This window comes from Micromonospora sp. NPDC049359 (assembly GCF_044466585.1).
Taxonomy (GTDB): Bacteria; Actinomycetota; Actinomycetes; order Mycobacteriales; family Micromonosporaceae; genus Micromonospora.
In genome coordinates this window covers 1-57186 of sequence record NZ_JBITMW010000001.1, presented here as the reverse complement: position 1 = coordinate 57186, position 57186 = coordinate 1, and the positions used below count along the sequence as shown (strand labels likewise).

General features: G+C 72.3%; 54 protein-coding genes and 1 tRNA gene (1 of these 55 only partly in view). 39 read left to right on the top strand and 16 right to left on the bottom strand.

All coding sequences use genetic code 11. The features are described 5' to 3' along the window. Together ACIBTX_RS00275 and ACIBTX_RS00270 are read right to left on the bottom strand one after the other, a co-directional pair. Positions 1-319, bottom strand: the 5' portion of a protein-coding gene (locus ACIBTX_RS00275; RefSeq protein ID WP_357130202.1) for a hypothetical protein. 35 nt of this gene lie to the left of the window's left edge; the window shows 319 of its 354 coding nt (coding positions 1-319); the start codon lies at positions 317-319; the stop codon falls past the left edge of the window. A gap of 162 nt (positions 320-481) precedes the next feature. Then, a complete protein-coding gene (locus ACIBTX_RS00270; RefSeq protein WP_266248891.1) occupies positions 482-925 on the bottom strand; it encodes an XRE family transcriptional regulator in 444 nt (147 codons plus the stop codon). Between the two features lie 264 nt (positions 926-1189). On the opposite strand from ACIBTX_RS00270, the gene ACIBTX_RS00265 reads away from it, so the two are divergent. From ACIBTX_RS00265 to ACIBTX_RS00235, 7 genes are all read left to right on the top strand, one after another. Continuing rightward, positions 1190-1546, top strand: a complete 357-nt coding sequence (locus ACIBTX_RS00265) for a hypothetical protein (protein ID WP_355048876.1) — start codon at positions 1190-1192, stop codon at positions 1544-1546. A 31-nt stretch (positions 1547-1577) separates the two neighbouring features. Continuing rightward, positions 1578-1931 carry a hypothetical protein gene (locus ACIBTX_RS00260; RefSeq protein ID WP_357130198.1) on the top strand — a complete coding sequence of 118 codons (354 nt, stop codon included), beginning with the start codon at positions 1578-1580 and terminating at the stop codon, positions 1929-1931. A 432-nt stretch (positions 1932-2363) separates the two neighbouring features. Next, positions 2364-3779: a PhoH family protein gene (locus tag ACIBTX_RS00255; protein WP_357130195.1), complete on the top strand. Its 1416-nt coding sequence runs from the start codon at positions 2364-2366 to the stop codon at positions 3777-3779. A 278-nt stretch (positions 3780-4057) separates the two neighbouring features. Continuing rightward, positions 4058-4732: a lytic transglycosylase domain-containing protein gene (locus ACIBTX_RS00250; protein ID WP_357130192.1), complete on the top strand. Its 675-nt coding sequence runs from the start codon at positions 4058-4060 to the stop codon at positions 4730-4732. Between the two features lie 108 nt (positions 4733-4840). After that, positions 4841-5494, top strand: a complete 654-nt coding sequence (locus ACIBTX_RS00245) for a rhomboid family intramembrane serine protease (protein ID WP_357130188.1) — start codon at positions 4841-4843, stop codon at positions 5492-5494. 105 nt (positions 5495-5599) lie between these two features. Beyond that, entirely contained in the window at positions 5600-6568 is a 969-nt protein-coding gene (locus ACIBTX_RS00240) for an NAD(P)/FAD-dependent oxidoreductase (RefSeq protein ID WP_396831752.1), read from the top strand. Between the two features lie 65 nt (positions 6569-6633). Beyond that, positions 6634-8232, top strand: coding sequence for a hypothetical protein (locus ACIBTX_RS00235; RefSeq protein WP_396831751.1), 1599 nt, complete (start codon positions 6634-6636; stop codon positions 8230-8232). A gap of 86 nt (positions 8233-8318) precedes the next feature. Here the strand turns inward: ACIBTX_RS00235 and ACIBTX_RS00230 are convergent, their stop codons facing one another. Then, the gene (locus ACIBTX_RS00230) at positions 8319-9293 is read right to left on the bottom strand and encodes a DMT family transporter (protein ID WP_357130180.1); all 975 of its coding nucleotides are present in this window, start codon (positions 9291-9293) and stop codon (positions 8319-8321) included. Further along, positions 9290-10321, bottom strand: a complete 1032-nt coding sequence (gene glpX, locus ACIBTX_RS00225; protein WP_357130177.1) for a class II fructose-bisphosphatase — start codon at positions 10319-10321, stop codon at positions 9290-9292. Before glpX ends, ACIBTX_RS00230 begins: the two co-directional genes overlap by 4 nt. Positions 10322-10479: 158 nt before the next feature. Between glpX and ACIBTX_RS00220 the strand changes: the two genes are divergently transcribed. The 3 genes from ACIBTX_RS00220 to ACIBTX_RS00210 all read left to right on the top strand — a co-directional run bounded on the left by ACIBTX_RS00220 (position 10480) and on the right by ACIBTX_RS00210 (position 13250). Further along, positions 10480-11235, top strand: coding sequence for a DUF4245 family protein (locus ACIBTX_RS00220; protein WP_357130174.1), 756 nt, complete (start codon positions 10480-10482; stop codon positions 11233-11235). A gap of 116 nt (positions 11236-11351) precedes the next feature. Further along, on the top strand, positions 11352-12164 hold the full coding sequence (locus tag ACIBTX_RS00215) for a hypothetical protein (protein WP_355048866.1): 813 nt from the start codon (positions 11352-11354) through the stop codon (positions 12162-12164). A 234-nt stretch (positions 12165-12398) separates the two neighbouring features. After that, complete coding sequence (locus ACIBTX_RS00210; protein ID WP_396831748.1) at positions 12399-13250, top strand: hypothetical protein; 852 nt, start codon at positions 12399-12401, stop codon at positions 13248-13250. Between the two features lie 42 nt (positions 13251-13292). Here the strand turns inward: ACIBTX_RS00210 and ACIBTX_RS00205 are convergent, their stop codons facing one another. After that, complete coding sequence (locus tag ACIBTX_RS00205) at positions 13293-13514, bottom strand: exodeoxyribonuclease VII small subunit (protein ID WP_355048864.1); 222 nt, start codon at positions 13512-13514, stop codon at positions 13293-13295. A gap of 30 nt (positions 13515-13544) precedes the next feature. Further along, positions 13545-14810 carry an exodeoxyribonuclease VII large subunit gene (gene xseA / locus ACIBTX_RS00200; protein ID WP_396831746.1) on the bottom strand — a complete coding sequence of 422 codons (1266 nt, stop codon included), beginning with the start codon at positions 14808-14810 and terminating at the stop codon, positions 13545-13547. A gap of 108 nt (positions 14811-14918) precedes the next feature. On the opposite strand from xseA, the gene ACIBTX_RS00195 reads away from it, so the two are divergent. Beyond that, on the top strand, positions 14919-15917 hold the full coding sequence (locus ACIBTX_RS00195; RefSeq protein WP_357130416.1) for a 4-hydroxy-3-methylbut-2-enyl diphosphate reductase: 999 nt from the start codon (positions 14919-14921) through the stop codon (positions 15915-15917). Positions 15918-15974: 57 nt separating this feature from the next. After that, on the top strand, positions 15975-16403 hold the full coding sequence (locus ACIBTX_RS00190) for a hypothetical protein (RefSeq protein WP_357130164.1): 429 nt from the start codon (positions 15975-15977) through the stop codon (positions 16401-16403). A 16-nt stretch (positions 16404-16419) separates the two neighbouring features. Here ACIBTX_RS00190 and ACIBTX_RS00185 read toward each other — a convergent pair whose 3' ends face one another. After that, on the bottom strand, positions 16420-17568 hold the full coding sequence (locus ACIBTX_RS00185) for a DNA recombination protein RmuC (RefSeq protein ID WP_357130161.1): 1149 nt from the start codon (positions 17566-17568) through the stop codon (positions 16420-16422). Positions 17569-17622: 54 nt separating this feature from the next. On the opposite strand from ACIBTX_RS00185, the gene ACIBTX_RS00180 reads away from it, so the two are divergent. Beyond that, positions 17623-18492 (top strand): hypothetical protein, encoded by an 870-nt coding sequence (locus ACIBTX_RS00180; protein ID WP_357174984.1) that lies wholly within the window; start codon positions 17623-17625, stop codon positions 18490-18492. Positions 18493-18567: 75 nt separating this feature from the next. Here ACIBTX_RS00180 and ppc read toward each other — a convergent pair whose 3' ends face one another. From ppc to ACIBTX_RS00160, 4 genes are all read right to left on the bottom strand, one after another. Continuing rightward, positions 18568-21354, bottom strand: a complete 2787-nt coding sequence (gene ppc, locus ACIBTX_RS00175; protein WP_357130155.1) for a phosphoenolpyruvate carboxylase — start codon at positions 21352-21354, stop codon at positions 18568-18570. A gap of 128 nt (positions 21355-21482) precedes the next feature. Next, positions 21483-22496 (bottom strand): hypothetical protein, encoded by a 1014-nt coding sequence (locus ACIBTX_RS00170; protein WP_357395944.1) that lies wholly within the window; start codon positions 22494-22496, stop codon positions 21483-21485. A gap of 272 nt (positions 22497-22768) precedes the next feature. Further along, the gene (locus ACIBTX_RS00165; RefSeq protein WP_396831741.1) at positions 22769-23689 is read right to left on the bottom strand and encodes a helix-turn-helix domain-containing protein; all 921 of its coding nucleotides are present in this window, start codon (positions 23687-23689) and stop codon (positions 22769-22771) included. 85 nt (positions 23690-23774) lie between these two features. Continuing rightward, positions 23775-24683 carry a cyclase family protein gene (locus tag ACIBTX_RS00160; RefSeq protein ID WP_357130147.1) on the bottom strand — a complete coding sequence of 303 codons (909 nt, stop codon included), beginning with the start codon at positions 24681-24683 and terminating at the stop codon, positions 23775-23777. A 503-nt stretch (positions 24684-25186) separates the two neighbouring features. On the opposite strand from ACIBTX_RS00160, the gene mfd reads away from it, so the two are divergent. The 4 genes from mfd to ACIBTX_RS00140 all read left to right on the top strand — a co-directional run bounded on the left by mfd (position 25187) and on the right by ACIBTX_RS00140 (position 32427). Beyond that, the gene (gene mfd / locus ACIBTX_RS00155) at positions 25187-28816 is read left to right on the top strand and encodes a transcription-repair coupling factor (RefSeq protein WP_357174973.1); all 3630 of its coding nucleotides are present in this window, start codon (positions 25187-25189) and stop codon (positions 28814-28816) included. A 111-nt stretch (positions 28817-28927) separates the two neighbouring features. Beyond that, a complete protein-coding gene (locus ACIBTX_RS00150; RefSeq protein ID WP_357130141.1) occupies positions 28928-29743 on the top strand; it encodes a hypothetical protein in 816 nt (271 codons plus the stop codon). A 2-nt stretch (positions 29744-29745) separates the two neighbouring features. Then, positions 29746-30717: a nucleoside triphosphate pyrophosphohydrolase gene (locus ACIBTX_RS00145; protein WP_396831738.1), complete on the top strand. Its 972-nt coding sequence runs from the start codon at positions 29746-29748 to the stop codon at positions 30715-30717. A gap of 90 nt (positions 30718-30807) precedes the next feature. Then, positions 30808-32427 carry a DUF885 domain-containing protein gene (locus tag ACIBTX_RS00140; RefSeq protein ID WP_357174967.1) on the top strand — a complete coding sequence of 540 codons (1620 nt, stop codon included), beginning with the start codon at positions 30808-30810 and terminating at the stop codon, positions 32425-32427. A gap of 67 nt (positions 32428-32494) precedes the next feature. On the opposite strand, the gene ACIBTX_RS00135 is transcribed toward ACIBTX_RS00140, so the two are convergent. Beyond that, positions 32495-33187, bottom strand: coding sequence for a hypothetical protein (locus tag ACIBTX_RS00135; RefSeq protein WP_357174964.1), 693 nt, complete (start codon positions 33185-33187; stop codon positions 32495-32497). Between the two features lie 213 nt (positions 33188-33400). On the opposite strand from ACIBTX_RS00135, the gene eno reads away from it, so the two are divergent. The 16 genes from eno to ACIBTX_RS00055 all read left to right on the top strand — a co-directional run bounded on the left by eno (position 33401) and on the right by ACIBTX_RS00055 (position 47235). Continuing rightward, positions 33401-34684 carry a phosphopyruvate hydratase gene (gene eno, locus ACIBTX_RS00130; RefSeq protein ID WP_355048850.1) on the top strand — a complete coding sequence of 428 codons (1284 nt, stop codon included), beginning with the start codon at positions 33401-33403 and terminating at the stop codon, positions 34682-34684. Positions 34685-34764: 80 nt separating this feature from the next. Next, positions 34765-35406, top strand: coding sequence for a septum formation initiator family protein (locus ACIBTX_RS00125; protein WP_357174961.1), 642 nt, complete (start codon positions 34765-34767; stop codon positions 35404-35406). 34 nt (positions 35407-35440) lie between these two features. Continuing rightward, positions 35441-35998, top strand: a complete 558-nt coding sequence (locus ACIBTX_RS00120; RefSeq protein WP_357130126.1) for a DUF501 domain-containing protein — start codon at positions 35441-35443, stop codon at positions 35996-35998. Further along, the gene (locus tag ACIBTX_RS00115) at positions 35995-36516 is read left to right on the top strand and encodes an amino-acid N-acetyltransferase (protein WP_357130123.1); all 522 of its coding nucleotides are present in this window, start codon (positions 35995-35997) and stop codon (positions 36514-36516) included. The genes ACIBTX_RS00120 and ACIBTX_RS00115 overlap by 4 nt, the downstream gene beginning before the upstream one ends. 153 nt (positions 36517-36669) lie before the next feature. Further along, positions 36670-37602: a Ppx/GppA phosphatase family protein gene (locus ACIBTX_RS00110; RefSeq protein WP_357130413.1), complete on the top strand. Its 933-nt coding sequence runs from the start codon at positions 36670-36672 to the stop codon at positions 37600-37602. A 68-nt stretch (positions 37603-37670) separates the two neighbouring features. Continuing rightward, a complete protein-coding gene (locus ACIBTX_RS00105) occupies positions 37671-38003 on the top strand; it encodes a PadR family transcriptional regulator (protein ID WP_007455685.1) in 333 nt (110 codons plus the stop codon). Continuing rightward, positions 38000-39007, top strand: coding sequence for an HAAS signaling domain-containing protein (locus tag ACIBTX_RS00100; RefSeq protein ID WP_357130120.1), 1008 nt, complete (start codon positions 38000-38002; stop codon positions 39005-39007). Before ACIBTX_RS00105 ends, ACIBTX_RS00100 begins: the two co-directional genes overlap by 4 nt. Before the next feature lie 130 nt (positions 39008-39137). Beyond that, positions 39138-39665, top strand: a complete 528-nt coding sequence (locus tag ACIBTX_RS00095) for a hypothetical protein (protein WP_357130117.1) — start codon at positions 39138-39140, stop codon at positions 39663-39665. 201 nt (positions 39666-39866) lie between these two features. Continuing rightward, complete coding sequence (locus ACIBTX_RS00090) at positions 39867-40550, top strand: dienelactone hydrolase family protein (protein WP_357130114.1); 684 nt, start codon at positions 39867-39869, stop codon at positions 40548-40550. Then, positions 40543-41283, top strand: coding sequence for a uracil-DNA glycosylase (locus ACIBTX_RS00085; protein WP_357130111.1), 741 nt, complete (start codon positions 40543-40545; stop codon positions 41281-41283). Before ACIBTX_RS00090 ends, ACIBTX_RS00085 begins: the two co-directional genes overlap by 8 nt. A 20-nt stretch (positions 41284-41303) precedes the next feature. After that, entirely contained in the window at positions 41304-42107 is an 804-nt protein-coding gene (locus tag ACIBTX_RS00080; RefSeq protein ID WP_357130108.1) for a DUF4129 domain-containing protein, read from the top strand. Further along, complete coding sequence (locus ACIBTX_RS00075; protein ID WP_357130105.1) at positions 42104-42688, top strand: hypothetical protein; 585 nt, start codon at positions 42104-42106, stop codon at positions 42686-42688. Before ACIBTX_RS00080 ends, ACIBTX_RS00075 begins: the two co-directional genes overlap by 4 nt. Next, complete coding sequence (locus tag ACIBTX_RS00070; protein ID WP_355048839.1) at positions 42688-43695, top strand: MoxR family ATPase; 1008 nt, start codon at positions 42688-42690, stop codon at positions 43693-43695. The genes ACIBTX_RS00075 and ACIBTX_RS00070 overlap by 1 nt, the downstream gene beginning before the upstream one ends. Then, positions 43695-45125 carry a DUF58 domain-containing protein gene (locus ACIBTX_RS00065; RefSeq protein ID WP_357130102.1) on the top strand — a complete coding sequence of 477 codons (1431 nt, stop codon included), beginning with the start codon at positions 43695-43697 and terminating at the stop codon, positions 45123-45125. Before ACIBTX_RS00070 ends, ACIBTX_RS00065 begins: the two co-directional genes overlap by 1 nt. Positions 45126-45239: 114 nt before the next feature. Beyond that, positions 45240-45800: a hypothetical protein gene (locus ACIBTX_RS00060; RefSeq protein ID WP_357130410.1), complete on the top strand. Its 561-nt coding sequence runs from the start codon at positions 45240-45242 to the stop codon at positions 45798-45800. A gap of 103 nt (positions 45801-45903) precedes the next feature. Next, the gene (locus ACIBTX_RS00055; protein WP_357130099.1) at positions 45904-47235 is read left to right on the top strand and encodes an NAD(P)/FAD-dependent oxidoreductase; all 1332 of its coding nucleotides are present in this window, start codon (positions 45904-45906) and stop codon (positions 47233-47235) included. Between the two features lie 111 nt (positions 47236-47346). Here ACIBTX_RS00055 and ACIBTX_RS00050 read toward each other — a convergent pair whose 3' ends face one another. Next, positions 47347-49188, bottom strand: a complete 1842-nt coding sequence (locus ACIBTX_RS00050) for a hypothetical protein (RefSeq protein WP_396831733.1) — start codon at positions 49186-49188, stop codon at positions 47347-47349. Positions 49189-49289: 101 nt separating this feature from the next. On the opposite strand from ACIBTX_RS00050, the gene ACIBTX_RS00045 reads away from it, so the two are divergent. From ACIBTX_RS00045 to ACIBTX_RS00030, 4 genes are all read left to right on the top strand, one after another. After that, positions 49290-49373 (top strand) — tRNA-Leu (locus tag ACIBTX_RS00045). A gap of 107 nt (positions 49374-49480) precedes the next feature. After that, positions 49481-50296, top strand: a complete 816-nt coding sequence (locus ACIBTX_RS00040) for a Bax inhibitor-1/YccA family protein (RefSeq protein WP_357130093.1) — start codon at positions 49481-49483, stop codon at positions 50294-50296. 137 nt (positions 50297-50433) lie between these two features. Then, entirely contained in the window at positions 50434-51192 is a 759-nt protein-coding gene (locus tag ACIBTX_RS00035; protein WP_357130090.1) for a Bax inhibitor-1/YccA family protein, read from the top strand. Positions 51193-51316: 124 nt separating this feature from the next. Then, positions 51317-51637, top strand: coding sequence for a hypothetical protein (locus tag ACIBTX_RS00030; protein ID WP_357130087.1), 321 nt, complete (start codon positions 51317-51319; stop codon positions 51635-51637). 99 nt (positions 51638-51736) lie between these two features. Here the strand turns inward: ACIBTX_RS00030 and ACIBTX_RS00025 are convergent, their stop codons facing one another. The 3 genes from ACIBTX_RS00025 to ACIBTX_RS00015 all read right to left on the bottom strand — a co-directional run bounded on the left by ACIBTX_RS00025 (position 51737) and on the right by ACIBTX_RS00015 (position 54936). Further along, positions 51737-52999, bottom strand: coding sequence for an acetyl-CoA C-acetyltransferase (locus ACIBTX_RS00025; RefSeq protein WP_396831732.1), 1263 nt, complete (start codon positions 52997-52999; stop codon positions 51737-51739). A 78-nt stretch (positions 53000-53077) separates the two neighbouring features. Continuing rightward, positions 53078-53866: an SGNH/GDSL hydrolase family protein gene (locus ACIBTX_RS00020; protein WP_396832116.1), complete on the bottom strand. Its 789-nt coding sequence runs from the start codon at positions 53864-53866 to the stop codon at positions 53078-53080. A gap of 20 nt (positions 53867-53886) precedes the next feature. Further along, a complete protein-coding gene (locus tag ACIBTX_RS00015; protein ID WP_357130078.1) occupies positions 53887-54936 on the bottom strand; it encodes an SGNH/GDSL hydrolase family protein in 1050 nt (349 codons plus the stop codon). A gap of 150 nt (positions 54937-55086) precedes the next feature. On the opposite strand from ACIBTX_RS00015, the gene ACIBTX_RS00010 reads away from it, so the two are divergent. Together ACIBTX_RS00010 and ACIBTX_RS00005 are read left to right on the top strand one after the other, a co-directional pair. Then, complete coding sequence (locus tag ACIBTX_RS00010; protein WP_355048830.1) at positions 55087-55443, top strand: YkvA family protein; 357 nt, start codon at positions 55087-55089, stop codon at positions 55441-55443. 72 nt (positions 55444-55515) lie between these two features. Continuing rightward, complete coding sequence (locus ACIBTX_RS00005) at positions 55516-56886, top strand: cystathionine beta-synthase (protein ID WP_357130075.1); 1371 nt, start codon at positions 55516-55518, stop codon at positions 56884-56886. Positions 56887-57186: the final 300 nt, after the last annotated feature.

Genomic DNA, 57186 nt, shown 5'->3' with positions numbered 1-57186 from the left:
ACGGCACCACCGCCGCCTCCTGTCCGTGGCTGAGCAGGTAGCCCTCCACGAACCCGGTGTTTCGATCCCCGGTGTGGGTCTCGATTTCGTTGAGGCGTGCCACCAGGAACTCGGTGAGCGCGCTGAGCCGGTCGTTGAGCCGCTCGTGCAGTTCCGCGACGACGGCCAGGATGACCGCCGTACCGGCGCTGGTGAGCGCGAGAAGGTTGACGAGCAGCGGCAGCTGCCCACCGTTGACCGCGAGGGTCACCACGTTGCCGGTCGCCCACAGTGTCATCGACACCGTGGCGACCACGACTCCCCACCACTTCAGGGTCATGGACAGACCCCTCCTTCTGTCCCGCAGGGCTAGGTTCGGCCTTGTCCCGTCCCCCCGCCGATGACGAGCCCAAGCAGTACGAATAGGGACGCTAGCGTGCCCGTTCCTGCCCCGGAGCGAAACGAATGAACCTGACCAGGCGTTCTTTCGCCATCTGAGGAACTACCCGGCTTGATTGCCTCTATTTCGGACATCGACCGGCAGCGTTGGGCGGTATGCGAGGTATCTAATGGTTTCGCGGATGTGGAACTTCTCCGCGTCCGACACGTTCGGGTCGACCAGGCGGCGCAGCAGGGCCTCCACGTCCGGGTCCATCGGAGGGGCCGGCTGTCCGGCGCGCGGGCCGCTGGCGGTGCGGTCCCAACCCAGCGCGGCGAAGGCGGCGGCGGGGTTCAGCCCCAGGCCCTCGCAGAAGGCGACCACCCGTTCGGCCTCGGGGTCGCTGGCCCAGTCGCCACGGACCCACCGGTTGATGGTCTGCCGGGAGACGCCGGTACGCCGGGACACCTCGGTGCCGCTCCAGGCGCGCGTGGCCCGCGCCTCGTCGAGGGCGCGCCGAACGAAGGTGGCGAAGGCGATTTTTCGCGCGTTGGCCGTCTCGGTCACCCCGTGACGGTACGACCAGCCGTCAGCGGATGTTTGCCCAGGCACGCTGCTGTCACGCGGACGTGACGGCGCTCTCGGATTCGTAACCAACGATCCAGCGCCGCTTTCGAGGGGTGTCACCCGGGCAGAATAGATGCCCGTCGTGGCGAATGTAAGGGGACGAAAAGCTGATACTGTCACGCTCATGGGACAATCTACGGTGTGTCACGTGCATGAGACGACTGGTGCTCACATGCGTCACGCCCCCGGTGCCGAGGGGGTGTGGTGACCGAGCTCGCCACCCGAGCCCAGGCCTTCGGGCTGATCGCCGAGGGAGTGGCAGCGGGGCTGAGTGCCCCGTGGCGCCTCTACCTTGCCCGAGGTTGCCGATACCTGTCGCTGAGCGTCGGCGACCGCACCGAGTGGAACGCCTGGCGTACCCACCTCGGCTGCCCCGAGTTGAGCGTCCGGGTCTACGACGCCGGCGGGGAGATCCGTCGATCCTCGGTCGCCGAGGTCGTGCTGGACGGCTGTCGGATCACCGTCGAGCTGGTCGAGGAGGTCAGCACCGACGACCTGGACCGGCTGCTGGTCGCGGACCCCACGGCCGACCCCACCACGGTCGAGCCGGAGGAGCGATGAGCCGGCGTCCGGGCCGGGCGGGGGGCGCCCGATGAGCCCGTTCCTCGTGGTCTTCCTCGTCCTGGTGCTCGGCGCCACCAGCTACGCCGCCGGTCGCCTGCACGGCCAGCTCAGCTACCGCATCGGCTATCGCTTCGGTTACCGCCAGGGTTACTTCGACGGGGACCGGGGCGCCTGGAACCGCCGCCGTCGCGACGCCCAGGCGGCGATCGCCTCCGCGTTGTCGGTCTCCTCCCCGGGGGCCGTCCGCTCCGCCGGCACGGTCGTCCGCCCCGACGCGGTGACCCGCCCCGGCACCACCTACACCGGCTCGTCGTTCACCGCGCCGGCTGCCCCGATCACCGGGCGGCACCCGACCGGCACGCTCGTTCGACGAACCGGCTGAGCCGGCTGGCGGGTCGCCTCCGAGCGTCCCGCCGACCGGCACGCGGGAACGCGGTGCGTCGTCCGCGGCGGACACGCACCGTCGGGGCCACGTCAGACCGGTGGCGGCGGCCCCGCCGGCCGGGATGCGCGCAGGGGGCATGCATCCCGGCCGGCTCGCCGCGCCCGGCCGCCACGGTGCCGGACGCCGCGCGTCGTCCCGCGCCGGCTCGTCGGTCCGGCGCTGTTCACACGGCCGTCTCCAGAGATCCACGATCGCCCCTAGCCGGGACGGTCCTGCGCCGCTAGCGTCTAGGCATGGCGCGGGGTTCTCCCGAGCCAGCCGGTCCACCCGGATCTGCGACCTCGCGCACGGGGTTCCGCATCCGACCCCTCCGGGCACCGGACGAGGCGGAAAACGGGTGGCCGGGTGCCCATCCGTCGGAGCAGGCCTGTGACGACTCGCCGTACCACCGCCGGTGCCGACCAGACCCCGGCCGCGACTGCCACGACCCGCCGCGCCGCCCGGAGCCGCCGTGCGGCGGACGCCGCGCCGGCCGAGAACAAGGAGCCCCGACCAGCGGGGCAGGCCTTCGTTCTCGACACCTCCGTGCTGCTGTCCGACCCGGCGGCGTTCCACCGCTTCGCCGAGCACGAGGTGGTGCTGCCACTGGTGGTCATCACCGAGTTGGAGGGCAAGCGGCACCATCCGGAGCTGGGCTGGTTCGCCCGGCAGTCGTTGCGGATGCTCGACGAACTGCGCATCCGGCACGGCCGCCTCGACCGACCGGTACCCGCCAACGACGCGGGCGGGACGCTGCGGGTGGAGCTGAACCACACCGACGACGGCGTACTGCCCCCCGGGTTCCGCACCGAGAGCAACGACGCCCGGATCCTGTCGGTGGCGCTCAACCTCGCCGCCGAGGGGCGGGACGTCACGCTGGTCAGCAAGGACATGCCGCTGCGGGTCAAGGCCGCCTCGGTGGGTCTGCGCGCCGACGAGTACCGCCACGGTCAGGCCAGCGACCCGACCTGGACCGGCATGTCGGAGATGGAGCTGGGCGAGGAGCAGATCGGCCAGTTGTACGCGGGCGAGACGCTCGACCTGGACGAGGCGGCCGGGCTGCCCTGCCACACCGGGCTGGTGCTGCACTCGGCGCGCGGCTCGGCGCTCGGACGGGTGCTGCCCGACAAGTCGGTCCGCCTGGTCCGGGGCGACCGTGAGGCGTTCGGGCTGCACGGCCGCTCGGCCGAGCAGCGAATCGCCCTCGACCTGCTGCTCGACGAGACGATCGGGATCGTCTCGCTGGGCGGCCGGGCTGGCACCGGCAAGTCGGCGCTGGCGCTCTGCGCCGGCCTGGAGGCCGTGATGGAGCGTCGCCGGCACAAGAAAGTGATCGTCTTCCGCCCGCTCTACGCCGTCGGTGGTCAGGAGCTGGGCTATCTGCCCGGGTCGGAGTCGGAGAAGATGTCGCCCTGGGCGCAGGCGGTCTTCGACACGCTCGGCGCGGTCGTGCACGAGAACGTGCTGGAGGAGGTCACCTCGCGGGGCATCCTCGAGGTGCTGCCGCTGACCCACATCCGGGGGCGCAGCCTGCACGACGCCTACGTGATCGTGGACGAGGCCCAGTCGTTGGAGCGCGGGGTGCTGCTCACCGTGCTGTCCCGGATCGGGCAGGGGTCCCGGGTGGTGCTCACCCACGACGTGGCCCAGCGGGACAATCTGCGGGTCGGCCGGCACGACGGTGTGACCGCGGTGATCGAGGCGTTGAAGGGCCATCCGCTCTTCGCCCACGTCACGCTCAGCCGTTCGGAGCGGTCGCCGATCGCCGCCATGGTGACCGATCTTCTCGAGGACATCCCGCAGTGATGGGGGTTTTGTAGCATTTCGTCCCTATTCTAGGTGTGGCGCAGATCACAAACGGCGCGGTCGGTTTCCCATGTGCCTCACTGTGCGCGATGGTGTCCCACGAGCGCCCACGCACCACAGGCATCGTCGGTGATCGCTTGCCCGAGGTCAGGGCGGCATCAGTGGCGATCGGTGCGTCGGCGCGACCGGCTCACCGGTCGGGGCGCTCACGGCACGGCTGAGGGCTGACGTGGCCCGGCGCCGCGCCGTGTCCTTGCCCCCGACGAAGGGACCACTTCGTGAGTCGGCTGTGGAGCCGGTTGGGTGCCCGTACGGCCGCTGTCGCGTTGCTCTCCGTGGGCGTCGCCGGTGGCTTCTACCTGGGCGAAGACCGGGAAACTCAGCAGCAGGGCCTGACCGCGCAGGTCGGCGTCGAGGTCGACCGCGTCGACTTCGCCTACCAGCGCGAGCGCCAGGCCAGCCACCAGGTCGCGTTCGCGCGGCAGCGGGCCGCCGAGTACCAGGCCAAGCTGCGGGCGGCCCAGGCGGCCAAGGAGGCCGCTGAGCGGGCCCGCAGGGCCGAGGCCGCCGCCGCGTCGCGCAAGCGCGAGCGGGAAGAGGCGGAGAAGGCCGCCAAGCCGTACGACGGGCCGATCCCGGCCTCCTGCGCCGAGTACAGCGGCAACCGCAAGATCGGTTGTGCGCTGATGCTCGAGAAGGGCTTCGGCATCGCCGAGTTCCCCTGCCTCGAGAAGCTCTGGACCAAGGAGAGCGGCTGGAACCACAAGGCCGCCAACCCCATCGGCGCGTACGGCATTCCGCAGTCACTGCCGGGCAGCAAGATGGGCACGGTCGCCGACGACTGGCGCACCAACCCGGCCACCCAGATCATCTGGGGCCTGGGCTACATCAAGGGCAAGTACAAGACGCCCTGTGGCGCCTGGACCTACTTCCAGAACAACAATCACTACTGACGACGTACGACGGCGGGGCGGGTGGGCGACCACCCGCCCCGCCGTCGCGCGTAACCCCGGTCAGGACGTGAGTGGCGGTCGGCCCCTTTTGCTGATAGCAGTTGGGGGGTGAGCCTGCATCCGCCAAGCGGCGACCCGTTCCGGTTCGGCACCGAGGCGTTCTACGCCGCCCTCGGCCGGGCCTTCGTCGCCATGTGCGCGGTGGTCCCGTTCCTCTTCCTCATCGAGGCGATCGACCAGGGGCTCGCGTTCGGCCTGGACGCGACCGCCGGCATCATCCCGCACCGCATCGACGGCCTCGACGGTGTCTTCTTCTCGCCGTTCCTGCACCACGGCTTCGACCACCTCTACAGCAACAGCATCCCGCTGATCCTGCTGGGCACCTTCGTGCTGGCCGCCGGCGCCCGGCGGTTCCTGTGGTCGACCCTGGTCATCATCCTGGTCTCCGGCCTCGGGGTCTGGTTCACCGGCTCACCCAACTCGGTGGTGGTCGGCGCGAGCGGGGTGATCTTCGGCTACCTGGGCATCCTGCTCACCCGCGGCATCGTCGAGCGCAGTTGGTGGAACTTCGCCGTCTTCCTGCTCGTCGGCCTGCTCTACGGCTGGCAGCTCGTCGGCATCCTCCCCACCGACGAGCGGATCTCCTGGCAGGGGCACCTGTTCGGGTTGCTCGGCGGCGTGGTGGCCGCGATCCTGTTCCGCCGCCGCCGACCCACGGTGGACGGTCCGGACTACTCGGGATCCACCCTCAGCCTGCCCTGACCTGCTTGTCGGCGCGCCCCTGGGACATGCTTGCCCGACCGCCGCGCCCCGCCTACCGTCGAGATCAGCACGCGTTGATCCGCGAGCGGAAAGCGACGGTACGCCATGCGCGAGGTCGATGTCGCCGTGATCGGAGCCGGTCCCGCCGGCCTCTTCGCCGCGTACTACGCCGGGTTCCGGGGCCTGTCCGTGGCGGTGATCGACGCCCTTCCGGAGCCGGGCGGCCAGGTCACCGCCATGTACCCGGAGAAGCTGATCCTCGACGTGGCCGGCTTCCCCGCCGTCAAGGGTCGTGACCTGGTCGCCAACCTGGTCGCCCAGGCGGCGCCCTTCGCTCCGCGGTACCTGCTCGGCACGAGGGCCGAGAAGCTGTCGTACACCGATGACCGGCCGGTGCTCGGCCTGGCCGGCGGTGAGCAGCTCGGCTGCGGCGCGGTCGTGGTCACCGGCGGGCTCGGCAGCTTCAGCCCACGGCCGCTGCCCTGCGCCGACGGCGCCCCCGGTGCCGGCATCGTCTACTTCGTGACCGACCCGGCCGAGCTGACCGACCGGGACGTGCTCATCGTCGGCGGCGGCGACTCGGCCTTCGACTGGGCGCTGGCCCTGCAACCGCTGGCCCGCTCGGTGACCCTCGTGCACCGTCGGAAGAAGTTCCGGGCGCACGCCTCGACGGTCGCCCGGGTGCTGTCGCTGCCGGTGCGGGTGATCGTGAACGCCGAGGTCACCCGCCTGATCGGGGACGCTGAGGTGACTGGCGCCGAGGTGACCGTGCGCGGCGGCGCGGCCGAGACCCTGCCGGTGGACACGGTTGTCGCCGCCCTCGGCTTCACCGCCGACCTTGGCCCCCTCGCCGAATGGGGGCTCCGGCTCGACCGCCGGCACATCGTGGTGGACAGCGCGATGGCGACGAACCTGCCGAGGGTCTTCGCGGCCGGCGACATCACCGAGTACCCGGGCAAGGTGCGCCTGATCGCCACCGGCTTCGGCGAGGCCGCCACGGCCGTCAACAACGCGGCGGTCGCCATCGACCCGAGCGCGCACCTGTTCCCCGGGCACTCCTCCGACGTGGGCTGACGGTCGGTATCGCACACTGACCGGTTCGTGTCCGGTTCGAGACGGGTCGAATGGACCCTGAGGGAATGACGGGGACCGGGAAGGCACGTGATGGCGCACCCACGACGCTGGCCTGGCTCTGCCACCCGACGACTCTGCTCGCGCTCGTCCTCCTGGTCCTCAACGACCGGCTGTGGAAGGCGGCGTATCCGGGCCTGGTGACGGGCAAGCTGAGCGACCTGGCGGGCCTGGTGCTCGCTCCGCCGCTGGTCGCGGTGCTGCTCACGCTGCTGGCGCCGCGGCTGCCGGCCCGCAGGGCCGCGCTGGTCGGCCTGGTCGCGGTGGGCGCCGGATTCGCGGTGGTCAAATCCAGTGGGTACGCCGCTGAGCTGGCCTCCTCGGCCTGGACCGCACTGGCGGGACCGTCACTGGTCCGGGCCGACCGGACCGACCTGTTCACGCTGCCGGCACTCGGCCTGGCGTGGTGGAGCTGGACGCGGGCGCGGAGACGACCCGTGCGGCACCGGACGGCCCGGCTGGTCCGGTTGCTGGTGGTCCTGCCACCGGCGGTGTTGGCGGTGGCCGCCACCAGTGCGGCCTGGTTTCCGTACGCGCTGGGTACGACGATGCTTGACGGCCGTCCGGCGATCTCGGTCGGCGAGGGCTCCGAAGACGCGTCGTTCTGGCCGGACGACCCGGCCGACGGCCAGTGGGCGGTCAGCAACGACGGGGCGGTGACCTGGCGAAACGCCACCGTTGACGAGACGGGACGGCTGAACAGCCAGGACTCCCCGCGTCAGCGGGCGTGTGCGCCGGAAGACCCACGGCGCTGCTACCGGGTGATACCGGGGCACCTTCGGGTGGAGCAGAGCGACGACGCCGGCGTGACCTGGCAGGTTGCCTGGGAGGTGCCGGACCCGCGGCGCGACGCGTTGGCCCAGCGCTATCCGGCCCCCGGCGACGCCCGCCGTCACTTCTCCTCCCGGGAACTGGTCGTCTATCCACACCTGGGCGGCGGCCACGAGGTGCTGGTCGCGAACGGTCGGGACGGCTTCCTGCGTCGCCTGTCGGACGGCGGGTGGCGGCGCGTCGGGTTCCTCGGTGAGCAGCCGTCCGCGACTGGTCCGCCCGAACTGCCCCCGCTGCGCGACGGCGGGCGGGTCCAACGCGGGGTCGACGTCTGGCTCGCGTTCGGGCTCGCGTTGCTGCTCGGCTGCGTGGTCACCGTATTCGCCGGTCATCTGGCGATCCGACGTGGCGGCGGCGGTCGCGGGTGGGGGATCGCCGGTGCCGTCACGATCGTGCTGGCCGGACTCGTGCTGGATGCCAGCTGGCCCCGGGTCGACGCGACGAGCGTCGTGGTCACGGTGCTGTTCCTGGTCGTGCCGTTGGGCGCGCTGGCGGCGGGCGCGCTGCTTCTCGTCGCGTGGCTCAACTTTGCTCCGGGACACTGGGTCGGGTTGGCCGTGGGTGACCTGCTGCTCACCGTGATCCTGGCCTCGCTACCGCTGGCCGGCTGGGTGAACGGCACACTCGGGCAGACCTGGGTGGCCGTCGCGCTGGCCGGGCTGGCCACCGTGCCGGGCCTGCTGCTGGCGGTCCGGCTCGCGAGGCTGGCCGACCCGGCCCGCGAGGAGAATCGGCGCGACTCGCCGCCCTACCCGCCCTACCGGGTTGCGCCTTGATCCACTCGGGTTCTTGAACATCGGGGCGTCGGAGGCGGTGGGACAGCGCGGTTTCGATGAACCAGAGTGGATCAAGCTGCCAACGGTCACGGCTGGGCGGCGGGTGGGGCCAGGGCGGTTATCAGCACGGCCACCAACGTCAGTGCGGCCCCGAGCAGGCTGTTCACGCTGGGGTGCGAGGCCGCTGTGGGCAGCACCAGATCCAGCAGTACGGCCCCCACGATCTGGCCGGCGATGGTGGCCAGGCCGAGCAGCAGCACACCTGTCGTCCGCACGATCGCGGCGGCGATCGCGATGAACACGATGCCGATCGGGCCGCCCAGGTAGAGCCACGGTTCGTTCGGCGCGTGACCGGTCGGCCAGCCGCGTACGGCGATGTCGACCGCGAACGCGACCAGCAGGGTTGCCGTGCCCACGGCGAAGTTCACCAGCGTGGCGGTCAACGCGCTGTCGGCCGCCCCCCGGACCTGCCCGTTCACCGCCTGCTGCCAGGCGATGCCCACCCCGGCCAGCAGGGGCAGCAGCGCCAGCGCCAGCCCGCCCGGATCGCCGAGCCGGTCACCGACCGCCAGGACGACCGCGAGCACCGTGAGCACCGCGCCGGCCAGGCGCTGTCGGGTGACCGGCTGCCGACCGGTCGGGCCGATGCCGGCGCGGTCGACGGCGAGGCTGCTACCGGACTGGCCGGCCACCACCGCCACGGTGAAGACCGCCACCCCCAGCGAGCCGATGGTGAGCCCCTGCGTGGCCACCAGCAACGCCCCGCACATTCCCCCGAGGCACTGCCACGGGCGCAGCGTGCCGGCCGTGAGGGCCCGCCGTACGGCGAGCAGCCCTCGCCGCCCGCCAGGGGTTGCCGGCACCAGCACCAGCAGCACCACCAGGCCCAGCCCGAAGGAGACCACCGCGGCGGCGAAACCATCGGCCAGGCGTACGCCCAGCTCGCCGTTGATCCGAGACTGCGCCGCCACCGCGACCCCGGCGACCGACGCCAGCGCGACACCGATGATCCGGCGGGTGGCTGGCAGGGTCGGCGGAGCCGCGGTGCCGGTGCCGCTCACTCCTGTTCGGCTAGCGGGCGACCGTCGAAGTCGACCGCGGAGTAGAGCGCCAGCTTCTCCAGCCGGTGGTACGAGTCGATGACCCGGATGGTGCCGCTCTTCGAGCGCATGACGATCGACTGGGTGTACGCGCCGCCGGCCCGGTACCGCACCCCGCGCAGCAGGTCACCGGAGGTGACACCGGTCGCCACGAAGAAGCAGTTGTCCCCGGTGACCAGGTCGTCGGTGCCGAGCACCCGGTCCAGGTCGTGCCCGGCGGCGAGGGCCTTCTCCCGCTCCTCGGCGTCGCGTGGCCACAGCTTGGCCTGCATGGCGCCACCCATGCACTTGAGCGCGCAGGCCGAGATGATGCCCTCCGGGGTGCCGCCGATGCCCATGAGCACGTCGACGTCCGACTCGCCGCGGGCCGCCAGGATGGAACCGGCGATGTCGCCGTCGGAGATGAACCTGATGCCCGCGCCGGTCCGGCGGATCTGGGTGACCAGGTCTTCGTGGCGGCTGCGGTCCAGCACGCAGACGGTCACCTCGGAGACGTCGGTGCCCTTGATCTTGGCGATCCGGCGCAGGTTCTCGCTGACCCCGGCGTTGATGTCGATCACGTCGACGTACGCGGGACCGACCGCGAGCTTCTCCATGTAGAAGACCGCGCTGGGGTCGAACATCGCGCCTCGCTCCGAGACGGCGAGCACCGCGAGGGCGTTCGGCATGCCCTTGCTCATCAGCGTGGTGCCGTCCACCGGGTCGACCGCGACGTCCACCTCCGGGCCGGTGCCGTCGCCGACGTGTTCGCCGTTGAAGAGCATCGGGGCGTTGTCCTTCTCGCCCTCGCCGATCACCACGACGCCGCGCATCTGGATCGAGTTGATCAGTTTGCGCATGGCGTCGACAGCGGCGCCGTCGCCGCCCTCCTTGTCACCCCGGCCGACCCAGCGGCCGGCGGCCATCGCCGCGGCCTCGGTGACCCGGACCAGGTCGAGGGCCAGGTTGCGGTCGAGATCCTGTGGGATCCGGGTCCTGGTGTTCGTCATGACGGCTGCTCCTCCTCGCGACGGTGCGGGGACGGCCGGCGGCGAAGTGGCGTCGCTGCCGGCTTTGTCGCTGATCCTCACACGATGGCCGACCGAGCGCGGGTGCGGGGCGGTGATGGGCCGGATACCGCCGGTCGGGCGGCTGCGAAGATGGCAGGGTGGAACCCGCACAGCCTGCTGACCGCGTACCCGCCGACCAGACGCCGCCCGACGGCCAGCCGCCGGCCGACCTCCCGGACGCCCCCGGCGCCGGGCCCGCCGCGACGGGCCCGGTGGATCCGACGGCACCGACCACCGGCGAGCCGGCCCTGGTCGCCGACGAGGCGACCCCCGTGGCCGAGCCGGCCCACGTCGGACCGGGGCCGGCGGCCCGGCCGTCGCCGCCCCGGGCGGCCGCGACGGCGGGCAAGTCCGAGCGGTCACCCAAGGACATGGCGATCTCGCTGCTGGTGCTGCTCGTCCCGATCGCCCTGCTGCTGGCGTTCTACCGGGGTTTCCTGGGCGGCGACGAGGCCACCACCGTCGACCCCGCCCCGGCGATCGAACAGGCGCGGTCCGCGAACGCGGTCCCGGTGAGCGAGCCGCACGGGCTCGGCTCCGGATGGCGTACGGTCAGCGCCCGCTACCAGAGCGTCGAGGGTGGCGCGACGCTGCGGATCGGCTACCTGACGCCGGAGGGCAGGGGTGTGCAGCTCGTGCAGAGCAGCGTGCCGGCCGAGCGGCTGCTGCCGGCCGAGCTGACCGACCAGGGGCAGCCACAGGGGCCGACCGAGTTGAGTGGGCGCACGTGGCAGCGGTACACGGCCCGGGGGAACCAGCAGGCGCTGGCCCTGCTGGAGCCGACCCGCACGGTGCTCGTGATCGGTGACGCGCGGGACAACGAACTGCGGGAGTTGGCCGGCGCGCTGGGCTGAGGAGTCCACAGTCGAGGAGGCGCACGCCGAGGGGGCCGGTCCGGTACGCTCCCTCGGCTCGGTCCGGCCCGCACGCGGTGGCCGGACCATGTCCCCTTTTGTGAAGTGAGAACTCAGTGAACATTCGACGGTGGAGCTTCGGCTTCCTCGCCGCCACCCTGCTCGTCCCCGGCCTGGCCGCGTGCAAGTCCGACGCTGCCGAGCCGGCCGCCGCCCCGAGCGCGTCCGCTCCGGCCGTACCGGCCGACCCGAAGGAGGCGCTGCTCGCCTCCACGAAGGAGATGGCCAAGGGCGACTTCACGTTCACCATTGCGGGCGCCGACCTGACCGGCGGTGGCCTGGTGCACAAGCCCAGCAACAGCGCGCAGTTGACCATGAAGATGGGCGACGCCTCCCAGGACGTGTCGATGGAGATGGACCTCATCTACATCGACTCGGAGAGCTGGGTGAAGATGGAGCTCGGCGGCGAAATGGCGGCCATGGTCCCCGAGCTGGCGAAGAACAAGGGCAAGTACCAGCACCTCGACAAGACCAAGGCCAAGGAGATCAAGGACTTCCAGCTCGACCCGGAGACGTTCGACCCGGTCGACAGCGAGACCCTGGTCAAGGGCGTGACCGAGGTGCAGAAGACCGGCGAGGGCAGCTACGCCGGCAAGATCGACATCAGCGCCTCCGCGGAGTCGGTCGCCCTCGACGAGGACGTGGTCAAGGCGCTCGGCGCGCAGGCCAAGTCGCTGCCGTTCACCGCCAAGCTGGACCCGCAGGGTCGCCTCACCGAGCTGGTCATCTCGGTGCCGGCCGCCGGCGAGACCGCCGCGCACGACATCAAGATCGGATACGCGGGCTACGGCGCCGGGACCGGCGCCCAGAAGCCGCCGGCGGACAAGGTGGTCGAAGCCCCGGCGGAGACGTACGAGATGTTCAAGTAAGCCGCAGGGCGGGCCGGGGCGACCAGAGGTCACCCCGGCCCGCTCTGTTCGGCACCGGTTGCCCGCAAACAACCGGACAACAAGGGTGATTGTCCGACGCGTCGACAGGGAACAAGAAGAGAGCGATCCGGGCGCGCCGCTCGGCCCGGATTGTGCGACGTGGCCGAAGGGCTGCCGCGTCGCCCGGTTTCCGGCGCCGACCAGGTAGTCGGGTGACCCCCTTGGGAGACACGTATGACTGTTCGACGACTGGGTGCCGGCCTGGTAGCCGCCGCCCTGTTCACGCCCGCCCTGGCCGCCTGCGCCGGTGGCACGACCGGCACGGCCGGGTCAACCGCGTCCCCGACGGTGAGCGCGTCCGGGGCGCCGAGCCAGTCCGGCGGTGCGCCGGTGTCCGGCGACGCCAAGCAGGCCCTGCTCGACTCCACCAAGGCGATCAGCGACGGCAACTTCCGGTTCACCCTCGCCGGCGCCGGGTCCACGGCCGAGGGGCAGGTGCACCAGCCGAGTCAGAGCGCCGCTCTGAAGTTCGCCATCGGTGGCCCCTCCTCTGACCTGGCCATGAAGCTCGACGTGATCCACGCCAAGCCGGACAGCTGGGTGAAGCTGGAACTGACCGGCCCCACCGCCGACAGCCTGCCCGCCATCAAGCAGCTCAACCTCGGTAAGTACCAGCACCTCGACCAGGCCCGCGTCAAGGGCAACAAGAACCTCGGCTTCGACTTCGACAAGGTCGACCCGGCCGGCAGCGCGGTGCTGACCCAGGGCATCACCGAGGTCCGCAGCACCGGCACCGGCACGTACGCCGGCACCATCGACGTCACCAAGGCCGCCGAGGCGGGCTCGCTGAACGCCGCCACGATCGCCGCGCTGGGCACCCAGGCGAAGACGGTCCCGTTCACCGCGAAGGTCGACCCGCAGGGCCGGCTGAGCGAGCTGGCGCTGCAACTCCCGGCCTCCGGCCAGACCACGGCCCAGGAGATCAAGATGACGTACTCCGACTACGGCTCCGCCACCCCGGCGCAGAAGCCGCCGGCGGACCAGGTCGTCGAAGCGCCCGCCGAGCTGTACAGCCTGTTCAACTGACCGTCGTACGGGTGGGGTGGCTCCGGCCATCCCACCCGACGGTCAGGCGGACGGTTCCTGACGGGCTGCGTCGATTCGCGCCCGCGCACCGTCCAGCCAGCGCTGGCAGATCACCGCCAGCGCCTCGCCGCGCTCCCACAGCGCCAGCGACTCCTCCAGGGACGTGCCGCCGGCCTCCAGCCGCTCGACCACCGAGGCCAGTTCGGCGCGGGCCTGCTCGTAGCTGAGCCGCTCGTCCGGCCCGGCCTTCGTGTCGTCAGTCATCGCGTCCATCTCAGCACACCCCGGTCGGTGTCACTTCGTCGCCACGTCCCCGCCGACCGTCGCGGCCAGCTCGCCCTCGGCGAGGCGTACCCGGAGCGGGTCGCCCTTGCCGACCTCGGCCGCCGCCCGGACGACGTGCCCGTCGGCGCGCTGCACGATCGCGTACCCCCGGTCGAGCGTCGCGGCGGGGGAGAGGGCGCGCAGTCGGGCCAGGGTGTGCCGCAGGTCGTCGTCGGCGGCCGCGACCCGGTGGTCCAGGCAGCGCCCGGCGCGTTGACGCAGTGCGGCCAGCTCGGTCGCACGGTGCTCCACCATCACCTGCGGCCGGGCCAGCACCGGCCGGGAGCGCAGGCTGTCGAGGCGGTGCGACTCCCGGTCGACCAGGTTGCGCACCGCCCGCTGGAGCCGGTGCCGGGCCTGACCGATGAGGCGTACCTCCTCGGTGAGGTCGGGGACCACCCGCTTGGCCGCGTCGGTCGGGGTGGAGGCCCGCAGGTCGGCGACGTAGTCGATCAGCGGCGTGTCCGTCTCGTGGCCGATCGCGCTGACCACCGGGGTACGACAGCCGAAGACGGCCCGGCACAGTGCCTCGTCGGAGAAGGGCAGCAGGTCCTCGATGCCGCCACCACCCCGGGCGATGATGATCACATCGATGCTCGGGTCCGCGTCCAGGACCTTGAGCGCGTCCACGATCTGCGGCACGGCGGACGGGCCCTGCACCGCCACGTTGACCGTCCGGAACTCCACGGCGGGCCAGCGCCGGCGCGCGTTGGTCAGCACGTCCCGCTCGGCGGCGGACGCCCGGCCGGTGATCAGACCGATCCGGCCGGGAAGGAACGGCAGCCGACGCTTGCGGGCCCGGTCGAACAGTCCTTCGGCGGCGAGCAGCTTCTTGAGCTTCTCCAGCCGGGCCAGCAGCTCACCGAGACCCACCTGGCGGATCTCGTCGGCCCGCAGGCTCAACGTGCCCCGGGCGGCGTAGAACTCCGGCTTGGCGTGCAGCACCACCCGGGCACCCTCGCGCAGCTCCGGCGCGCCGGCGTCGAGCACGTCACGGTTGGTGGTGACGGTCAGGCTCAGGTCGGCGGACGGGTCACGCAGGGTCAGGAAAACGGTGGTGGCCCCGGGACGGCGGCTGATCTGCGCCACCTGCCCGTCCACCCACACCCAGCCCAGCTTGGCGATCCACGCCCCGACCTTCTGCGAGACGACACGAACAGGCCAAGGCTCCTCAGCGCTGCTCCGGCCCTCACTGCCCCCACCACCCACCCCACCCACACCACTCACCCCACTCACCCCCCAACCCTACGGAGGCCCTCGGTGATCAAGAAGTTTGCGTCGGATCCGGGCGCGTTTCTGACGCGAACCTCTTGATCACCGGGATTTGGGCGCGGGTGCGGGGGGATCAGCGGCACGTACGATGGGGGGGTGACTGATCTCCGGACTGGTAAGCGCGTGCTTTTGGCCAAGCCTCGTGGCTACTGCGCGGGTGTGGACCGTGCGGTGCAGACCGTCGAGGAGGCGCTGAAGCTGTACGGCGCCCCGATCTACGTCCGCAAGCAGATCGTGCACAACAAGCACGTCGTGCAGACCCTGGAGTCCCAGGGCGCGATCTTCGTGGAGGAGAACGAGGAGGTGCCGGAGGGCTCGACCGTCATCTTCTCCGCGCACGGCGTGGCGCCCGAGGTCTACGAGCAGGCGCGGGAGCGTTCGCTGAAGGCCATCGACGCGACCTGCCCACTGGTCACCAAGGTGCACCAGGAGGCGAAGCGGTTCGCCGCCGAGGACTACGACATCCTGCTGATCGGCCACGAGGGGCACGAGGAGGTCGTCGGCACCGCCGGTGAGGCGCCCGCGCACATCCAGCTCGTGGACGGCCCGGACGGCGTCGACAAGGTCACCGTGCGGAACCCGGAGAAGGTGGTCTGGCTCTCCCAGACCACGCTCTCGGTGGACGAGACCCTGGAGACGGTCGCCCGGCTCAAGCAGCGGCTGCCACTGCTCCAGTCCCCGCCCAGCGACGACATCTGCTATGCCACCTCCAACCGGCAGCACGTGGTCAAGGAGATCGCACCGGAGTGCGACGTGGTGATCGTCGTCGGCTCGACGAACTCGTCCAACTCGGTCCGCCTGGTCGAGGTCGCCCTGGACGCCGGCGCGCGCGCCGGTCACCTCATCGACTTCGCCCACGAGATCGACGACGCCTGGCTGGCCGACGCCCGCACGGTCGGCGTGTCCTCCGGCGCGAGCGTCCCCGAGGACCTGGTCCGCGATGTGCTGGCACATCTGGCCGAGCGCGGCTTCGCCGACGTCGAAGAGATCACCACCGCCAACGAACGGCTCACCTTCTCGCTTCCGCAGGAGCTGAAGCGGGACATGAAGGCCGCCGCGGCCCGCGGCTGACACGATCCAGCGCCAGCGCGGCGGAACGCCGGGCCCGTCCCGTACGTCGAAGACGGCATGAGGACATTTCGGCTCGTCGTCCCCGCTCTGGTCGTCTGCGCGGCGCTGAGCGCCTGCGGTGAAACCGGCGGTCCCGCCACCCCCGGCGGACCGTCGGCGACGACCGGGCAGCCCGCCTCCGCGTCGCCGAGCACTCCCGCGTCGCCCAGCAGCCCCGAGTCGCCCAGCACCCCCGCCCCGCCGATCAAGTCGCCGGGCGGGCCCACCGTCCCGCCGCCGGTCGGCGCCACCGAGCTCACCGGCACGATCACCGCCGGAGTGGAGCCGAACTGCGTTCTCCTCGACGGGTACCTGCTGGTGGGCGGGCCCCGGGACGTGCTGACCGCCGGTGCCCGGGTGACCGTCACCGGCCGGGTGGAAAAGGGCACGATGACCACCTGCCAGCAGGGCATCCCGTTCGTCGTCGAGAGCGCCAACCGGCGTTAGGGAAACGGCCCCCCCGTCAGCGGTCGGCGTCGTTGAGCAGCTCCGGAGCCTGCGGCTGGCGCGGGGTCAGCTCCACCTGGGCGGGGGCCGCCAGCTCCTCGTCCGAGACGCCCAGCTCGGCGAGCTTGCGGGCGCTGACCAGCACCCGCGCCTCCAGCGAGCCGACCGCCCGGTTGTACGCGGTCACCGCGCCGGTCAGCGACGATCCGAGCTTGCCCACGTGGTCGCCGAGGGTGGCGAGCCGGCCGTACAGCTCCCGGGCGAGGGTGTGCACCGCCACCGCGTTGCGGGCCAGCGCCTCCTGCCGCCACGAGTAGGCCACCGTGCGCAGCAGCGCGACCAGGGTGGCCGGCGTGGCCAGCACGATGTTGCGGGCGAACGCGTGCTCCAGCAGCGTCGGATCGCGTTGGAGGGCGACGTCGAGGAACGGGTCGGCCGGGACGAACAGCACCACGAACTCGGGCGAGCTGTCGAACGCCGACCAGTACGACTTGGCGGCCAGGGCGTCGACGTGCCCGCGCAGGTGTCGGGCGTGCGCGTCGAGGTAGGTGTCCCGGCCGCGCTCGTCGCGGGCCTCCATGGCCGTCAGGTACGCGTCGAAGGGCGCCTTCGCGTCCACCACCACGGACCGGCCGCCGTGCAGGCGTACCACCAGATCCGGGCGGACGACCTGATCGTCGGTGGCGGCGGTCACCTGCTCGGAGAAGTCGCAGTGCTCCAGCATGCCGGCCGCCTCGACGATCCGGCGCAGTTGGTGCTCGCCCCAGCGGCCCCGCACCTGTGGCGCGCGCAGCGCGGCCACCAGTTGCTTGGTCTCGGTGCGCAGCTCACCGGAGACGACGTTCATCGAGCGGACCTGCTCGCGCAGCTCGGCGTACGCGTCGACGCGGTCGTGTTCCAGCTCGGCCACCCGCTGCTCGTAGCGGCGCAGGCTGTCGTGCAGCGGCGCCACGGCCCGGGCCACCGCCTCCTGGGACTGCGCCGTCGCCTCGTAGCTCAACGCCCGCATGGACTGCTCCAGCCGCCCCTCGCCCTCGCGGGTGGCCGTCAGGGTGGCGTCCAGCCGGGCGATGTCGGCCGCCGACCGGGACCGGGCCGCGTACCAACCCACCGCCCCGCCGGCACCGAGGCAGACGACCACCACCAGCAACGTCGAGACGTCCATCACCGGAGCTTGCCAGACGGGTGCGACGTGACACCCGGGGGTACGTTCGTTGACATGGAAGCTCTGCTGTGCCTGGTGGTCGTCGTCGCCGCCGTGGTGGGTGCCGGCCTGCTCGCCTACTCCCGGTCCAATGCTCAGCGGCGTGTCGCGCTCGGCGACGCCCGCGCCGAGGCGCAACGGTGGTACGAGCGCCTCGGCGGCCAGTTGATGACCCTGCAGGGTGAGGAGCCCGCCGTCCGGCAGGCGCTCGCCGACGCGGGGGAGCGCTACAACGCGGCCGGCTCGCAGTTGGAGCAGGCGCGGACGCCGAACCAGTTCGCGCTCGCCCGGGAGACCGCGCTGGAGGGGTTGGCGTACATCCGGGCGGCGCGGACGGCGCTGGGCATCGACCCCGGCCCCGAGGTGCCGGCGCTGGCCGCCGCGCGGGGCGTCGGGCAGCTCACCAAGGAGCGCGAGGTCGACGTGCAGGGCCAGACCTTCCGGGCGGGCCCGCAGCCCGGTCGGGACACGCCCTACTACTACCCGGGTGGGCGGTACCAGGGTCGGCCGGTGCCGGCCGGTTGGTACTCGACGCCGTGGTGGAAGACCGCGCTGGGCGCGGGCGCCGGCGTGCTCGGCGGCATGCTGATCGCCGACGCGCTGTTCTCGCCGGCCTTCGCCGATCCGGGGTACGGCTACGACCAGGGCTACCAGGAGGGCTTCGGCGACGGCGCCGACTACGCCGACGACCAGGGCGGCGACGCTGGTGACCAGGGCGGCGACTACGGCGACCAGGGCGGCGACTTCGGTGGCGGCGACCAGGCGGGTGACTTCGGCGGCGGCGACTATGCCGGTGGTGACTTCGGCGGCGGCGGTTTCGGTGGCGGCGACTTCGGTGGTGGCGGCGACTTCGGCGGTGGCGACTTCGGCGGTGGTGACTGGTGACGGGCGCGGAGCGCTGAGCGACATACGAAACGGGCCCCGGTCGACTCGACCGGGGCCCGTTGCCGTGCTGTCTGGTCAGCCGGTGTTGCGCATGCCGGCGGCGATGCCGTTCACGGTGGTGAGCAGCGCCCGTTCCAGGGCCGTGCCGTCGCTGGGAGCGCGTCGACCACCCGGTGCGGTGGCGACCGCCCGGCCCGCCGCGCCGGACTCCCGGTACTGGCGCAGCAGCGCCACCTGGAGGTGGTGCAGCGGCTCCAGGTAGGTGTCGCGCACGGCCAGGGTGCGCTGGAGCACCGGGGAGTTCTCCAGCAGGGCCGGCGAGGCGGTGACGGCCAACACCTCGCGCTTGGTCAGCTCGTACTCCTGCTCGATCTTCTCGAAGATCGGGTGCAGCTTCTTCGGCACCAGCGTCTCGACGTACCGACGGGCGATGCTCAGGTCGGTCTTGGTCAGCATCATCTCGACGTTCGACAGGAACGTGCGGAAGAAATGCCAGTTGCGGTGCATCTCGGCCAGCACGTCCGCCAACCCGGCCTCGCGGGCGGCGGCCAGGCCGGAGCCGACGCCGAACCAGCCCGGCACGATCTGTCGGGTCTGCGTCCACCCGAACACCCACGGGATGGCCCGCAGCCCGGACAGGCCGGCGCCGGTGTTGGGACGCTTCGCCGGCCGGGAGCCGATGTTCAGCGCGCCGAGCAGTTCGGTGGGGGTGGACGCCCAGAAGTACGCCGGCAGGTCCGGGTCCTCGACGAGCGACCGGTACGACCGGAAGGCCGACTCGGACACCACGTCCATCGTCGCGTCCCAGCGTTCCAGCATCTCGGCCGGCTGCCGGGGCGCGGTGTGCAGCAGCGTCGCCTGGAGCACCGCGGCGAGCGTCAGCTCCAGGTTCTCCCGGGCCAGCGACGGCAGCGTGTACTTGTCGGAGATGACCTCGCCCTGCTCGGTCACCTTGATCGCGCCGTCCAGCGTGCCGTACGGCTGGGCCAGGATCGCCTCGTGGGTGGGGCCACCGCCGCGCCCGACCGTACCGCCGCGACCGTGGAAGAGCCGCAGGTGTACGCCGTGCCGGGCGGCCACGTCACGCAGCGCCCGCTGGGCCCGGTGGATCGACCACTGGCTGGTGGTGATCCCCGCCTCCTTGTTGGAGTCGGAGTAGCCGAGCATGACCTCCTGCACGTCGCCACGGGCCGCGACCAGCGCCCGGTACGCGGGCAGTGACAGCAGCTCGTCGAGGATCTCGCCGCCGGCGTTCAGCTCGGCCGGGGTCTCCAACAGCGGCACGAAACCGATGCGGGCCCGGCCGCTGTGCACGTCGACCAGCCCGGCCTCGCGGGCGAGCACCACGGCGGCCAGCACGTCGTCGACGCCCAGGGTCATCGAGATGATGTACGACTCGATGACCTCCGCGCCGAACCGGTCCTGCGCCTCGCGGATCGTGCTGAACACGTCGAACGTCTTGCGGGCCGACTCGGTCAGCGGGGTGTCCAGGGTGGACAGCGGTCGCCGGCCGGTCAGCTCGTCGGCGAGCAGCTTGGTGCGCTCCAACCGGCTCAACGCCGGGTAGTCCGGCACCTCGCCGACCGCCTCGTAGAGCTGGGTGAGCACCTCGTGGTGCTTCTCGGCGTGCTCCCGGACGTCCATGGTCGCCAGGTGCAGGCCGAACGCGGACACCGTCCGGATGGTGGAGGCCAGCCGGCCGACGGCCGTGAGCTGCCCCGAGTTGCGGGCCAGCGACGCGCGCAGCAGGTCCAGGTCGGCGATCAGCTCGGCCGAGCCCCGGTAGTCCCGACCCGGCACGTGGGCCGTGCCCTGGCGCAGCCGCTGCCGGGTGTTGGCCAGCTTGGCCTTCACGCAGCGCGCCTTGAGCCGGTAGGGCTCCTCGGCGTTGACCCGGCGGAACCGGGCCGCCACCTCGGGTAGCGCGTCGAGGTCGGCGGCGAGGCTGGCGGAGAGGTCGAGCGACACCCCGCGCAGCCGGCGCGAGACCGAAACCTCGTTGATCAGGTGGTCCATCGCCTTCTCGGTGGCGGCGATGCCGTGCTCGTGCTGGATGGTCAGCACCTCGCGGGTGACCGCCGGGGTGACGAACGGGTTGCCGTCGCGGTCGCCGCCGATCCAGGTGCCGAAGCTCAGTGGGCGGGCCGTCGGCGACGTCTCCACGCCGAGGGTGCGCAGGGTGTCGGCCAGGTCGTCGAGCACCTGCGGCGCGGCCTCGGCGTACAGGTCCCGCAGGTAGTAGATGGCGTTGCGGGCCTCGTCGGTCGGGTCCGGCCGGTCCAGCCGCAGCTCGTCGGTCTGCCACATGAGGTCCAGCAGCTCGGCCAGCCGGCGGTTGGCCGGGCCCTCGTCGCTCGCGCCGTAGAGGATCGCGTTGGCGGTCTCGGTGTCCAACTCGTCGGCGATGGCCCGCAGCTTCGACAGGATCGAGCGGCGGGCCGCCTCGGTGGGGTGGGCGGTGAAGACCGGCCGGACCGCCAGCCGGCGGGCGACGGCGGCGATCTCCTCGGCCGGCACGCCGCGCTCGGCGATCATCTTGGCTGCCTGGTCGAGCCAGCCGCCCTGCACGGCGCGGCGGCGGCGCAGGTCCCGTGCGCGGTGCACCTGCTCGGTGATGTTGGCCAGGTGGAAGTAGGTGGAGAAGGCGCGGGCCAGCTTGGTGCCGGTGGTCACGTCGAGCCCGCCGAGCCGCTGGGCGGCGGCCGGGACGTCGGAGCGTACCTGGGCGCGGATCTCCTCGACGAGGTCGAGGAGCGGGCGGCCCTCCTGGCGGGCCAGGGTCTGGCCGAGGAGGGTGCCGAGCCGGCGGATGTCGGCGCGCAGCGCGGCGTCCGGGCCGTCGTGGTCGTGCTGGTCGGTCACGATGCGCTCCTTACGTGAGTACGAAGGACAGCGCTGTCCGACTCCCTGGATGGTATCCGCGTCTGGCCCTCCGGCAGGAGGGGCTCCGGGCGCGCCGCGTCGTGAGACGGAACACCCCGGAGATCACCTCAGGGTCTTGCGCGGGTGCCTGCCCGGCCTCCCCGCACCACGGTCGCGGCGAGCAGGGCCGCCAGGGCGACCACCGCCCACAGCGCCAGCCCGGTCAGGGGCCAGCCGATCGACCGTCGGTCGAAGTACACCGCCGACTTGACCAGGTCGGTGGCGAGTCCGGGCACGTTCCACCGGTGCATGCCGCGCAGCCAGGTGGGCAGGAACTCCGGGGCGTAGATGCCGCCGGAACCCGGATTGCCGAGCACCACCAGCAGCAGGATCACCAGTCCGGTGCCGAGCACGCCCAACCAGCCCTGCACGGCGGCGGCCACCATCGCGGCGGCGAAGGCGGCGAGCATGCCGGTGCCGGCGACGGCCGGCAGGTCGTGGTGCCAGACGTCCAGCACCGGGCCGACGATCACCGCGCCGGCGATGCCGAGCACGACGCTGTAGACGGCGAGCGCGCCGATCCGTACGCCCGCGCGGCGCAGGGTGCGCGGCGTGGTGCCGACGGAGATGCCGAGCGCGGTCGAGGCCAGGTACCCGCCGAGGACGCACCCGATCGCCAGGTAGAACGGGACCAGACCGCGCGGGTCGGTGTCGGCGACCGGCACCTCGTCGGCCACCCGCAGTGGCATCCGGGCCTGTTCGGCGGCGGCGGTGAGGACCTGCACGACGACCTCGGTGGCGGCCGGCGCGCTGGCGCTGGCGGTGGTCAGGACGAACCCGCCGTCGGGGGTGGAGCCGAGTACCCCGTACACCTCGCGGCTGGTCAGACCGTCGTCGGCGGCGCCCGGGTCGGCGTACTCGATGGCCTTGATCGTGTTGGTCCGGTCGCGAACGGCGGTCAGGACCGTTCGTGCGGCCTGGTCGCCGCTCGCCACGCCGACCGGCACGTCGCGGGGGTGGGGTTGGTGCAGGGCGCCGACGTACGCGGCGATGAACGCGACGGCCAGCGCCAGGGTGCCGAGCAGCAGTCCGGCGGTACGAGGAATCTGGTCGCGTATCCGGACCTCCGGCGACTCGTCCACCAGGCCAGCCTAGGGTGCGGTTTGTTCTGCTTGGGGCTTTTCTGCCGGTGGGCGTCCGATCCTGACCGCCATCCGGCGCAGACGAGCAATTTTCTTCAAGACCTGTTCAAGGTGGCGCGGCGACGATGGTTCTCGTCGGTCCGGAGGTCCCCCGCCCAGGGTGGCCGACCCGGAGCCCGCGGGCCTGTTCGGGGAGGCCCGAAGCCCGGTGCGGACCCGCGCCCAGGGAGGTGCCGTACGCCCCAGGTACGGCACCTCCACCGCGTCCGGTGTCAGGCGCTGACGCTCGGGTCCGACCCGGCGGGGGCGAGCAGTCGACGCAGGCGCGCGGGTGGATGCCCCACCTGCTCGCGGACCACCCGGGTCAGGTGCGCCTGGTCGGCGAAGCCGTACTCGGTGGCGAGCGCGCCCAGCGGACGGCCGTCGGGCTCGGCGAGGGTGTCCAGTACGGCGCGCACCCGAAGGCGGTTGCGGTAGGCGGTCAGGCTGCTGCCGGTCACCCGCTGGAACACCCGGCTGAGGTGGTGCGGTGAGCTGCCCACCTCCCGGGCCACCTCAGCCAGGCCGAGGGTGAAGCCGGAGTGGGCCAGCACCTCGCGCGCCCGGTCGGCGAGCCGCCGGTGCGCGGCCAGCGTCGCCGGCCGTCGGCGGACGGCCCGCTCGACCTCGGCGTCCACCTCGTCCGCGGCGAGGTCGCTGTTGTGCAGCAGGCGGGCCAGGAACCGCTGGAGCCGCTCGGCCATCTCGAACCGGTCGAGCCCGCGCCGGAACTCGGCCACCAGCAGCCGGTGCGCCAGGTCCAGCGTGGCGTCCGAGGTGCCCGCCCAGCCGCTCCGGTCCATCCAGCGCTGGGCGTCCGGCCGGTCCGCCAGCACCGACGGATCGATCTCCAGGCAGGTGTACGAGTCGCCGCAGCCGAACGGATGCGCCACGGCCATGTCGTCCCCGGGCCGGGTGAGCAGCACCGAGGTGGCGTCGGAGAGCTCGACCCGCCCGTTGAGCCGACGCCGGTACGCCCCGGACCGGCCCAGCATGATCTTGTGACGGTCCTGGGTGACGGTCTCCGTCCACCCGTGGTTCTCGACGATGCAGCGCACCTGGTAGATCAGCATCCCGTCCGGGTGCCCGAGCACCCGCCAACGGGCCGGGGTGGTGTGCCGACGCGGATCACTACCGAATCCCTCAGCGGGCACAGCATCCCCCGACTCCCGACCTGCTCGGCACCGCACGGCGTTCCGTGACCGTCACGGCCTCAGCTCTCGACCACGGCTCTCGACCTCAGCTCTCGACCACGGCGAAGGCGCGGACCGGGAAGGTGCCCATCCCGGCCACCATCGGCGGCGCCGCGGTGAACCGGAACCCGGTCGGCGGCAGCGCGCCCAGGCCGGTCAGGTGCTCCACGACCGGGATGCCGGCGGCGAGCAGGACGCTGTGCGCGGGGCGTACGCCGTTCGCCGCCGGGCTCATGTCGTCGATGTTGATCGAGTCGATGCCGACCAGGGCCGCGCCCGCGTCGGCCAGTGCCCGCGCGCCGTCCTCGCTCAGGTACGGCGCCTCCGGCGCGGCGTACCGCTCGGCGCCGAAGTGCGCGTCCCACCCGGTGTGCAGCAGCACCGCACGCCCGGCCACCTCGTACGGTGCCAGCAGCAGCCGATCCACGGCTCGGGTGTCGGCCGGTACCCGGACCACCACCCCGGGCAGGTCGGCGAGGCGGTCCAACGACACCCCGGTCAGATCCTCGCGACCGGCCCAGCGGTGGGCGGGGGTGTCCACGTACGTGCCGGTGTTGGCGATCATGTCGATCCGGGCCACGTGGAACTCGGTGCCCGGCGCGTACCGCTCCCGGGACGCCGCGTACGTCAGCCAGTCGGTGACCCGCGGACCCGGCCACCCGGGCAGGGTGGTCATCCCGTCGCTGATGACGTGGCTCAACTCCACCAGCCGGCGACCGCCGCCGGTCGGGGCGACGGCGCGGCCACCCTTGTGCGGTTCCTCGATGATCGTTTTCGCGCTGATCCGGACCTCGGCGACCATGAGCAGCCCGAGATGCCGGACGAAGAGCGCGGCCAGATCGTCATCGGTGATCTCCGGCCCAGGGATGTCCAGCCGGAACCCCTCGGTCCGCAGCCCGCCTCCGTTGGCGAAGCTGACCTCCGCGTCGAATTGCGCCCGCCACTGCTCACCCATCCCCGCACTCGACCACGGCGTCCCGCCCCGGTCAAGATCCGCGCGGACTCGCGCTGTACGCATCGGCTCGCGCTGTACGCATCGGCTCGCGCTGTAGCGCATGCGCACGCGGCAAGTCTGCGGGCGCGGGGCAAGATCGCGGGCGCCGGGCAAGATCCGCGCAACTTCCCCGTTATTGCTGTCTCCGACGCGTCTGAAGCAGCAGTATCCCCGAAGTTGTGAGGATCTTGGGCGCGGGGCGCGGGGCGCGGGGCGCGGGGCGCGGGGCGCGGGGCGCGGGGCGCGGGGCGGAGCGGGGCGCGAGGCGGAGCGGGGCGCGGGGCGGAGCGGGGCACGAGGGCACGGGGCACGAGGGCGCGAGGGCGGGCGACGCGAGGGCGTGGGACCTGGGCGGAACGGGGTGGGTGTCGGTGGACGGGGATAGGCTTGTGGGGTGCGCACCCCCCGTCCGACTGGGCGAGGGGCCCGCCGTCGTGTGCGTCGACTCCCCTGGAAGGACTCCCTTGCTCACCGGTCTGTTCTCCGCCGCCCTGGCCGACCCCGGGCTGGCCCGGGCGCGTGACCTGGCGCGCTCCGGTGCCGCCCAGGTCGATGGCCTCGACATCACCGCTCCTGCCGCGCTGCGCCCGTTCGCCGTCGCGGCCGTCGCCGCGGACACCGGCGGGGCCGGGCGACCCGTGCTGGCCGTGACCGCCACCACCCGCGAGGCCGACGACCTGGCCGCCGCGCTCGGCGGGCTGCTGCCGCCGGAGCAGGTGGTGGTCTTCCCCTCCTGGGAGACGCTGCCGCACGAACGGCTCTCCCCCCGATCGGACACGGTGGGCCGACGGCTGGCCGTGCTGCGCCGCCTCGCGCACCCCGAGTCGGCTGACGCGCACGGTCGGACCGGCCCCCTGCGGGTGGTGGTCGCCCCGGTCCGGTCGCTGCTGCAACCGCAGCTCAAGGGCCTCGGTGACCTGGAACCGGTGCAGCTCGCGGCCGGCGAGGAAGCGGACCTTGAGGTGGTCGCCCGCCGACTCACCGACATGGCGTACGCCCGGGTCGACCTGGTCACCAAGCGCGGCGAGTTCGCGGTGCGCGGCGGCATCCTGGACGTGTTCCCGCCCACCGACGAGCACCCGTCCCGGGTCGAGTTCTGGGGCGACGAGGTGGAGGAGATCCGCACCTTCGCGGTCGCCGACCAGCGCACCATCGAGCAGGTGCCGCTGCTGTGGGCGCCGCCCTGCCGGGAGCTGCTGCTGACCCCAACAGTGCGCGAGCGGGCCGCCGCGCTCGCCGAGCAGCACCCCGAGCTGGCCGAGATCCTGGACAAGCTGGCCGAGGGTATCCCGGTGGAGGGGATGGAGTCGCTGGCCCCGGTGCTGGTCGGCCCCGACTCGCTGGAGCTGCTGCTGGACGCGATGCCGGCCGGCACCCACGTCCTGCTGTGCGACCCGGAGCGCATTCGCACGAGGGCGCACGATCTGGTGCGTACCTCTGAGGAGTTTTTGCAGGCCTCCTGGGCCGCCGCCGCGGTCGGCGGCCAGGCACCGGTGGACGTCGGCGCCGCCGCCTTCCGCACCCTGGCCGAGGTACGCGCCACCGCCGGCACGCTCCGCCAGCCCTGGTGGACGCTGTCCCCGTTCGGATTGGTCGAGGCGGAGACCGCCGAGGCGCGGCAGCCCTGGGAGGACGCGCCCGAGCAGGCCAGCGTCACCCCGGACGACGCCATCGCGGTGACCCTCGCCGCCCAGCCCGCCCCGCTCTACCACGGCGAGACCGCGCGGGTCGTCGACGACCTCAAGCGCTGGGCCGGCGAGGGCTGGTCGATCGCGCTGGTCTTTGAGGGGCACGGCCCCGCCCAGCGTGCCGTGGAGGTCCTGCGCGACGCGGGCCTGGGCGCGCGGCTCACCGAGGAGGTGCCCACCGCACCCGCCCCCGGCGACCTGGTCGTCACCTGTGGCGCGCTGACCAGCGGATTCGTCGACGAGGCGTCCCGTTTCGTGCTGCTGACCGGTAACGACGTGACCGGTGGCCGGGGCACCTCGACGCGGGACATGCGCAAGATGCCGAGCCGCCGGCGCAACACGATCGACCCGCTGGAGCTCAAGGCCGGCGACTACGTGGTGCACGAGCAGCACGGCATCGGTCGGTACGTCGAGCTGGTGCAGCGCACCGTCAACGGCGCCAGCAGGGAATACCTGGTCATCGAGTACGCGGCCAGCAAGCGTGGCCAGCCCGGCGACCGGCTGTTCGTCCCCACCGACCAGCTCGACCAGCTCTCCCGTTACGTGGGCGGTGAGCAGCCGACCCTGCACAAGATGGGCGGCTCGGACTGGCAGAAGTCCAAGGCCCGTGCCCGCAAGGCGGTCCGGGAGATCGCCGCGCAGCTCATCCAGCTCTACGCCGCTCGCAAGGCGTCCAAGGGCCACTCGTTCGGCCCGGACACCCCGTGGCAGCGCGAGTTGGAGGACGCCTTCCCGTGGCAGGAGACGCCCGACCAGCTCGCCGCGATCGACGAGGTCAAGCGGGACATGGAGCAGACCGTCCCGATGGACCGGTTGATCTGTGGCGACGTCGGCTACGGCAAGACCGAGATCGCGGTGCGGGCGGCGTTCAAGGCCGTGCAGGACGGTAAGCAGGTGGCGGTGCTCGTGCCGACGACCCTGCTGGTGCAGCAGCACTACAACACGTTCGCCGAGCGGATGAGCCAGTTCCCGGTGCAGATCCGGCAGCTGTCGAGGTTCCAGACCGCCAAGGAGACCGAGCGGACGCTGGAGATGGTCGCCGACGGCACCGTCGACATCGTCATCGGCACGCACCGGCTCCTGCAGACGGCGACGCGGTTCAAGCAGCTCGGGCTGGTGATCGTCGACGAGGAGCAGCGTTTCGGTGTCGAGCACAAGGAGCACCTGAAGACGCTGCGCGCCTCGGTGGACGTGCTCAGCATGTCGGCCACCCCGATCCCGCGCACCCTGGAGATGGCGATCACCGGCATCCGGGAGATGTCCACCATCGCCACCCCGCCGGAGGAGCGGCACCCGGTGCTCACCTTCGTGGGCGCGCAGGACGACCGGCAGGTCGCCGCGTCCATCCACCGCGAGCTGCTGCGCGACGGGCAGGTCTTCTACCTGCACAACCGGGTCGAGTCGATCGACCGGGCGGCGCGGCGGCTGCGCGAGCTGGTGCCCGAGGCGCGGGTGGCCGTGGCGCACGGGCAGATGGGCGAGGAGGCCCTGGAGAAGGTCATGGTCGGCTTCTGGGAGAAGGAGTTCGACGTCCTGGTCTGCACGACCATCGTGGAGTCGGGCATCGACATCCCGAACGCCAACACCCTGATCGTCGAGCGGGCCGACCTGCTCGGGCTGGCCCAGCTGCACCAGATCCGGGGTCGGGTCGGCCGGGGCCGGGAGCGGGCGTACGCGTACTTCCTCTACCCGCCGGAGAAGCCGCTCACCGAGCACGCCCACGAGCGGCTGGCCACCATCGCGCAGCACACCGAGCTGGGCGCCGGCATGTACGTGGCCATGAAGGACCTGGAGATCCGGGGTGCCGGCAACCTGCTCGGCGGTGAGCAGTCCGGGCACATCGAGGGCGTCGGCTTCGACCTGTACGTGCGGATGGTCGGCGAGGCGGTCTCCGCGTTCAAGGGCGAGCGCCAGGAGGAGGAGACCGACGTCAAGATCGACCTGCCGGTCGACGCGCACCTGCCGCACGACTACGTGGGCGTGGAACGCCTGCGCCTGGAGATGTACCGCAAGCTCGCCGAGGCGCGCGACGAGGACCGCCTGCGCGAGGTCGTCGCCGAGATGACCGACCGGTACGGCGAGCCGCCCGCCCCCGTGCAGAACCTGGTGGCGGTGGCCCGGTTCCGCCTGCTGGCCCGCCGGTACGGCCTGTCCGACGTGACCATGCAGGGCAAGCACATCCGGTTCGGGCCGCTGCCGCTGCCGGACTCGAAGCAGATGCGGCTCAAGCGCTACCACCCGGACGCGGTCTACAAGCAGGCCACCGACCAGGTCAGCGTGCCCCGGCCGAGCACCCGTCGGATCGGTGGCGAACCGCTGCGCGACCAGGCGTTGCTCGAATGGTGTGCGCAACTGCTCGCCGACGTCCTGGGCGCCCCCGCGCCGCTCGCCGCCGCGCCCGCGTGACGGTCCCGTACGCGGGCGAGGCGCGTACGCGAGCCGGGTTGTGGCCGCGACGTCGGCGCGGTGAGGTGGGGGCCGTCACAGCGTGGGAGAGGGCATGAGAGAGTGACCGGTATGCGTGCTCGCCGTGTGATCGTCGCCGCCAGCGTCGCGGCCCTGGCTGCCCTCTCCCTCGCTGCCTGCGGCAGATCCGCGCCGAGCGTCGCCGCCTATGTCGGTGACACCACCTACTCGGTGGACCGGGTCGACACCCTCTTCGCGGAGGCGCAGGCGAAGTACGAGACGAACGCCCGAGCGGCGTTCGCGCAGCAGAACGGCCCGTCGGCAACTCCCTCGCCCGATCAGCTGCGTTTCAAGGCGACCCGGCAGGACATGCTCAACCTGCTCGTCGGCCTCGACCTCGCCAAGCGAGTGGTCGCGGAGAAGAACATCACGGTCAAGGACCAGATCAAGGCCGACGAGTTGGGTCAGAGCCTCCAGGTCCCCGGCTCCGAGTACGCGAAGCTCGCGGCCGACTGGTACAACCACTTCTCCGCCCTGCAGGCGGGTCTGCCGCCGGCCGAGCTGACCGACGACGAGCGTTCGGCAATCTACGACGCTCTGGTGAAGAGCGGGGTCGCTTCCGCCGGTTGGTCCGTCGAGGAGCAGCGCGAGCGGTTCGGGGCACCGGAGATCGCTCCGCAGGTGAACGCGGTGGTGGCGCTCAGCACGGCCTTCAAGGAAGAGGTCAAGCGGGAGGACGTCACCGTCAATCCGCGCTACTCGTCGTTGGAGATTCCGGCCCTGTTCCAGGTGCCGAACCAGGGCACTGCTCTGTACGACCTGCCCTACCTGGACCGGGCCAGCAGCACGGTCACCGACGTCTCCACCCCGGACGTGTCGCCGTCGCCGTCGAGCCCCAACCCGGACGCCGAGGGTACGGCCAGCTGAGCATGACGGCACGGATCGTCCTGCTGGTCACCTCGCCCCGGCTGCCGGCCGGCCTGCTGACCTCGGCCGCCTGGGACGTCGTACGCCAGCATCCGGTGCTGACCGGCGCGGAGAGCGAGTTGACCACGGCCGTGCGGCAGGCGGGCGCCGAGGTGACCGTCGTGGCCGGCCCGGCCACGCAGGCGTTGCTGGACATGGTCGCGGCGCACGGTACGGCGGTCTGGCTGGCCGGACCGGCCGGGGACGAGTCGCTGGCCCGGGAGTTGGGTCTGCGGCTGGCCCGGGAGCCGGGGCTCGCCGAGATGGAGCTGATGTACGGCTCGTGGGATCCGCCGGGGGCACGGCTGCTCGACGCGGTGGCCGTGCTGGACCGGCTGGCCTCGCCGGGCGGTGACCCGTGGAAGCGGGCGCAGACGCACCGTAGCCTCGCGGGTTACCTGCTGGAGGAGAGCTACGAGGCGTACGACGCGATCAGCGCCGACGACACCGACGCGCTCCGCGAGGAGTTGGGCGACGTGCTGCTCCAGGTGGTGCTGCACGCGCGGCTCGCCGAGGAGCTGCCCGAGGGTGAGCGGTGGAACATCGACGACGTGGCCGGTGGCCTGGTCGACAAGATGATCCGGCGCAATCCGCACGTCTTCGCCGGTGCGGAGGCGGGCACGCTGGAGGAGATCACCGCCAACTGGGAGCGGATCAAGCGGGTCGAGAAGGCGCGCGACTCGGTGTTGGACGGCGTGGCGCTCAGCCAACCTGCCCTGTCCCTGGCCGCGCAGATCCTCGCCCGCGCCGCCCGCGCCAACCTGACCGTCGAAACCCCGTCCCCCGACACGGGGCTGGACGAGGAGGAGCGCCTAGGCGCCACCCTCCTGACCCTGGTCTCAGAAGCCCGCAGGGCCAACCTCGACCCCGAGGCAGCCCTGCGCCGCGCGACCCTGACCCACGCCGAATCCATCCGCGCCGCCGAACGAGGTTGATCAAGAGGTTCGCGTCAGGATCCGGCTCGTATCTGACGCGAACCTCTTGATCAACACGGCTGGGTGCGGGGTGGTCGGTAGGGTTGTCCGGTGGAAGCGTTTGGGGTACTGGCTGAGCGGGTTGTCGAGGCACTGCTGGAGGCGCGGCCGGGGGTTGCCACCTCGGCTGGCGATCATCGGTTCGACGATCGGCTTCCTGACCTGTCCGCCGACGCGTTGGCCGCCGACCGGGTGATGCTCACCGACGCGGCGAACGCACTCTCCGAACTGGACCCGGACGCGCTCGACGTCGACGAACAGGTCGACCACGCGCTGCTCACCTCCTTCGTCGACCGGGAGCTGTTCGAGCTCACCGAGATCCGGTCGCACGAGTGGGACCCCCTGTTCCACAACCCCGGCCCGCTGCTGCACCCCCTGCTGGCCCGCCCGTACGCCCCGGCCGAGGTGCGCCTGACCCAGCTCGTCGGTCGGCTCGCCGCCGTACCGGATGCCCTCGCCACCGCACGCGCGACGCTGCGGGACATGCCGCGGATCCACGCGGAGACGGCGGTCGGGCAGTTCACCGGCACGGCCGTGCTCATCCGTGACGAGCTACCGGGCCTGATCGCGCAGGCGCCGGGCGGCTTCGAGCGGGTCGAGCCGGCGGCGACCGCCGCGATCGCCGCGCTGGACGAGTTCGTCGCCTGGCTGCGGGTCCGGTTGGCCGCCGACGCCGGGCCCGGCCGCGACCCGCGCCTGGGCCGCCGACGCTGGGAGGCGCGGCTCTGGCACACCCTCGACACCGAGCTGGGGGCCGCCGAGATCCAGCGCCGGGCCTGGGCCAACCTGGACCGGGTCACCGAGGAGATCCGCGCGGCGGCCGTCGAGCTGGTCGGTGGTCCGGCCGACGACGAGACGGTACGCCGGGCGCTGGACCTGTTGGCCGCCGAGCACCCGGACGACTCGACGATCGTCGAGCTGGCCGGTGTGACCCTGGACGAGGCGACCGATTTCGTCCGGCTGCACGACCTGGTCACCCTGGTCGACGACCGGTGCGTGATCCAGGAGATGCCGGAGTTCGCGCGGGGCGTCGCGGTGGCGTACTGCGACTCGCCCGGCCCGTTGGAGACCGCGGCGGTGCCGACGTTCTACTGCATCGCGCCCACCCCGGCGGACTGGTCGGCGCAGCGTGTCGACTCCTTCTACCGCGAGTACAACGATCACATGGTTCGTAACCTGACCGTGCACGAGGCGATGCCCGGCCACTTCCTCCAGCTCGCCCACGCCCGGCGGCACGTCGGCGGCACGCGGGTGCGGGCGTTGGCCCGCTCCGGCCCGTTCGTCGAAGGCTGGGCCGTGTACGCCGAGGAGCTGATGGCCGGTCTCGGCTTCGGCGGTCTGCCGGTGCGGATGCAGCAGCTCAAGATGCAGCTCCGCATGACCATCAACGCGCTGCTCGACCAGTTGGTGCACGCCGAGGAGCTGCCCGAGGCCGAGGCCATGGCGTTGATGACCGGTCGTGGCTTCCAGGAGGAGGGGGAGGCCGCCGGCAAGTGGCGCCGGTCCCTGCTCACCTCGACGCAGCTCTCCACGTACTTCGTCGGGTACAGCGAGGTGGCCGAGATCGCCGCCGCCCGCCCGGAGGGGGTGTCGGCGCGCGACTGGCACGACGCGATGCTCGCCCACGACTGCCCGCCGCCGCGCCACCTGCGCGCCCTGCTCGGCGTCTGACGCCCGCCGGGCCGTCGGACGGTCACCCGTCGCGCCGGCACAGCCAGCAGGAGCCGGGGGTACGACGTCAGGAGCCGCCGGGGCGGTTGTCGACGACGCCTGCTCCGGCGGGCGGGTCGAACGCGTCCTTCTCGACCGACTCGGAGTAGTCGCTCAACGCCAGCTCCATTGGTTTGCCGTCGACCGAGCCGAGGAAGCTGCCGAGCACACCCTCGGTGGTCACGCAGGCGCTGAAGTCGCCGTCCGAGCGCTGTACCTCGACGCAGGCGGCGTGGTGCCCGGCGACGGTGGTGTCGCTCTGCTTGATCACTGCCTGCGGGTCGAGGGCGGCGGCGGTCAGCAGGCCGACCACCACGGGCGGGGTGACGAGACCCTGCTGGTTCGCCTCGTCGAACAGCGCCACCGTGGGCTTGCTGCCGGGGGTGGGTGGCGCGACGAGTGTGCACGCCATCCGACCGCCGGTCGCTGTGCAGCGGGTGACGGCGTCGGGGGTGACGGTGAGCCGCCCACCCGGGTAGGTGTAGGCGGAGCGGGCCGGGTCCTGCGCCTGGACGATCGCGGCGGTCTGGCCGCCGGGCAGTTGGTAGTCGGCCGTGTAGGTCAACTCCAGTGCCCGGTCGAGGCGGGCGGCGAGGTCGTTGACGAGATCCGAGCGACCCATGGCGCTGCCGGCGTCCTCGAATGTCTGACAGCCGGTGACCGTGAGCGACGCGATGACCGACACGGCGAGCATGCGGAGGGTGGTCGTGGCGGCGGGCATGGCGACCAGCCTGGTGGATCTAGTCCGCGCAGCGCAAACCCGTTGCCGGTTGACGCCCGGAAATACGGGAATGTCCGTCACCGCGGGGCGACTCGGGTGCGCGGGCGACGCCGTGCCCGATCTCGTCGCCCGATACGCTGCGTTCAACACCTGCCTCAGCCGCACCGTCGCGGCCCACCCACGGACCGGATCACAACAACGAGGAGCGACTCAGTGGCAACCATCGAGGGAATCGTCGCGCGGGAGATTCTCGACTCGCGGGGCAACCCGACGGTCGAGGTCGAGATCGGCCTGGACGACGGCACGGTGGCCCGCGCCGCGGTGCCCTCCGGCGCCTCCACCGGCGCGTTCGAGGCGATCGAGCTGCGCGACGGTGACGCCGACCGTTACCAGGGCAAGGGCGTGGAGAAGGCGGTCTCCAACGTCGAAGACAAGATCGTCGACCAGCTCATCGGCTACGAGGCCAGCGAGCAGCGGCTCATCGACCAGAAGATGCTCGACATCGACGGCACCGACAGCAAGTCGGAGCTGGGCGCGAACGCCATCCTCGGGGTCTCCCTCGCGGTGGCGAAGGCCGCCGCCAGCAGCGCCGAGCTGAGCCTCTTCCGCTACCTGGGCGGCCCGAACGCGCACCTGCTGCCGGTGCCGATGATGAACATCCTCAACGGTGGCGCGCACGCCGACTCCAACGTCGACGTCCAGGAGTTCATGATCGCGCCGATCGGCGCGCCCACCTTCCGCGAGGCGCTGCGCTCCGGCGCGGAGGTCTACCACGCGCTGAAGTCGGTGCTCAAGAAGAAGGGCCTGTCGACCGGGCTCGGTGACGAGGGTGGCTTCGCGCCGAACCTGCCCACCAACGCGGCTGCCCTGGACCTGATCGCCGAGGCGGTCGAGAAGGCCGGCTACCGGCTCGGCACCGACATCGTGTTCGCGCTCGACGTGGCGGCCACCGAGTTCTTCGAGAACGGCACCTACACCTTCGAGGGCGCCGCGAAGTCCGCCGAGGACATGAGCACCTACTACACCAAGCTCGCCGACGAGTACCCGATCGTGTCGATCGAGGACCCGCTGGCCGAGGACGACTGGTCCGGCTGGCAGACGCTGACCGCGTCGATCGGCGACCGGGTGCAGATCGTCGGTGACGACCTGTTCGTGACCAACCCGCAGCGCATCGCCCGTGGCATCGCGGAGAAGGCCGCCAACGCCGTCCTCGTGAAGGTCAACCAGATCGGTTCGCTGACCGAGACCCTGGACGCGGTGGACCTGGCCCACCGGGCCGGCTTCAAGTGCATGATGAGCCACCGCTCCGGCGAGACCGAGGACACCACCATCGCCGACCTGGCGGTCGCCACCGGCTGTGGTCAGATCAAGACCGGCGCTCCGGCCCGCTCGGACCGGGTCGCCAAGTACAACCAGCTGCTCCGGATCGAGGAGGAGCTGGCCGACGCGGCGCGCTACGCGGGCGCGGGTGCTTTCCCGCGTTACCGTTCGGCCTGAGTGGGGTTGCCGGGAGGCCCCAGGTGGGGCCTCCCGGCGCACGTACGCGACAGACGTAGCCTCGGGGGAGGGGTGTGACGATGCAGCGCCGCACACCGGGTGGTCAACGGCCCGCCCGCCGACCGGGTCAGGCTGGCCGGCCGGGTGCCGGGCGGGCCGCCCGCGGGTCGCTCCGGGACGCCGGCGTACGCGCCGAAACACGCGGCGCCGCCGGTCGCGCCCCGGGCACGGTCCGGGGCGCCGAGGGCGGACGCTCCGCGAGTCGTCCGGCCGCCGCCCGGCGTACCGCCGCCGGTGGCGGTGCCGTCAAGCGGCTCGCCGCACCCCATCCCCGTCGCTTCACCGGGCGGGCCACCGTCCTGTTCGCGGTGCTGATCGCGCTCGCCCTGGCGTACACCTACCCGGTGCGGGTCTACCTCGACCAGCAGGCCGACATCGAACGGATGGAGGCCGCGCAGACGGCGCAGGAGAAGGAGATCGCCCGACTCGCCGCCGAGGCCGCCAAGTGGCAGGACGACGAGTTCATCGAGACCAAGGCCCGGGAGCGGTTCTTCATGGGCCGGCCGGGCGAGAAGATGATGGTGGTCATGAACGACGCCGAGGGCGCGGCCCGCGACGCCGGCAAGCCGGCCGGTTCGGGTGCCCCGGCCGGGCCTTCGACCTGGTACGACACCCTCTGGTCGAGCGTACGCGCGGCGGACAGCCAGCAGCCGGGCAAGTGATCCACCGACCAGCACACCAGGAGAGACGAGCACCGTGACTGTCGTACCCCCGTCGGAGTCGGCGGCGGATTCCGTACCCCTGCCGCAGCGGGAACCGGCGACCGAGGCCGACCTGGCCGCGGTGGCCGCGCAGCTCGGCCGCCCGCCCCGGGGCACCCGGGCGGTGGCCCACCGCTGCCCGTGCGGCCTGCCCGACGTGGTGGAGACGACGCCCCGCCTCGCCGACGGCACCCCGTTCCCGACGTTGTTCTACCTGACCTGCCCCCGGGCCACCGCGGCGTGCAGCCGGCTGGAGTCGGCGGGGCTGATGCGGGAGATGGCCGACCGGTTGGCGACCGATCCGGAGCTGGCCGCCCACTACCGGGCGGCGCACGAGGACTACCTCGCCCGCCGGGACGCGATCGGTGAGGTGCCGGAGATCGCCGGCATCTCGGCCGGTGGGATGCCGGGCCGGGTGAAGTGCCTGCACGTGCACCTCGGCCACGCCCTGGGCGCCGGCCCCGGCGTGAACCCGTTCGGCGACGAGACGTTGGCGCTGGTCGAGCCCTGGTGGACGGCGGGGCCGTGCGTGGACGTGCCCGACAGCGAATGACCACCCAGGCCGAGGGGCAGATCCTGCTGCGGCGTGCCCGCACCGGGGACGTGCGGGGCATCCGTCGACTGGTCGACACGTACACCAACGACCGGCGGCTGCTGAGCAAGGCCACCGTGACCCTGTACGAGCACGTGCAGGAGTTCCGGGTCGCGGTCCGGGCCGACGACGGCGTCGTGGTGGGCTGCGGGGCGCTGCACGTGATGTGGGAGGACCTGGCCGAGATCCGTACGGTGGCCGTGGATCCGTCCTGTCGAGGTCAGCACATCGGGCACCGGCTGGTCGGCGAGCTGATCGCCGCGGCCCGGGAGCTGGGTGTGGCACGGATCTTCGTGCTGACCTTCGAGACCCAGTTCTTCGGCTCGTTCGGTTTCCGCGAGATCGACGGCGCGCCGGTGCCGCAGCCGGTCTACGAGCAGCTGCTGCGCTCGTACGACGAGGGTGTCGCGGAATTCCTGGACCTGGAGCGGGTCAAGCCCAACACGTTGGGCAACACCCGGATGCTGCTGCGGTTGTAGTCACCGTTCGACGTCGAGCTGTCGGGCGCCGACCGCTCGGTTGAGCGTGATGCCGGTGCGTCATCAAGATGACCCAGAGGCATCACGCTCATCGGAGACTGGCCTCCCGGCGTCGGTGGCGGGCTGTCGTAGGGTTGCCGGGTGACGACGCGTGTGGCGGCCATCGACTGCGGGACCAACTCGATCCGACTGCTGGTCGCCGACCTGCCGGAGGAGTCGGCCGGGCCGCAGGCCCCGCTGACCGACGTGACCCGGCGGATGGAGATCGTCCGGCTGGGTCAGGGGGTGGACCGGACCGGCCGGCTCGCCCCGGAGGCGATCGAGCGGACCCGGGTGGCGCTCGCGTCGTACGCCGCCGACATCGAGAAGTTGGGCGCCCAGCGGGTGCGCATGTGCGCGACCTCCGCCTCGCGGGACGCTGCCAACGCCGCCGACTTCACCGAGATGGTGCGGCAGACCCTCGGCGTCGCGCCCGAGGTGGTGAGCGGCGACGAGGAGGCCCGGCTGTCGTTCACGGGGGCGGTGCGCGGGCTGCCGGCCGACGCCGAGGAGCCGTTCCTCGTCGTCGACATCGGCGGCGGCTCGACCGAGTTCGTGGTCGGTGACCGGGCCGGTGTGCGGTCGGCGATCTCGGTGGACATCGGCTGCGTCCGGATGACCGAACGGCACCTGGCGGGTGACCCGCCGACGCCGGAGCAGGTCGCGGCGGCGGAGGCCGACGTCGCCGCCGTCGTGGACCGGGCGCTCGCGGCGGTGCCCGGCCGCGAGGCGGCCACCCTCATCGGCCTCGCCGGTTCGGTCACCACCGTGGTCGCCATCGCTCAGAACCTTCAGGAGTACGACCCGGAGCGCATCCACCACGCCCGGGTGTCGTACGAGGCGGTGGCGCGGGTGACTGCGGACCTGCTGGAGCGGACCAGCGCGCAGCGGCTGGAGATCCCGGTGATGCATCCGGGACGGGCCGACGTGATCGGTGCGGGGGCGCTGGTGCTGCGCGTGATCATGGAGCGGGCCGGCATGCCCTCGGTGGTGGCGTCCGAGCACGACATCCTCGACGGCATCGCCTGGAGCCTCCAACCCGTCTGATGCTGATCGACACCCACACATCGGCGAGTCGTTGACGCTACTTCGCATTGCACACTAGTGTGCAATGCGTGGACACCACACAATTGTTGAAGGGCGTGCTCGATCTGGCCGTCCTGGCCGTCCTGCGCGAAGAGGACGGTTACGGCTACGACATCCTGCGCCGGCTCCGCGAGGCCGGCCTGGAGGAGATCGGCGACGCCTCGGTCTACGGCACCCTGCGCCGTCTCTTCGCCGCCGGTCTGCTCACCACCTACGTCGTGCCGAGCGAGACCGGGCCGCACCGCAAGTACTACTCGCTCAACGCCGCCGGGCGTGACCAGTTGACCCGCTCCGGCAAGCTCTGGCGCTCGTTCGCCACCACCATGGACACGCTGCTCGACGATCGGGGGCTGGCGGCATGACCGTCATGGAGCAGGAGATCACCGACTACGTGGCGCGGGTCCGGGCCGCACTGGCCGACCTGCCGCCGGATCGCCGCACCGAGCTGACCGAGGACCTCGCCGACCACCTCACGGAGGTCGCCGCCGAGGCCGAGGGCACCCTCGTCGAGCGGCTGGGCGAGCCGGAGGCGTACGCCGCCGAGCTGCGCGCCGCTGCCGGCGTCGGTGTCGGCGGCGGTCGCAACCTGGACCACCGGGTCGCCGCCGCCGTGGTCCGGGTCCGCAGCCGCCTGCGCGCGCTCGACTCCCGGCTCGGCCCACCCCTGGGGTACGCGACGGCGAGCGAATTCCTCCGTCTGCTGCGCCCCGCCTGGTGGGTGCTGCGCGGCTACCTGGCGGCCATGCTGCTCACCGTGATCAGCACCGGCGGCAGCTTCGGGGTGCTGCCCCGCTTCGGTGGGGAGTTGCTCGCCGGTCTGATCATGCTGGTGGGCTTCGTGCTCGCCTCGATCTGGCTCGGCCGCCGTTCGGCCCAGCTCACCCGCTGGCCGCGCTCGGCGGTGCAGGTCGGCAGCGCGGTGCTCGTCGTCTTCGCGCTCTCCGCTCTCATGCAGGCCGAGGACCGGATGCGGTACGGCGACTACGGCATCGATCCGACGTCGATCAACGACCCGTACAGCCAGGTGCGGGACGTCTTCGTCTACGACAGCGAGGGTCGGCTGGTGGAGAACGCCCGGCTCTTCGACCAGAACGGCAATCCGATCCGGCTGGGCTACCCGGACTGTGAAGGCCGCGTCGACGAGTACGGCAACCCGCTGCTGCGGCCGTACCCGTACTGCCCGGACCGGCCGCCGTTCGGGCCCCGGGGTCCGCGACTGCCCGAGGCGTCGACCAGCACGCCGTCGGCCAGCGAGTCACCCACCGGCACGCCGACCCCGACCGTGACGCCGGCAAGCCCGAGCGCAGCGCCGGCAAGCCCGAGCGCGACGCCGAGTGACGAGCCGACCCCGACCCCGACGAGCTGAGGGGCGATGTGAACCAGATCATGCACGCGATGCTGGGAAATAGCTGAACGGACGAGGCGAGCGGGACGGCACCGGAAATCAATGATCGTTACGGTGTCGTCTGCTCATTCATCCCTCGGAAGGAACCCCCGTGTCAGAGCAGGTCGCACCGCCCCCCGCGTCCGACGCAGCGCCGGCCCAGCCGGCCGCCGAGACGCCGGCCCAGCCGGCCGTCGGCACGCCGGCCCAGCCGGCCGTCGAGACGCCGCCGCCGGCCGAGCCGGAGGGTAAGTCCGGCGGTAAGAAGGCGCTCGGCATCATCGGCGCGATCGTCATCTTCCTCGTCATCGCCGGCCTGAAGTTCGGCCTCGGCACGGCCATCGGCAACTTCGTGAACAAGGACGAGACCGCTGACGCGAAGGCCGGCGACTGCATCGCCGAGCTGCCCGAGATCAAGGGGGACAAGGAGGAGAAGGTCGACGGCGCCAAGGTCGTCGAGTGCACCTCCACCGACGCCGCATACAACGTGGTCGGTCGGCTCGACGGGCAGACCGAGACCCAGGCCAAGTCCGAGACCACCTGCAACGAGTTCTTCAAGGAAGGCCAGGAGGGGTACGTCTTCTACAGCATCGAGTCGGGCAAGAAGGGCTACGTGCTCTGCCTGACCAAGAAGGCCTGATAACACGCCTGAAGCACCGATGACGGCGGCGGGGAACATTCCCCGCCGCCGTCGGCGTACCCGCAGTCAACGCCCGGCGAACGGGAGGTAAATGCCACTGTTCCGACGTCTTCCCGGCCGGGGTCACGGCGTGGCAGGCTACCGGCACGTAGGACCACTGGGCGACCAGCCAACGATGACTGACCGCTAGGAGGACGGCCGATGGGCGACATGGTGAGCTACCGCAGCAACGGGGGCACGAGCGAGGGGTATCTCGCGATACCCGCGAGCGGCACGGCCAGCCCGGCCGTCATCGTCCTGCAGGAGTCGTGGGGCCTGGTCCCGCACATCCGGTCGGTCGCGGACCGGTTCGCCGAGGCCGGCTTCGTCGCCCTCGTCCCGAACTTCCGGCACGACACGGAGACCAACCAGGCGGCCGAGGCGCAGCACGAGTTGGCGACGCGAGTGGCCGAGGCGGCGAAGGACGTCGCGGACGCCGCCGACTACCTCGCCGGGCGTCCCGAGGTCACCGGCAAGGTCGGCGCGGTCGGGTTCGGCGCCGGTGGCAGCCTGGCTCTCAAGTCGGCGACCCGCTCCGAGCGGATCGTGGCCACCGCGGGCTTCTATCCCGCCCTGTCGGGGGAGTCGATGCGTTCCGACTGGGTCGACTACGCCGGCAAGGCGGCCATCGTCCACTGCTCCGATCAGGACGGCACCTCCACCGACGAGGGTGTGCAGGCCGTACGTCGCGCCGTCGAAGAGGCCGGCGGCACCTGCCAGCTCTACGACTACCCGGGCACCTCGCACGGGTTCTTCGACGACGACCGGCCGGAGGCGTTCGACCAGCGCGCCGCCTCCAGCGCGTGGGCGCGCACCCTCGAACTCTTCCGGGCCAAGCTTGGCTGAGTCCCGTACCCCCGATCAGGTCGTCGCCCGTGCCGCGCGGGCGGCGGACCTGGCCGATCTCGACGCCGCGGTCAGCGACTGTTTCGCCTGCCCCCGGCTGGTCGGGTGGCGGGAGGAGGTGGCCCGCACCCGGCGGGCGGCCTTCCGCGACCAGGAGTACTGGGGTCGGCCGGTGCCCGGATTCGGGCCCGGCGACGCGCGCATCGCCATCCTGGGCCTCGCGCCCGCCGCGCACGGCGGCAACCGCACGGGCCGGATCTTCACCGGCGACCGCTCGGGCGACGTGCTCTTCGCGGCCCTGCACCGGGCCGGCCTGGCCAACCAGCCGACCAGCGTCGCCGCCGACGACGGGCTCACCCTGCGGGACACCCGGATCTTCTCGGCCGTCCGCTGCGCGCCGCCGGACAACAAGCCCACCCCGGACGAACGGGACACCTGCGCGCCCTGGCTGCACCGTGAGGTCACGCTGATCCGACCCACCCTGCGCGTCGTGGTCGCGCTGGGCGCGTTCGCCTGGGCCGCGTGGTGGCCGGTGCTCCGCCACGTGTACGGGCAGCGCCCGCCCAGCCCGCGACCGGCGTTCGGCCATGGGGCACACTGGTCCGGCGCGGCCGTGCCGGAGTTGCTCGGTTGCTACCACGTCAGCCAGCAGAACACCTTCACCGGGCGGCTGACACCGGGGATGTTGGACGACGTCTTCGGCCGGGCCAAGCAGCTGGCCGAAGTGGACTGAGGACGCGTGGGGTGGTGGCGATGACGACCGGAACACGCCCGCCCGCGCCGTCGCCGCCCGCCGGATCGGGTGTGGTCCGCCCGGTGCTCGGCCTGCTGCGCCGTTGGTGGCCGGTGGGTGTGGTGGCGGCCCTGCTCGCGGCGGCCGCGCTCGCGTCCGCCCACTCGTCGATCGGCGCGAGCCGGATCCCGCCGGCCGCCTCGAACGTGCCGTGGGTACCGGAATACCCGACGGACGTGCCGTCGCCGTCGATCCCCGTCGAACCGAGGGACGCCGGCGAGGCCACCCAGGCGCACATCCCGCAGTGGATCGCGACTGTGGCGATGGCCCTGCTCGGGCTGGCGATCCTCGCGGTGCTCGGCTACCTGACCTGGATCCTGCTGCGTGGCGCGCTGCGTCGTACCTCGCGGGTCCTACCGGCGCAGCGGGCCCGGCGTACGGCCGAGGGCACGGCCCGCGAGGTGGTCGCCGCCCTGGACGCCGGCCTGGTGGAGCTGGACGACCAGTCCACCGATCCGCGGGTCGCGGTCATCGCCTGCTGGGTACGTCTGGAGGAGGCCGCCTCCGCCGCCGGTGTGCCCCGGCATCTCGGCGACACACCGACCGACCTGGTCACCCGGTTGCTGCGGGGCGACGAGTCGACAGGTGTCCCGGCGATCGTCAGCGCCGACGTGCTGGCCGAGTTCGCGCACGTCTACCGCGAGGCCCGGTACGCCACGCGTGAGGTCGGCGCGGGCACCCGCGACCAGGCCCGTGCCGCGCTGCGGCGGTTGCGTGGCGAACTCACCATCGTGACGACTGGCCCGCCCGAGGTGCCGGCATGAGTGGCAGCGCCAGCATCGACGACCTGCTCACCTTCGAGGAGGAGCGGCCGAGGCACGACGACGGGCGGTCCGGTGGCCGGGCCGGGCGGGTGTTCCGGGCCCTTCTCGGCAACGCGGCCCTGGTCGCCGTCCTCGTCGTCGGTCTGCGGGCGGTCGGCCTGCAGATCTCCCTGGCGATCCTGATCGCCGGGGTGTTCGCCGTGTCCGCGGTACGCCGGGTCGCCGCCGCGCTCGCACCGCCACCCGCGGCGAGGTCCCGCACCCGGCTCGCCCAGGACGACGACGGCACCTGGAACTGGGGTGCCCGGGACGCGCTGCGCGCCGCGATCAACGGCTGGGAACTGCCGCTGGACTGGTCCACCACGCGACCCGAACGCTTCACCGGGGTGATCCTGCCCCGGCTCGCGGAACTGGCCGACGAGCGGCTTCGCCTGAAGCACTCCGTGACCCGTGAGTCGGATCCGGTCCGCGCCCGCGCCCTGCTGGGCGACCGGCTGTGGACGTTCCTGGAAACCCCGCCCCGACGCCCCCCGTCGCCGCGCGATCTCGCGGTGATCGTCGCCGAACTGGAGAAGATCTGATGAACGACGTGGACCGGAGCATGCCCGCCACCGAGGTCGGTCGCCTGGCGCGGGCCGTCCTGGACGCGGTCGGCACCGTCGTGGTCGGCAAGCGCGACGCGTTGGAACTGGTCCTCGCCGGCATCCTGGCGGGTGGGCACGTGCTCCTGGAGGATCTGCCCGGCCTCGGCAAGACGCTGACCGCGCGCTCCTTCGCGCAGGCGCTCGGGCTGGACTTCCGCCGCCTCCAGTTCACCCCCGACCTGCTCCCCGCCGACGTCACCGGCTCCTTCCTCTACGACCAGCGCAACGGCGACTTCACCTTCCGGGCCGGGCCGGTCTTCACCAACCTGCTCCTCGCCGACGAGATCAACCGGACGCCGCCGAAGACCCAGTCCGCGCTGCTCGAGGCCATGCAGGAGAAGCAGGTCTCGGTCGAGGGCGTCACGTACAAACTGGACGAGCCGTTCCACGTGCTGGCGACCGCCAACCCCATCGAGTACGAGGGCACGTACCCGCTGCCCGAGGCGCAGCTCGACCGGTTCCTGCTCCGGGTCTCCTTCGGCTACCCCCACCAGGAGGAGGAGTGGGAGGTGCTGCGCCGCCGGATGGGCCGCCGCCGCGAGGAGGCGGACATCAAACCGGTGGTGGACGCCGCCACCCTGCGGGCCATGCAGGCCGCCCTGGAGGACGTGGTGGTGGAGGACTCGATCGGCCGGTACATCGTGGCGCTCACGGCGGCCACCCGGGAACACCCGTCGGTGCTGGTCGGCGCCTCGCCGCGTGGCTCGTTGGCGTTGCTGCTGCTGTCCCGGGTACGCGCGGTGTTCGACGGCCGGGACTACGTGGTGCCGGAGGACGTCAAGGCGGTCGCCGCCCCCGCGCTCGCCCACCGGATCACCCTGCGCCCCGAGATGTGGCTGCGCCGCGTCGACCCGGCGTTCGTGGTCGGAGAGGTGTTGGAGGGGACGCCGGCTCCGGCCAGCGGCGCCCTGCCCAGCTACGCCGCCGGCGGGCCCCGGCACTGATGACCGGTCCGACCGCGTCCGCGCCGCGATCCACCGAGCCGGAATCGAGCGCCGGCTGGGCGCCCACCCCCGCGCTCGGCCGCGCCGTGCTGCTCGCCGGCCTGTTGCTGGTGGCGGGGGTGCTGCTGGGACGGGTCGACCTCGTCGTGCTGGCGGCGCCGCTCGCGCTGGGTACCGCGTACGCGCTGCGTCGCCGGCCCACCGCGCTGCCGCAGGTCTGGATCACCAGTGCCGAGGACGGACCGCTGGTCGAGGGCGGTGAGGTGGCGGCGGCGGTGAGTGTCGGCAACCCGGACACGGTCGACTACGACCTTGTGGTGGTTCGGTCGCGGGTCTCGCCGTGGCTGCGGATCGCCCGTGCCGGTTTCGCCGGTGTCGAACCCGTCGCCGCGCCGCCAGCCACCGCCACCTCGCCCGCCCCCGGCCGGGGACGCTCGGCCGCCGACCGGCCGTTCGTGACCTCGGTGCCCAGCGGCGCGGCGGTGGACCTGGAACTGGCCGGGCGGGCTCTGCGGTGGGGTCGGCACCCCGTCGGCCCGGCCGGGGCGCGGGTCGCCGCGGCGGGCGGCCTGCTGGTGTCCCGGGCGGTGATCACCGAACCGGTCGGGGTACGGGTCTACCCGCGTACCGAGCCGTTCGAGGCGGTGGAGGCGATGCCCCGCGCCGCCGGTCTGGTGGGCGCGCACCACTCCCGCCGTCCCGGAGAGGGCGGTGAGCTGGCCGGAGTGCGGGTCTTCGCCCCGGGCGACCGACTCCGCCGCGTCGACTGGCGGGTGTCGCTGCGCGCCCGGCAGTTGCACGTCGCGGCGACGCTGTCCGACCGCGACGCCGAGGTGGTGGTACTGCTCGACCTGCTCGCCGAGGCGGGCCGTTCCGGCGGTGTGGACGGCGCCGCGTCCGTACTGGACACCACCGTGCGGGCCACCGCCGCGATCGCCGAGCACTACCTGCACCGGGGCGACCGGGTGTCGCTGCTCGAGTACGGGCCGGGCGCCCGCCGACTGCGCCCCGGCGCCGGCCGCCGGCAGTACCTGACGGTGCTGGAATGGCTGCTCGACGTACGCGCCGAGGCGGCTCAGCACGAGCCATACGACCAGGTCTTCGGTCCGCAGTTGCTCTCCTCGGACGCGCTGGTGGTGGTCCTCACCCCGCTGCTGGACGAGCGGTCGGCGCAGATGCTGGCACGGCTGGCGCGCGCCGGCCGCTTCGTGGTGGCGGTCGACACGTTGCCGGCCGACCTGACTCCGCCGAAGGACCGGGGGTGGGCCGAGGTGGCGTACCGCCTGTGGCGACTGGACCGGGAGACGATGATCGGGCAACTCCGGGAGCACGGTGTGCCCGTGGTGCGCTGGGCCGGCGCGGGCAGCCTGGACCAGGTGTTGCGGGACGTGGCCCGGCTGGCGACGGCCCCAAGGGTGGGTGCCCGGTGAGCGCGAGGAGTGAGCCGGGTTTGCGAGCCCCGCAGTCGCGAACGACAGGAGCACGGTGAGCGCGAGGAGTGAGCCGGGTTTGCGAGCCCCGCAGTCGCGAACGACAGGAGCATGGTGAACGCGATCGGGGAGCGGGTTCGGGCCGCTCAGGACGCCGTGACCCGGATCAGCGCCATACCGCTGCTGGTACGGGTCGCCATCTTCGTCACGACGCTGGCCGGTTTCGCGGTGGCGTTTCCCGGCGAGGTGTTGACCGGTCGGCCGCTGCTGTTCCTGGCGGTCGCCGCGCTACTGCCGGCCGTGGGTCCGCGCCGGTTGTGGCCGACGTTCGCGGCGCTGGTGATGGCGGGTGGCTGGCTGCTCGCGACCGACGGGTACGGCCGGCCGGTGGCGTTGTGGCGGTTGCTCGCCGTCGCCGCGCTGCTGTACCTGGGGCACTCCCTGTGCGCGCTGGCGGCACTGCTGCCGTACGACGGGGTGGTGGACTCCGGACTGATCAGCCGGTGGTTGTCGCGGGTGGCCGCGGTGCTCCTGGGTACGGCCGTGCTGGGGGTGCTGCTGTTGCGGGTGGCGGGTCTTGGTGGCGAGACCGGTCACCAGTGGGTCACCGTGCTCGGGCTGCTGGTGGCGGTGGGTGTCGCCGCGTTGCTGGGTTGGCTGCTGCGGCGTAGGTGAACCGGTGTTGCAACAGGGTTACGCAGGTCACAGGGGTTGTGTTCCGTCACAGATGGGGGGCGCGAGCGGGATTACCTGAGCAGGGCGGGGAAAGATAGATGACGTGAATCCGAAGCGGATCCTTGTGGTGGGTGCCGGGCACGTCGGTCTCTACGCCGCCCTGCGCCTGTCGAAGAAGCTCAGCTCCCGTGAGGCTGAGGTCATCGTCGTGGACCCCCAGCCCCACATGACCTATCAGCCGTTCCTCCCCGAGGCCGCGGCGGGGAACATCTCCCCCCGGCACGCCGTGGTGCCGCTGCGCCGCGAGCTGCGCCGGTGCACGGTGGTGGCGGGGACCGTGACGCGTGTCGAGCACGACCGCAAGGTGGCGACCGTGCAGCCGATCGCCGGCCCGGCCCGGGAGATCGCGTACGACCACGTGATCGTGGCCCCGGGGTCGGTGTCCCGGACGCTGCCGATTCCGGGCCTGCACGAGCAGGGCATCGGGTTCAAGACCATCGGCGAGGCGATCTACCTCCGCAACCACGTGCTGGACCGGCTGGACATCGCGGCCGCGACCCCGGACGCGGAGGTCCGCCGTTCGGCGTTGACCTTCACGTTCGTCGGCGGTGGGTACGCCGGCATCGAGGCGCTCGCCGAGATGGAGGACATGGCCCGGGACGCCCTGCGCTACTACCCGGAGCTGAAGCCGGAGGACATGCGCTGGGTGCTCGTCGAGGCGACCCAGCGGGTGCTCCCCGAGGTCGACCGGGACATGGGCGCCTACACGGTGCAGCAGCTCACGAAGCGCAACATGGACATCCGGCTGGACACCCGCCTGGAGTCCTGTGTCGACGGGGTGGTGAAGCTCTCCGACGGGGACAGCTTCCGGTCCGACACGATCGTGTGGACGGCGGGCGTGAAGCCGTCGCCGATGCTGGACGCGACGGACTTCCCGCGCGACGATCGTCGGCGGGTCACCTGCATCCCGACCCTGCAGGTGGTCGACGGTGACCGGGTGATCGAGGGCGCGTGGAGCGCGGGTGACTGCGCCGCCGTGCCGGACCTGACCAAGGAGCCGGGCAACTTCTGCTCGCCGAGCGCGCAGCACGCGGTGCGTCAGGCGGCGCGGATGGCCGACAACATCGTCGCGGTGATCCGGGGTCGCGAGCCGGTCGACTACAAGCACAAGCACGCCGGCAGCGTGGCCAGCCTCGGCCTGCACAAGGGCGTCGCCCAGGTGTACGGCATCAAGATGACGGGTTGGCCGGCCTGGTTCATGCACCGGACGTACCACATGAGCCGGATCCCCTCGTTCAACCGTAAGGTCCGGGTCGTGGTGGACTGGTCGCTGGCGTTCTTCCTCAAGCGTGAGGTGGTCGCGCTGGGCCAGTTGCACGACCCGCGCGAGGAGTTCGTCGAGGCGTCCCAGCCGGTCGGCGCTCCGCGCGTCTGACTTAGCTGTAAGGAAGGGCACCTTCTTATCGTTTCCGGTATAGAAGGGGGCCCTTCCTTTCACCCGGCCGGCATCGGCTCACCTCGGCGGCGTCGGCGCACTGCGGTGGCGTCAGACTCGCCAGATCCAGGCGTCGGCGATGCGGGTGGCGGGGCCGTACAACTGTTCCAGGGTTGCCCGCAGGCTGTCGGCGTGCGGGGCGTCATCGGTCAGTGCCACGCAGGACGCGCCCCAGAAGTCCGCGTCCTTCGCGGCCTGCCGGCGCTGCTCGTCACCGATGGCCGGTTGGTCGCCGCGGCGGGCGACGTCGGCCAGCAGGGCCGAGGTGGGCTGCTTGAAGGTGCCCATGGCGGCGGTGCCACCGCGCCCGTAGGGGCCGATGAAGAACCCCTCGGGCAGGCCGAAGCCGGCGTTGGCGGCGGCCGCCCAGCGCATCGGCCACGGCTCCTTGGGGGTGGGCAGCGGCACCGGGACCAGCACACCACCGGGCTCGACGCACTGCCGCCAGTGTCCGCCGGTGACGAACTCCGGCAGGGCGGGCCGCCCGGCGGTCGGCAGCGGGGTCGGGAAGATCGGCAGGAGAGCCGCGACGACGGCGAGCGGCACCAGCCGACGCGCCCGCCCGGTGCTGGCCAGTGCCCGGTCGACGGCGAGAGCCAGCACCGTCGCCACGATCGGCAGCAGTGCCAGCCCGAACCGCATCGGCAACGCGCCGTCCACCACCGGCAGGCCGGAAAGCAGGGCGTACGGGCCGGGCAGCGCGGTGCGGGTGCCGCCGAGCACCACCTCCGGGCCGAGCGAGAGGGCGCCCATCACGAGGGCCGCCGCCACACACGCCAGGACCAGCCGGCGTCGCCCGGCCCAGATCGCGCAGACGGCGGTGACGAGCAGCAGCGGCCAGCCGAGGAAGGTGTTGTACTCGGCCGGCCCGGTGGTGAGGCGCGACGCCTCGTCGCTGCCGGCCACCGACAGCGGTGAGACCGCCCACCAGCTGCTCAGGTCGGCCGAGAAGTAGGCCGGGCTGAACATCCCGTCGGCGACACCCTGCGGCCCGGCGAACTGGAACCACAGCGGGTAGCCGAGCACCAGCATCGCCAGACCGGCGGCGATCGCCAGTCCGCCAGCGAACCCGGGCAGCGCTCTCCGGGCGAGGTTCCGGTCCGCGAGGGCGTAGGCGATCGCCATCACCAGCAGCGTGACGGCGCTGAGGAAGAGCACCTCCTCGCCGATGAAGACCTGTGCGGTCACGGCGACCGCCAGCCCGGCTGCCGAGCTGATCATCTGCCGTCGGTCCGGGCCGGTGGGCCGACCACGACCCTCGCCGGGGTCGGACGCCCGCAGCAGCCGTACCACCAGCCAGACGATCACCGGCACCAGCCACTGCGCCGTCATGTGCAGGTGGCTGTTGGTCTGCGAGACCATGCCGGGGCCGAAGCCGCACAGACCGCCGCCGAGCGCGGCGGCGAGCCGGCGGACGCGCATCGTCCGGTGGAACAGCAGGTACCAGGCGAGGGCGGTGCCGGCCAGGTTGGCGGCGGCGAGCAGCGCGAAGGAGGTGGGCGCACCGAACAGCAGGGTGACCGGGGCGCAGAGCACACCGAGCGCGATGATCGTGGTGTTGGCCATCAGGTTGACGCCGTCCGGGGCGTTGAGCCGGTCGGTGAGCAGGTGGAAGTCACCGAGCAGCGCTCGTGCGTCGACGGCCAGGAACCATTCGTAGAGCGTCTGGTCCTCGGGGTTGAGCGCCAACGTGCGCCCGCCCGGGTCGGGCCACAGCCCGTGGGTCAGCCAGCCGGCCAGCGCCACCCACACGAGGGCGACCAGTAGATCCGTCCGGTGGCGGCGGGCGGCCGTGCGCAGCCGTCCGGCCCGGCTCGCGCGCTCTGCCGGATCGGCGAGGCGGACCGCCTGGTCAGGGGCGGCGTCGGGGGCCGTGGGGGCTGCGCTGCTCACGGCATCGACCCTAATGTGGCCAAGCCGGCGGGGTACGCCGGGTCGCCGCCGACCGGCTACGGTGACACTGCACCGTGCGTGTCGACGCGCGGGTGCCACCCGCCCGGGTGGTGGAACGGCAGACACGGCCGCCTTAAAAGCGGCTGCCGAAAGGCGTGCGGGTTCGACCCCCGCCCCGGGCACCATCCGGCACGGCCTCGCGTTCCCATTCGTGATCACCAGGAGTGGGTCGGGCAGTTTACTCTTGGTGGGCACGTTCACGTGCAAACGACCCCCTGAGGGAGGCCAGACAGTGAAGACCTCGAACCCGGTGCTCGCCCGGCTCGGCCAGGCGGCCGAGCGGGAGCGCTCCGCCGGGTACGCACCGACCGGGCCGTACGGACAGCCCGGCATTCCGCAGCAGTACCCGTCCCAGACCGGCTACCCGGCCGCACCGCCCACCGTGGCGCCCATGACCGTCGACGACGTGGTCGTCAAGACGGTCGCCCTGCTCGGCATCCTCGGCGTCACCGCTGCGGCCGCCTGGGTGCTCGTGCCCGACTCGCTCCTCGGCGCCGCCTGGATCGGCGCGGCGGTGGTCGGCCTGGTGCTGGGCTTGATCATCTCGTTCTCCCGGATGGCCAACCCGGCGCTGGTCATCGCGTACGCGGTGGTCGAGGGCGTCTTCGTCGGCATGGTCAGCAAGGCGTTCGAGACCTTCTACGACGGCATCGTGCTTCAGGCCGCCGTGGCGAGCTTCGGCATCTTCTTCGTGATGACGATGGTCTACAAGGCGAAGATCATCCGGGCCACCCCGATGTTCGTGAAGATCGTGTCGACGGCCATCATCGGCCTCGCCGCGGTGATGCTGATCAACCTGGTGCTGGCGCTGTTCGGCGTCAACACCGGGCTGCGGGACGGCAGCCCGCTCGCGATCGGCTTCAGCCTCGTCTGCATCGTGGTCGCGTCGCTGAGCTTCGTGCTCAGCTTCAAGGAGATCGAGGACGGCGTCCGGATGGGCCTGCCCCAGCGCTACTCCTGGGTGGCCGCGTTCGGCATCCTGGTCAGCCTGGTCTGGCTCTACATCGAGATCCTGCGCCTGCTGAGCTACTTCCAGGGCGACGACTGACCTCGTCCGCACCGCTGACCGGCGCCCGCTCCCGCTTCCCGTGGGGGCGGGCGCCGTCGTCCGCGCCGTTTCGCCGCCACCGCCGGGCCGTCCGGGGGAGAGTGAATCTCCTGGGGGTACGGGCGAAGGAGGCGACGGTGCGCAGCGACAACCCGGTGCTCAACCGGCTGGACGAGACCGGCCGGTTGGAGTCCCGGGTGGTCAGCTCCCGCGACGTCGAGCCGATGACGGTCGACGACGTCGTGGTGCGTACCGTCGGATTGCTCCTGCTCACCGGCGCGACCGCCGCGGTGTCCTGGGCGGTGGTGCCCGACGCGGTGTGGTTGGGCGCGGCCCTGGCCGGCACCGCTCTGGCCTCGATAGTGCTGGTCCTGGTCATCTCGCTGCGGGGGATCACCAATCCGGTGCCGATCATCGGCTACGCGCTGCTCCAGGGGCTGCTGCTCGGGGTGGCCAGCCGGGCCTTCGAACAGGTCTACCCGGGGATCGTCGTGCAGGCGGTGGCCGGCACCTTCGGTGTGTTCCTCGGCATGGCCGCGCTGTACCGGGCCCGGGTGATCCGCGCGACCCCCCGACTGGCCCGGCTGGTGATCGGCACGCTGCTCGGCATCGCCGTGCTGAGCGTGGTCAACCTCGTGTCGTACCTGATCTCCGGGCGGCCAGGGCTGGCGGTCTACAGCGTCAGCGGGGAGGTCGGCTGGCTGCCGTACGCCTTCTCGGTGGTGGCGATCATCGCGGGCGCGTTCAGCTTCATCCTCGACTTTGACCTGGTCGAGCGTTCGGTGCGCGACGGCCGACCGCGCCGGTACGCGTGGCTGAGCGCGTTCGGTCTGCTGACCGGCCTGGTGTTCCTCTACTGGCAGTTGCTGCGGTTGCTCAGCTACCTGCGCCGCTGATCGACTCGCTTTACCGAATGTCGGGGTGTCCGGGGCGCGGGGATGCCCAGGTTTCCAGAAAGTCGAGTTGATCTCGGCTGCTCCGGCCGGTTGTGCGGCGTGGGTCGACCGTAGACTCGGCGCGGTGAGCGTAGCGGAGTTGGAGCAGGCCGTGCGGTTGCTGGTCGGCCAGGTCGGGCACTGGGAACAGCCGCGCTGGGCCGCGACCGCGACCACCGGCAACGTGCCCCGCGCCGACCTGGTGCACCGTCTGGTGCAGGAGGTCGCCAACCTCGCGGCCGACGCCGAGGGGCAACCACGGCGAACCGTGCCCCGGCTCGACAACGACCTGGCCCTGCCCGACCAACTGCGGGTGGTGACGGCCGACCTGCTCGCCGCCGGGGCCGACGCCGAGGTGCTGACGCGGGCCGCCGCCGAGGTGACGGCGACCCGCAACGCGCTCTGAGTAGCCGGGCGCGCCCGGTGCCGCGCGCCCGGCTACTCAGAGCGGCTCGCCGGCTGCCCCCGGGCAGCCCGCAGCCGCGCGCCCGGCGCGCTCAATCCGTCAGCTGAGCCGTTCGAGCACCATGGCCATGCCCTGGCCGCCACCGACGCACATGGTCTCCAGACCGATCGTCTTGTCGTGCCACTCGAGGGCGTTGAGCAGGGTGCCGGTGATTCGGGCGCCGGTCATGCCGAACGGGTGCCCGACGGCGATCGCGCCGCCCATCACGTTCAGCTTCTCCTCCGGGATGCCCAACTGGCGGTAGGAGGGGATGACCTGGGCGGCGAACGCCTCGTTGATCTCGACCAGGTCGACGTCGTCGATGGTCATGCCCGCCCGGCGCAGCGCCTGCCGGGACGCCTCAACCGGCCCGAGGCCCATGATCTCCGGCGACAGCGCGGTGACGCCGGTGGAGACGATCCGGGCCAGCGGGGTCACGCCCAGCTCCTCGGCCCGCTGGGCGCTCATCACCACGACGGCGGCGGCCCCGTCGTTGAGGGGACAGCAGTTGCCCGCGGTGATCCGGCCGTCGGGGCGGAACACCGGCTTCAGCCCGGCGACCGCGTCGAGGGTGACGCCGGGTCGGGGACCGTCGTCGGTGCTCACCACAGTGCCGTCCGGCGTGGTGACCGGGGTGATCTCCCGGGCCCAGAAGCCGTCCGCGATGGCCTTCTCGGCGAGGTTCTGGCTGCGTACCCCGAACTCGTCCATGTCGGCGCGGGTCACGTCGTACACCTGGGCCAGGTTCTCCGCGGTCTGCCCCATGGTCAGGTAGATGTCCGGCAGGTCGCCGCTGTCGCGCGGGTCGGTCCACACCTCGGCGCCGCCCTGGGCGCGGCGCTTCGAGCGCTCGGCCGCGGACGCGAAGCGCGGGTTCTCCCAGCCGCCGCCGACCAGCGCCTGCGCCTCCGGCGGCAGACCGTCGGAGCTGCCGCGCGCGTACCGGGAGACCATCTCGACCCCGGCGGAGACGAACACGTCGCCCTCGCCGGCGCGGATCGCGTGCAGGGCCATCCGGGTGGTCTGCAACGACGAGGCGCAGTAGCGGGTCAGCGTCGCGCCGGGCACGGTGTCCAGGCCGAGCAGGGTGGCCACCACCCGGGCCATGTTGAAGCCCTGTTCACCGCCGGGCAGGCCGCACCCGAGGTAGATGTCGTCGATGGTGCTCGCGTCGAGCTGGGGGATCTTGTCCAGGGCGGCCTGGACGATGGTCGCGGCGAGGTCGTCGGAGCGGACATCGCGCAGGGACCCCTTGTGGGCCCGGCCGATGGGGGAGCGGGCGGTAGCGACGATGACGGCATCGCGGGGCGACTCAATCGGCATGGGCCAACGTTAACCCGCCGGTAACATGGCGCGGAAGAAGCGGGGGCGGCGGGAAATGTCACCCTCGCCGGGCGTGCGTCACCGCCGGGAGGCGACCGCCGCGGCGGCCACGATGGCCGGTAGCAGGGCGTGCGCCCACACCCGGTAGCCGTCGGCCGACGGGTGGAAACCGTCGTGGCACAGCGTGCCCGCGTCGGCTCGGAACACCGGACCGGTCTCGGTGGCCAGGTCGACCACCGTCCCGCCCGCCTCCAGTACCGCCGTGGTCTGCGCGCGGGCCATCCGCCGACCGGACCAGCCCACGAGCTGCCGTAGCGGCGGCGCGATGGCGCGTACGGCCCCGAGGTCGGGGCAGGTGCCCACCACCACCTCGACGCGCGCCTCCCGCAGCCGGTGCACCGCCGCCCCCAGGTACGCGGACGCGTCGCCGGGCCGGCGCAGCCCGGTGGCGTCGTTCGCGCCGATCAGGATCAGCGCCACGTCGGGTCGCTCGCCGAGCAGGGCCCGGGCGACCTGGGTGGCCAGGTCGGTGGAGCGGGACCCCGAGACGCCGACGCTGGACAGGTGCACCCGACGGCCGGACGGCCCCTCGGCGAGGAGGTTGGCCAACTGCCCGCCGATGGTGTCCTCGAGGCGGTCGACGCCGACACCCAGTGCCGACGAGTCACCGAGCAGCACCAGGCGCAGCGGTGCGGCTTCGGCCCGGCCGATCGTGGCGCGCAGCGCCAGCCCCAGCTCCGGCTGGGCGTAGCGCCGGTGGCGCGCGACGAACGCTTCGCCGGCCAGGACGGCGGCGCCGCCCACCGTGCCGGCCAGCAGCGAGAGCGCCGCCGCCCGACCCAGCCGGCCGGGGAAGCCGGCGGTCACGTCCCGCTCGCTGCGCTCGTTCATGCCAGTCCCTCCACTGTCGAGGTGTCCGCGGAGCCTGCCTGCGGCACCGCGTGCACACCGAAGAACGCCCGGCGACGCAGCTGCGCCCACCGGCCGGCCGGCCCTCGGTCGCGGCCCCGGACCTGGGCGCCGCTGACCTCGGTGCCGGCGTGCCGGGCCGCCTCCTGCGCGGCCTCTGGCAGCGACCGTACGCCCTCGCCCCGCGCCGGTGTAACCCGTCGTTCGTGCCCCGCACCGAGCGCGGACAACATCGTCGGCAGCAGGGCGGCGGCGGCCATGGCGTACCCCTCGGCGGAGGGGTGGAACCGGTCCCAGGCGAACATCCGCAGCGGCTCGGCCGCGAACCGCGGGCCGAGCAGGTCGCCCAGGGACACCGTCCAACCGCCCGCCTCGACCACGGCCACCGTCTGCGCAGCGGCGAGCTGGCGACTCCACCGGTGCGCCAGCCAGCGCAGCGGTGGCTGGATCGGCCGGATCGCGCCGAGGTCGGGGCAGGTGCCGACGACCACCTCGCAGCCGGCGGCGCGCAGCGAGCGGACCGCCTCGACCAGGTAACGCACGGCCAGGCCGCGCGGGGTGCGGTTGGTGATGTCATTGCCGCCGATGAGGATCACCGCGATGTCCGGGGAGCAGTCGAGCGCCGCCTCCACCTGGTGACGTAGGGCCGCGGAGATGGCCCCGACCACCGCGAACCGGCGCAGCAGCACCGGCCGGTGCAGCCGCCGGGAGAGGCCGGTGGCGAGCAGCGCTCCGGGTGTCTCCCGGCGGCGGTGGACCCCGTAGCCGGCCGCCGACGAGTCACCGAGCACGACCATGGTGAGCGCGGGGCCGGGGAACTTCGCGCCGTACATCCCGTCGCAGCGCGGCGGGGGCGCCTCGGCCATCGGAATGGTGCGCCGGGCCTGGCGGGCCTGGCCGAGCAGCACGCCGCCGGTCGCCATCGCGGCCGCCGCGGTGGCGCCCGTGCCGATCGCCGCCAGTCGGGCGATCCGCCAGGCCTGCCGCCGGCGCGGACCAACGGGTACGACAGAACCAGCCACCCCCATATGGCGACATTATCGCGCCGGCCCGACACACCGCTGTCGTCGTCACGGCTCGCGGATGCCTGGAAACCGACGCGACGGGGTACCTGTCCGGTGGAGGCCGGCCGACTTGCGCCGACCCGCCACGCTGATCCGGCGGAGAGGAGCGCGACGATGGGGAAGACACTGAAGCGCAGCGCGGCGTTCGCGGCCCTGGCGCGGGCACTGATGGCGGGGGCGCGGGGCGGACCGTCGCTGGGCGCCCGGCTGGCGGCGCTGCCCCGGATGATCCGGGCCACCACCAGGGGCGAGTACGACGGTGGCCTCCGGCTGGCCCTCATGACGGCGGCCACGGCGTACATCGTCTCGCCCATCGACTTCCTGCCCGAGATCCCGCTGGCGATCTTCGGGCTGGCCGACGACGCCGTCATGGTCACCTGGCTGGCGGGCAGCGTGCTCTCCGAGACCGACCGCTTCCTGGAGTGGGAGGCCCGGCGCAGCTCGGTCATCCCCGGGGGTCTGGTGCACTGACGGCACGTACGCTGGGCGGCGAGGATACGTCTGCCCGGCCGCCGTCGCCGGCGCCGCAACGAAGGGCACACCGTGCAGTACTACGACAACGTCGTCGACATGATCGGCAACACTCCGCTGGTCCGCCTGCGGAGCGTCACCGAGGGCATCCAGGCCACCGTGCTCGCCAAGGTGGAGTACGTCAACCCGGGCGGCTCGGTGAAGGACCGCATCGCGCTGCGCATGGTCGAGGACGCCGAGGCGGCCGGTCTGCTCAAGCCCGGCGGCACCATCGTCGAGCCGACCAGCGGCAACACCGGCGTCGGGTTGGCCCTGGTGGCGCAGCTCAAGGGCTACCGGTGCGTCTTCGTCTGCCCCGACAAGGTCAGCCAGGACAAGCAGGACGTGCTGCGGGCGTACGGCGCCGAGGTGGTGGTCTGCCCGACGGCGGTCGCCCCGGAGGACCCGCGCTCGTACTACAACGTCTCGGACCGACTGACCCGCGAGATTCCCGGCGCGTGGAAGCCCGACCAGTACAGCAACCCGGCGAACCCGCGCTCGCACTACGAGACCACCGGCCCGGAGCTGTGGAAGCAGACCGAGGGCGGGCTCACCCACTTCGTGGCGGGCGTCGGCACCGGCGGCACGATCTCCGGCATCGGCCGGTACCTCAAGGAGGCCTCCGACGGCCGGGTGAAGATCGTGGGCGCCGACCCGGAGGGTTCGGTCTACTCCGGCGGCACCGGCCGGCCGTACCTGGTGGAGGGCGTCGGCGAGGACTTCTGGCCCGAGACGTACGACCGGGGCGTCGCCGATGAGATCATCGAGGTGTCCGACAAGGCGTCGTTCGAGATGACCCGGCGGCTGGCCCGCGAGGAGGGGCTGCTGGTCGGCGGCTCCTGCGGGATGGCAGTGGTGGCCGCGCTGGAGGTGGCGCGCAGGGCTGCCCCGGACGACGTCGTGGTGGTGCTGCTGCCCGATGGTGGCCGGGGCTACCTCTCGAAGATCTTCAACGACTCGTGGATGGCCCGGTACGGCTTCCTCGACAACTCCGGCGCCGAGCCCACTGTGGCCGACGCGCTGGCCAGCAAGCCGGGCGGGCTGCCCGAGCTGGTGCACGTGCACCCGACCGAGACGGTCCGCGACGCGATCGACTACATGCGTGAGTACGGTGTCTCGCAGTTGCCGGTGCTCAAGGCCGAGCCGCCCGTCGTGACCGGCGAGGTCGCCGGCTCGATCGCCGAGCGGGACCTGCTCGACGCGCTGTTCACCGGCCAGGCTCACCTGCACGACACCATCGAGCGGCACATGGGTGACCCGCTGCCGATGATCGGTGGCGGCCAGCCGGTCAGCGAGGCCGTGGGCCTGCTGGAGAAGTCCGACGCCGCTCTGGTCCTGGTCGACGGCAAGCCCAAGGGCGTCCTGACCCGCCAGGACCTCCTGTCCCACCTGGGCGCCCACTAACCGCCCACCCCACCCACCCACCCACCGCACCCACCCCACCGCGTCGATCATGGACTTGTGGTGGTGAGCAAAGGGGGCATCAATGCCTAAATTGCCCACCACAAGTCCATGATCGACGGGGGAGGTGGGGGCCGGGGGAGGCGGGGGCCGGGGGAGGCGGGGGCCGGGGGAGGTGGGGCCGGGGAGGGGAGGGGGAGGGGTTAGATGTGCTGTCCAGGGAGGTTGGTCAACCTGGTGATGGGTGGTAGGCCGCCGGTGGCGGTGTGGGGTCGGTGGTGATTGTAGTGATGCAGGAAGGCC

Coding starts and splice junctions, on each gene's coding strand:
- ACIBTX_RS00260 (WP_357130198.1), top strand. CDS start 1,578: ATGAGCCCGTTCCTCGTGGTCTTCCTCGTCCTGGTGCTCGGCGCCACC.
- ACIBTX_RS00240 (WP_396831752.1), top strand. CDS start 5,600: ATGCGCGAGGTCGATGTCGCCGTGATCGGAGCCGGTCCCGCCGGCCTC.
- ACIBTX_RS00235 (WP_396831751.1), top strand. CDS start 6,634: ATGACGGGGACCGGGAAGGCACGTGATGGCGCACCCACGACGCTGGCC.
- glpX (WP_357130177.1), bottom strand. CDS start 10,321: ATGACGAACACCAGGACCCGGATCCCACAGGATCTCGACCGCAACCTG.
- ACIBTX_RS00210 (WP_396831748.1), top strand. CDS start 12,399: ATGACTGTTCGACGACTGGGTGCCGGCCTGGTAGCCGCCGCCCTGTTC.
- ACIBTX_RS00205 (WP_355048864.1), bottom strand. CDS start 13,514: ATGACTGACGACACGAAGGCCGGGCCGGACGAGCGGCTCAGCTACGAG.
- ACIBTX_RS00190 (WP_357130164.1), top strand. CDS start 15,975: ATGAGGACATTTCGGCTCGTCGTCCCCGCTCTGGTCGTCTGCGCGGCG.
- ACIBTX_RS00185 (WP_357130161.1), bottom strand. CDS start 17,568: ATGGACGTCTCGACGTTGCTGGTGGTGGTCGTCTGCCTCGGTGCCGGC.
- ACIBTX_RS00180 (WP_357174984.1), top strand. CDS start 17,623: ATGGAAGCTCTGCTGTGCCTGGTGGTCGTCGTCGCCGCCGTGGTGGGT.
- ACIBTX_RS00160 (WP_357130147.1), bottom strand. CDS start 24,683: ATGGGTGAGCAGTGGCGGGCGCAATTCGACGCGGAGGTCAGCTTCGCC.
- ACIBTX_RS00150 (WP_357130141.1), top strand. CDS start 28,928: ATGCGTGCTCGCCGTGTGATCGTCGCCGCCAGCGTCGCGGCCCTGGCT.
- ACIBTX_RS00145 (WP_396831738.1), top strand. CDS start 29,746: ATGACGGCACGGATCGTCCTGCTGGTCACCTCGCCCCGGCTGCCGGCC.
- ACIBTX_RS00135 (WP_357174964.1), bottom strand. CDS start 33,187: ATGCCCGCCGCCACGACCACCCTCCGCATGCTCGCCGTGTCGGTCATC.
- ACIBTX_RS00125 (WP_357174961.1), top strand. CDS start 34,765: ATGCAGCGCCGCACACCGGGTGGTCAACGGCCCGCCCGCCGACCGGGT.
- ACIBTX_RS00115 (WP_357130123.1), top strand. CDS start 35,995: ATGACCACCCAGGCCGAGGGGCAGATCCTGCTGCGGCGTGCCCGCACC.
- ACIBTX_RS00100 (WP_357130120.1), top strand. CDS start 38,000: ATGACCGTCATGGAGCAGGAGATCACCGACTACGTGGCGCGGGTCCGG.
- ACIBTX_RS00090 (WP_357130114.1), top strand. CDS start 39,867: ATGGGCGACATGGTGAGCTACCGCAGCAACGGGGGCACGAGCGAGGGG.
- ACIBTX_RS00080 (WP_357130108.1), top strand. CDS start 41,304: ATGACGACCGGAACACGCCCGCCCGCGCCGTCGCCGCCCGCCGGATCG.
- ACIBTX_RS00075 (WP_357130105.1), top strand. CDS start 42,104: ATGAGTGGCAGCGCCAGCATCGACGACCTGCTCACCTTCGAGGAGGAG.
- ACIBTX_RS00070 (WP_355048839.1), top strand. CDS start 42,688: ATGAACGACGTGGACCGGAGCATGCCCGCCACCGAGGTCGGTCGCCTG.
- ACIBTX_RS00065 (WP_357130102.1), top strand. CDS start 43,695: ATGACCGGTCCGACCGCGTCCGCGCCGCGATCCACCGAGCCGGAATCG.
- ACIBTX_RS00025 (WP_396831732.1), bottom strand. CDS start 52,999: ATGCCGATTGAGTCGCCCCGCGATGCCGTCATCGTCGCTACCGCCCGC.
- ACIBTX_RS00015 (WP_357130078.1), bottom strand. CDS start 54,936: ATGGGGGTGGCTGGTTCTGTCGTACCCGTTGGTCCGCGCCGGCGGCAG.
- ACIBTX_RS00010 (WP_355048830.1), top strand. CDS start 55,087: ATGGGGAAGACACTGAAGCGCAGCGCGGCGTTCGCGGCCCTGGCGCGG.